The 56037-nt window shown below is 62.9% G+C and carries 52 protein-coding genes, 1 tRNA gene and 1 pseudogene (2 of these 54 running past the window's edge); 27 read left to right on the top strand and 27 right to left on the bottom strand.

Annotated features, from left to right (window positions below):
- The 4 genes in view from O7B34_RS22220 to O7B34_RS22205 are tightly spaced (at most 28 nt apart) and all read left to right on the top strand, a layout consistent with a single transcriptional unit that may run on beyond the window.
- Positions 1–87: the 3' portion of a DUF2169 family type VI secretion system accessory protein gene (locus tag O7B34_RS22220; RefSeq protein ID WP_337148194.1), read on the top strand. 1011 nt of this gene lie to the left of the window's left edge; the window shows 87 of its 1098 coding nt (coding positions 1012–1098); its start codon lies off the left edge, out of view; the stop codon is at positions 85–87.
- Positions 84–1109: a 3-oxoacyl-ACP synthase gene (locus tag O7B34_RS22215; protein ID WP_337148112.1), complete on the top strand. Its 1026-nt coding sequence runs from the start codon at positions 84–86 to the stop codon at positions 1107–1109. The genes O7B34_RS22220 and O7B34_RS22215 overlap by 4 nt, the downstream gene beginning before the upstream one ends.
- A complete protein-coding gene (locus O7B34_RS22210) occupies positions 1106–2173 on the top strand; it encodes a PAAR-like domain-containing protein (RefSeq protein ID WP_337148111.1) in 1068 nt (355 codons plus the stop codon). The genes O7B34_RS22215 and O7B34_RS22210 overlap by 4 nt, the downstream gene beginning before the upstream one ends.
- 28 nt (positions 2174–2201) lie before the next feature.
- Positions 2202–3107 (top strand): hypothetical protein, encoded by a 906-nt coding sequence (locus O7B34_RS22205; protein ID WP_337148110.1) that lies wholly within the window; start codon positions 2202–2204, stop codon positions 3105–3107.
- 48 nt (positions 3108–3155) lie between these two features.
- Here O7B34_RS22205 and O7B34_RS22200 read toward each other — a convergent pair whose 3' ends face one another.
- Genes O7B34_RS22200 through tssI form a run of 3 tightly spaced genes read right to left on the bottom strand, consistent with a single transcriptional unit; the run spans position 3156 to position 6256 of the window.
- On the bottom strand, positions 3156–3494 hold the full coding sequence (locus O7B34_RS22200) for a hypothetical protein (protein WP_337148109.1): 339 nt from the start codon (positions 3492–3494) through the stop codon (positions 3156–3158).
- Positions 3494–3919 carry a DUF6484 domain-containing protein gene (locus tag O7B34_RS22195; RefSeq protein WP_337148107.1) on the bottom strand — a complete coding sequence of 142 codons (426 nt, stop codon included), beginning with the start codon at positions 3917–3919 and terminating at the stop codon, positions 3494–3496. The genes O7B34_RS22200 and O7B34_RS22195 overlap by 1 nt, the downstream gene beginning before the upstream one ends.
- 9 nt (positions 3920–3928) lie before the next feature.
- The gene (tssI, locus tag O7B34_RS22190; RefSeq protein ID WP_337148106.1) at positions 3929–6256 is read right to left on the bottom strand and encodes a type VI secretion system Vgr family protein; all 2328 of its coding nucleotides are present in this window, start codon (positions 6254–6256) and stop codon (positions 3929–3931) included.
- A gap of 245 nt (positions 6257–6501) precedes the next feature.
- Between tssI and tagH the strand changes: the two genes are divergently transcribed.
- The 8 genes from tagH to O7B34_RS22150 all read left to right on the top strand — a co-directional run bounded on the left by tagH (position 6502) and on the right by O7B34_RS22150 (position 21113).
- Entirely contained in the window at positions 6502–7581 is a 1080-nt protein-coding gene (gene tagH, locus O7B34_RS22185; protein WP_337148105.1) for a type VI secretion system-associated FHA domain protein TagH, read from the top strand.
- A gap of 291 nt (positions 7582–7872) precedes the next feature.
- Entirely contained in the window at positions 7873–9372 is a 1500-nt protein-coding gene (gene tssL / locus O7B34_RS22180; protein ID WP_442920992.1) for a type VI secretion system protein TssL, long form, read from the top strand.
- Positions 9369–12926 carry a type VI secretion system membrane subunit TssM gene (gene tssM, locus O7B34_RS22175; protein ID WP_442920991.1) on the top strand — a complete coding sequence of 1186 codons (3558 nt, stop codon included), beginning with the start codon at positions 9369–9371 and terminating at the stop codon, positions 12924–12926. Before tssL ends, tssM begins: the two co-directional genes overlap by 4 nt.
- 134 nt (positions 12927–13060) lie before the next feature.
- Positions 13061–13840, top strand: a complete 780-nt coding sequence (locus O7B34_RS22170; RefSeq protein ID WP_337148103.1) for a PP2C family protein-serine/threonine phosphatase — start codon at positions 13061–13063, stop codon at positions 13838–13840.
- Positions 13837–16479 carry a serine/threonine-protein kinase gene (locus tag O7B34_RS22165; protein ID WP_337148102.1) on the top strand — a complete coding sequence of 881 codons (2643 nt, stop codon included), beginning with the start codon at positions 13837–13839 and terminating at the stop codon, positions 16477–16479. The genes O7B34_RS22170 and O7B34_RS22165 overlap by 4 nt, the downstream gene beginning before the upstream one ends.
- Positions 16480–16492: 13 nt before the next feature.
- Entirely contained in the window at positions 16493–16987 is a 495-nt protein-coding gene (locus tag O7B34_RS22160) for a DUF1036 domain-containing protein (RefSeq protein ID WP_442920990.1), read from the top strand.
- The gene (locus O7B34_RS22155) at positions 16984–19431 is read left to right on the top strand and encodes a M23 family metallopeptidase (RefSeq protein ID WP_337148099.1); all 2448 of its coding nucleotides are present in this window, start codon (positions 16984–16986) and stop codon (positions 19429–19431) included. Before O7B34_RS22160 ends, O7B34_RS22155 begins: the two co-directional genes overlap by 4 nt.
- Before the next feature lie 431 nt (positions 19432–19862).
- On the top strand, positions 19863–21113 hold the full coding sequence (locus tag O7B34_RS22150) for a caspase family protein (RefSeq protein ID WP_337148098.1): 1251 nt from the start codon (positions 19863–19865) through the stop codon (positions 21111–21113).
- Between the two features lie 83 nt (positions 21114–21196).
- On the opposite strand, the gene O7B34_RS22145 is transcribed toward O7B34_RS22150, so the two are convergent.
- Entirely contained in the window at positions 21197–21736 is a 540-nt protein-coding gene (locus tag O7B34_RS22145; RefSeq protein WP_337148096.1) for an OmpA family protein, read from the bottom strand.
- Between the two features lie 175 nt (positions 21737–21911).
- Here O7B34_RS22145 and O7B34_RS22140 point away from each other — a divergent pair, with 175 nt between their 5' ends.
- Positions 21912–22448, top strand: coding sequence for a DUF6931 family protein (locus O7B34_RS22140; RefSeq protein WP_337148095.1), 537 nt, complete (start codon positions 21912–21914; stop codon positions 22446–22448).
- 52 nt (positions 22449–22500) lie between these two features.
- On the opposite strand, the gene O7B34_RS22135 is transcribed toward O7B34_RS22140, so the two are convergent.
- From O7B34_RS22135 to O7B34_RS22125, 3 genes are all read right to left on the bottom strand, one after another.
- Positions 22501–23685 (bottom strand): caspase family protein, encoded by a 1185-nt coding sequence (locus O7B34_RS22135; RefSeq protein ID WP_337148094.1) that lies wholly within the window; start codon positions 23683–23685, stop codon positions 22501–22503.
- Between the two features lie 61 nt (positions 23686–23746).
- Complete coding sequence (locus tag O7B34_RS22130; RefSeq protein WP_337148093.1) at positions 23747–24844, bottom strand: OmpA family protein; 1098 nt, start codon at positions 24842–24844, stop codon at positions 23747–23749.
- A 422-nt stretch (positions 24845–25266) separates the two neighbouring features.
- On the bottom strand, positions 25267–27738 hold the full coding sequence (locus tag O7B34_RS22125) for a caspase family protein (protein WP_337148092.1): 2472 nt from the start codon (positions 27736–27738) through the stop codon (positions 25267–25269).
- A gap of 978 nt (positions 27739–28716) precedes the next feature.
- Here O7B34_RS22125 and tnpA (O7B34_RS22120) point away from each other — a divergent pair.
- The 3 genes from tnpA (O7B34_RS22120) to tnpB are packed head-to-tail and all read left to right on the top strand — an operon-like array spanning position 28717 to position 30065.
- Positions 28717–28905 (top strand): IS66 family insertion sequence element accessory protein TnpA, encoded by a 189-nt coding sequence (tnpA, locus tag O7B34_RS22120; protein WP_337148091.1) that lies wholly within the window; start codon positions 28717–28719, stop codon positions 28903–28905.
- Between the two features lie 6 nt (positions 28906–28911).
- A complete protein-coding gene (tnpA, locus tag O7B34_RS22115; RefSeq protein ID WP_337148089.1) occupies positions 28912–29613 on the top strand; it encodes an IS66-like element accessory protein TnpA in 702 nt (233 codons plus the stop codon).
- Positions 29610–30065 (top strand): IS66 family insertion sequence element accessory protein TnpB, encoded by a 456-nt coding sequence (tnpB, locus tag O7B34_RS22110; protein WP_442920989.1) that lies wholly within the window; start codon positions 29610–29612, stop codon positions 30063–30065. Before tnpA (O7B34_RS22115) ends, tnpB begins: the two co-directional genes overlap by 4 nt.
- Here tnpB and O7B34_RS22105 read toward each other — a convergent pair.
- The gene (locus O7B34_RS22105) at positions 29980–30204 is read right to left on the bottom strand and encodes a VOC family protein (RefSeq protein WP_337148088.1); all 225 of its coding nucleotides are present in this window, start codon (positions 30202–30204) and stop codon (positions 29980–29982) included. The two genes, tnpB and O7B34_RS22105, sit on opposite strands and share 86 nt — an antisense overlap.
- A gap of 103 nt (positions 30205–30307) precedes the next feature.
- Positions 30308–30769: a cupin domain-containing protein gene (locus O7B34_RS22100; protein ID WP_337148087.1), complete on the bottom strand. Its 462-nt coding sequence runs from the start codon at positions 30767–30769 to the stop codon at positions 30308–30310.
- Between the two features lie 160 nt (positions 30770–30929).
- Between O7B34_RS22100 and O7B34_RS22095 the strand changes: the two genes are divergently transcribed.
- Both O7B34_RS22095 and O7B34_RS22090 read left to right on the top strand, forming a co-directional pair.
- Complete coding sequence (locus tag O7B34_RS22095; RefSeq protein ID WP_337148086.1) at positions 30930–31580, top strand: TetR/AcrR family transcriptional regulator; 651 nt, start codon at positions 30930–30932, stop codon at positions 31578–31580.
- 315 nt (positions 31581–31895) lie between these two features.
- Entirely contained in the window at positions 31896–32144 is a 249-nt protein-coding gene (locus O7B34_RS22090) for a hypothetical protein (protein WP_337148085.1), read from the top strand.
- Between the two features lie 312 nt (positions 32145–32456).
- Here O7B34_RS22090 and O7B34_RS22085 read toward each other — a convergent pair whose 3' ends face one another.
- Positions 32457–32861 carry a hypothetical protein gene (locus O7B34_RS22085; RefSeq protein ID WP_337148083.1) on the bottom strand — a complete coding sequence of 135 codons (405 nt, stop codon included), beginning with the start codon at positions 32859–32861 and terminating at the stop codon, positions 32457–32459.
- Between O7B34_RS22085 and O7B34_RS22080 the strand changes: the two are divergent.
- Positions 32766–33149: pseudogene (locus tag O7B34_RS22080) on the top strand (tyrosine-type recombinase/integrase); the annotation flags it as partial. The gene O7B34_RS22085 and the pseudogene O7B34_RS22080 overlap by 96 nt on opposite strands.
- 191 nt (positions 33150–33340) lie before the next feature.
- On the opposite strand, the gene O7B34_RS22075 reads toward O7B34_RS22080, so the two are convergent.
- Positions 33341–33416, bottom strand: a tRNA-Ile gene (locus O7B34_RS22075).
- Between the two features lie 134 nt (positions 33417–33550).
- Here O7B34_RS22075 and O7B34_RS22070 point away from each other — a divergent pair.
- The gene (locus tag O7B34_RS22070; RefSeq protein WP_337148081.1) at positions 33551–34261 is read left to right on the top strand and encodes an SIMPL domain-containing protein; all 711 of its coding nucleotides are present in this window, start codon (positions 33551–33553) and stop codon (positions 34259–34261) included.
- A gap of 149 nt (positions 34262–34410) precedes the next feature.
- Here O7B34_RS22070 and O7B34_RS22065 read toward each other — a convergent pair whose 3' ends face one another.
- The 3 genes from O7B34_RS22065 to O7B34_RS22055 form a co-directional block, all read right to left on the bottom strand.
- Entirely contained in the window at positions 34411–34539 is a 129-nt protein-coding gene (locus O7B34_RS22065; RefSeq protein WP_337148080.1) for a hypothetical protein, read from the bottom strand.
- 82 nt (positions 34540–34621) lie between these two features.
- Positions 34622–35011 carry a hypothetical protein gene (locus O7B34_RS22060; protein ID WP_337139894.1) on the bottom strand — a complete coding sequence of 130 codons (390 nt, stop codon included), beginning with the start codon at positions 35009–35011 and terminating at the stop codon, positions 34622–34624.
- A 149-nt stretch (positions 35012–35160) separates the two neighbouring features.
- Positions 35161–35607 (bottom strand): YcgN family cysteine cluster protein, encoded by a 447-nt coding sequence (locus tag O7B34_RS22055; protein WP_337148191.1) that lies wholly within the window; start codon positions 35605–35607, stop codon positions 35161–35163.
- Positions 35608–35804: 197 nt separating this feature from the next.
- Here O7B34_RS22055 and O7B34_RS22050 point away from each other — a divergent pair, with 197 nt between their 5' ends.
- Entirely contained in the window at positions 35805–38105 is a 2301-nt protein-coding gene (locus tag O7B34_RS22050) for an OmpA family protein (RefSeq protein ID WP_337148079.1), read from the top strand.
- Between the two features lie 383 nt (positions 38106–38488).
- Here the strand turns inward: O7B34_RS22050 and O7B34_RS22045 are convergent, their stop codons facing one another.
- Complete coding sequence (locus O7B34_RS22045; RefSeq protein WP_337148078.1) at positions 38489–39355, bottom strand: SDR family oxidoreductase; 867 nt, start codon at positions 39353–39355, stop codon at positions 38489–38491.
- Positions 39356–39534: 179 nt separating this feature from the next.
- Between O7B34_RS22045 and O7B34_RS22040 the strand changes: the two genes are divergently transcribed.
- The gene (locus O7B34_RS22040) at positions 39535–39801 is read left to right on the top strand and encodes a type II toxin-antitoxin system VapB family antitoxin (RefSeq protein WP_140505177.1); all 267 of its coding nucleotides are present in this window, start codon (positions 39535–39537) and stop codon (positions 39799–39801) included.
- The gene (locus O7B34_RS22035; RefSeq protein ID WP_337148077.1) at positions 39798–40187 is read left to right on the top strand and encodes a type II toxin-antitoxin system VapC family toxin; all 390 of its coding nucleotides are present in this window, start codon (positions 39798–39800) and stop codon (positions 40185–40187) included. The genes O7B34_RS22040 and O7B34_RS22035 overlap by 4 nt, the downstream gene beginning before the upstream one ends.
- 6 nt (positions 40188–40193) lie before the next feature.
- On the opposite strand, the gene O7B34_RS22030 is transcribed toward O7B34_RS22035, so the two are convergent.
- On the bottom strand, positions 40194–40832 hold the full coding sequence (locus O7B34_RS22030) for a helix-turn-helix transcriptional regulator (protein ID WP_337148190.1): 639 nt from the start codon (positions 40830–40832) through the stop codon (positions 40194–40196).
- Between the two features lie 8 nt (positions 40833–40840).
- Complete coding sequence (locus tag O7B34_RS22025; protein ID WP_337148076.1) at positions 40841–41713, bottom strand: S1C family serine protease; 873 nt, start codon at positions 41711–41713, stop codon at positions 40841–40843.
- Between the two features lie 226 nt (positions 41714–41939).
- Here O7B34_RS22025 and O7B34_RS22020 point away from each other — a divergent pair, with 226 nt between their 5' ends.
- A complete protein-coding gene (locus O7B34_RS22020) occupies positions 41940–42890 on the top strand; it encodes a S1C family serine protease (protein WP_337148075.1) in 951 nt (316 codons plus the stop codon).
- A 9-nt stretch (positions 42891–42899) separates the two neighbouring features.
- Here the strand turns inward: O7B34_RS22020 and O7B34_RS22015 are convergent, their stop codons facing one another.
- Positions 42900–43325: a VOC family protein gene (locus O7B34_RS22015; protein ID WP_337148074.1), complete on the bottom strand. Its 426-nt coding sequence runs from the start codon at positions 43323–43325 to the stop codon at positions 42900–42902.
- 66 nt (positions 43326–43391) lie between these two features.
- Here O7B34_RS22015 and O7B34_RS22010 point away from each other — a divergent pair, with 66 nt between their 5' ends.
- Entirely contained in the window at positions 43392–43985 is a 594-nt protein-coding gene (locus tag O7B34_RS22010) for a TetR/AcrR family transcriptional regulator (protein ID WP_337148073.1), read from the top strand.
- Between the two features lie 11 nt (positions 43986–43996).
- Here the strand turns inward: O7B34_RS22010 and O7B34_RS22005 are convergent, their stop codons facing one another.
- The 9 genes from O7B34_RS22005 to O7B34_RS21965 all read right to left on the bottom strand — a co-directional run bounded on the left by O7B34_RS22005 (position 43997) and on the right by O7B34_RS21965 (position 52744).
- Positions 43997–44284, bottom strand: a complete 288-nt coding sequence (locus O7B34_RS22005) for a hypothetical protein (RefSeq protein WP_442920988.1) — start codon at positions 44282–44284, stop codon at positions 43997–43999.
- 83 nt (positions 44285–44367) lie between these two features.
- A complete protein-coding gene (locus O7B34_RS22000; protein ID WP_337148072.1) occupies positions 44368–45225 on the bottom strand; it encodes an FAD binding domain-containing protein in 858 nt (285 codons plus the stop codon).
- Between the two features lie 10 nt (positions 45226–45235).
- A complete protein-coding gene (locus O7B34_RS21995) occupies positions 45236–45715 on the bottom strand; it encodes a (2Fe-2S)-binding protein (protein WP_337148071.1) in 480 nt (159 codons plus the stop codon).
- Positions 45708–48308 (bottom strand): xanthine dehydrogenase family protein molybdopterin-binding subunit, encoded by a 2601-nt coding sequence (locus tag O7B34_RS21990; RefSeq protein ID WP_337148069.1) that lies wholly within the window; start codon positions 48306–48308, stop codon positions 45708–45710. Before O7B34_RS21990 ends, O7B34_RS21995 begins: the two co-directional genes overlap by 8 nt.
- Positions 48308–48811: a DUF302 domain-containing protein gene (locus O7B34_RS21985; protein WP_337148067.1), complete on the bottom strand. Its 504-nt coding sequence runs from the start codon at positions 48809–48811 to the stop codon at positions 48308–48310. The genes O7B34_RS21990 and O7B34_RS21985 overlap by 1 nt, the downstream gene beginning before the upstream one ends.
- Before the next feature lie 149 nt (positions 48812–48960).
- Positions 48961–49584 carry a TetR/AcrR family transcriptional regulator gene (locus O7B34_RS21980; protein WP_337139882.1) on the bottom strand — a complete coding sequence of 208 codons (624 nt, stop codon included), beginning with the start codon at positions 49582–49584 and terminating at the stop codon, positions 48961–48963.
- A gap of 248 nt (positions 49585–49832) precedes the next feature.
- Positions 49833–50693 (bottom strand): oxidoreductase, encoded by an 861-nt coding sequence (locus O7B34_RS21975; protein ID WP_337148066.1) that lies wholly within the window; start codon positions 50691–50693, stop codon positions 49833–49835.
- Positions 50694–50793: 100 nt separating this feature from the next.
- Positions 50794–52098 (bottom strand): beta-ketoacyl-ACP synthase II, encoded by a 1305-nt coding sequence (fabF, locus tag O7B34_RS21970; protein ID WP_337148189.1) that lies wholly within the window; start codon positions 52096–52098, stop codon positions 50794–50796.
- A 70-nt stretch (positions 52099–52168) separates the two neighbouring features.
- Positions 52169–52744 carry a TetR/AcrR family transcriptional regulator gene (locus O7B34_RS21965; RefSeq protein ID WP_337148065.1) on the bottom strand — a complete coding sequence of 192 codons (576 nt, stop codon included), beginning with the start codon at positions 52742–52744 and terminating at the stop codon, positions 52169–52171.
- An 85-nt stretch (positions 52745–52829) separates the two neighbouring features.
- Here O7B34_RS21965 and O7B34_RS21960 point away from each other — a divergent pair, with 85 nt between their 5' ends.
- Positions 52830–53942, top strand: coding sequence for an efflux RND transporter periplasmic adaptor subunit (locus O7B34_RS21960; RefSeq protein ID WP_337139879.1), 1113 nt, complete (start codon positions 52830–52832; stop codon positions 53940–53942).
- A 2-nt stretch (positions 53943–53944) separates the two neighbouring features.
- Positions 53945–56037, top strand: partial view of an efflux RND transporter permease subunit gene (locus O7B34_RS21955; RefSeq protein WP_337148064.1) — the 5' portion only. Its footprint extends 1018 nt past the window's final position; only the first 2093 of its 3111 coding nucleotides appear in the window; the start codon lies at positions 53945–53947; its stop codon lies beyond the right edge, outside the window.

Genomic DNA, 56037 nt, shown 5'->3' with positions numbered 1-56037 from the left:
CCGACGCCGGCAATGCTGAGGGCACGAGCGACAGGCCGCACCTACATCCGCGCCAACGGCACAGCGCCGGAGGAGGAGGAAGCATGATCTCGCCGGTCGAGATTGTTGCGGTTGGTATGGTGACGGCCGTTGGCCTCGACGCGCCCTCAGCATGCGCAGCAATGCGCGCTAGGCTCGATGGCTTCCAGGAAACCCGTTTCGTTGGCTCACCTGCGGGTTGGCTTACGGGTGCGCCGGTGCCGCTGCCACGAAACTGGATCGGCGAGAAACGAATGGCTCATCTGGCAGCCGCAGCGATATCCGAAGCCTTCGAAAACCATCCGCAAGTGCGAGGGCAGGCGGCGCTCATCCTCTGCCTGCCAGAGGAGGATAGGCCCGGCCGCCCGGTTAGGGACAATCTCGCGCTGCTCCGCCTGATCAGCAAGATCGTTGAAATCGAACCTCATCTGCGCTCTCGCATCGCGGCTTATGGTCGTCCTTCCGGACATGTGGCGTTCGATCAGGCGCGCAGACTGATTGCATCTGGCGAAGCTCCCTATGTCATGATTGTAGGTGTCGACAGCTATCTGACCGGACCAACGATTTCTCACTACCTCGGCAAGGGACGGTTGCTGACGGCGGATAATTCCAACGGCTTCATTCCAGGCGAAGCTGCTGCGGCCATTCTCTGCACCCGACCGAAGGGTAACGGTTTCAGATTGTTCGGTCTCGGTCTTTCGCGCGAGAACGCTTCTATTTACAACGACCAAGATTTGCCGTTGCGCGCCGATGGCATGGTGGCTGCTTACGATGCAGCGTTCCGGGAAACCGGGATTGACATGAACCGGCTCGGCTATCGCATCGCCGACCTGATCGGCGAGCAATACTGGTTTAAACAGACGGCGCTCGCTTCGATCCGCCTGCTGCGAGGGCGCCATGACTTCCAGGACCTATGGTCGCCCGCGGAATCTCTGGGCAACATTGGCGCCGCAGCCGTTCCAATTATGGTCGGGATGGCGTGGACCGCAGCCGGCAAAGGATATGCCGCTGGCAATCCGGTTCTCATCGAGGCGTCCTCCGACGCAGGTGCGTGCGGCGCCGCCGTGTTTGCTTACGGGACGAGGGCATGACCGTCTACGCCAATGGCCTTGAGGTTGCCTGCAAGGCGCAGGCCAACCAAGTTATCGCGGCCTTTCCTTACGTCTGCTTCACGCCGCCACAAACTCCGGCAACACCGCCCGGAGTTCCGGTTCCCTATCCAACGTTTGGAATGGACAGTGACACAGACAACGGAACCGGCACAGTCAAGATCGGGGGCAAGACTGTCACGCAGAAAAACAAATCCTACTACACCAGATGTAGCGGCAACGAGGCTGGCTGCGCGCCCAAGAAGAACATCATCACCTCGGTAAATACAGGCAAGGAATACGCCCATGCCTGGTCCGGAGATGTCAAGATGGATGGCGAGCCAATCAGCCGTTTCACTGACATTTCGTCCAACGATCACGCCTCCCCTACCGCAGGCGGACCTCCAATGCCCAAAGTGGCTACGGCCACGCCGGCAACCTTCAAATGCTCTGATCTCGAGATAAAACCATACAAGGAACTGGAATGCCCGGAAGGCTACGAAAAGGAGCATACCGTTGAGGTCCAGTTCTTCACCGCCGAAGGCGTGCGCGACCTCACCTTGGACTGCTGCAAGGACTACGACGACAACGAAGCGCCATGTATTTGCATGAAGGCGAAATGGCTCGCAGGCGAAGCCGCCAAGGCAAAGGCCGCAGGCGCGCCCGGGAAAAAGGTAGTCGGTAAGAAACGCAAAACTCCGCACAACTTAAAGTCGGCGGATGCCCGTAACTGGCTGAGCAACAATTCCTCCGGCAAGCTCGGCGATTTTGCAGACACATGCGTGAACAGCACGGTCAAGAATTTAGATGATCCGAAAATTCCGCCTGCCGTGCAGGCCTCTGCCACAGAGTGCCTCAAGACAGCCAATATGGAATACATGAAGAAAGCCATGAACAAATCCGAGAAGGAGGTGAAGGACAAGAAGGCCTGCCACGCGACATGTCCCAAAGCGAAGGATCAGGCTCGACTCGTGCAAGTCGCAAAAAAACGCTTGAGAAAAACAGCGGGAGGAGAGCCCGTCGTCGTGACAGCCGCAGATGTCGCTCCCTCAAAGGTTTCTTGTTAGCCGACAAAAACGCAAGAGGATGAAGCGGATGAAGATGGACAAGGAAGACCTCGAGGGATTCGCAACCGATCCGGATACTGACATCGAGTGCCTGCAGATTGCGCCATTGAGCGGCGGCAAAGTGGCGATCCTGTTTCTGCTCAGCGACGCCGACTACGTCACCACTGTCTCAGTGATCTTTGTCGTCGAAAATTTCGACCCCAAGAAAGCTCGTGGGGCCCTTGTGACTTCTGAATGGCTCATGGCGCTCTCGGCCGCGCCTTCTGGCGAGTTGTTCGCACTTGAAGCCACCACCTGGATCTGGAGATATGGCGGTACGACTTGGACGCGTGATAAGGCCAGCGACAAAAGCCTCAGGCAGGTCTGGGCAGAGGATACCGGGGGGCCGATCACGGTTGGAACGGACGGGGTGGCTTATCGCTTGATTGGCTCGCAGTGGCAGTCGATCACGCCCCTTCAAACTAATGAATACCTGGATATTCATGGGCATCCTAAGCATGGCATCTATGCCTGCGGTGAGATGGGCACTCTTCACCGTCTGGTGGGAACAGGCTGGCAGCCCCTGGAAACTCATCGGCACGATCGACTGCGTGGCATCGACGTCGCGCCGGACGGCAAGATCAGGGTTGCCGGCGATGACAGCGTCTGCCTTCGAATTGCCAATGATGAAGTAACCGAGATGACCGCCGCCGCCGATATGACATATCTCTCCGTGCGAAGCTTCAACGGCAAAGCCTACTGGGGCGACGAGGCCGGGCTCAACATCGAAACGGCCGACTCGCTTCAGCCGTTCGAAGACACCGGCATTGCTTCAGATCTCCGCACTGATGGCGAGTTCCTGTACGTCGCCGGCATCGACACCGCGTGGCGGTTTGATGGCCGAAGATGGAAGACGCTTACACTCGTCTACGATGACGGCCTTCGACTTATCTGACAGCACTCAGTTGGTCGCTCGCCCCGACAAGTTCGGACGGTGGTGTGGTCATGAACGGCCGTTCTGCGACAGATATGCCCGGACCTTGACAAGGTCGAGTTCGGCAATGCGTTTCGGCGCGCCGTCCATCAACATGCGCAAGACGAACATTTCTCCGGGTTCGGGATACTCGGCGTAGAGGGCCTCCGCAATTTCCCGTCCCGCGTCGCCTGCGATCCGAAGGCCATCGAGATGAGCATCCAACCTATCAACGAGGCGCTCGAACCGCTCCTCGTCCATGTCGGGATTCTCGCCGGGATTCAGCAAATGGTGGTCATAGACGGTCCAAAGAAACGCCGCCATTTCCGCGTGCTGCCGCACAATCTCGCGCAGGATAACCTTGGGCATCAGTTCAGGTTCACCGATGCCCCACGAACGCGGTTCGTAGCACTGGCATGGCTCGTCACGTAAGTGCCGCGGATCGTGATGCGTCCGTCTTTTTCCATGATGATCGTGGCCTTGCCGCAGCGAAGTTCAATTCGCTCGTTCGCGTTAATCCGCACACATTCTCCGTCTCGAACGACGTGCGGTGCGTTGGACTTGCGCGCCGGGTCAACAATGCGCCCGACAATCAGCGGCCGACCTGGATCGCCGTCCTGAAAGAGAAGTGCCACTTCGGCGCCGACCATGTCTGAAGTCAATTCCGTGAGGCTTCGCGCTGAAACGGCAGTTTCCATTGGATTGGCGGGAAAAACCACAAGTGGTAGTTCCTCGCCGAAACCCAAGAAAATGCCGATCACAACGCCATCGATCCGTTCTTTTGTCACCGCCATGGCGCGCCCTCAGTTCTGCTTTATCTCCGAACCCTTCATTGTGATGTCGCTCGAGGCTTTCACGTTGATCTTGCCGGACCCCTTGATGGAGATGTCCTTGCCTTCGATGGTGATAGTCCCGTCTTTCTTCATCGAGATCGTCGCGGACCCGCATTTAAGCGCTATCGAATCGCCTGCCTCAATCAGAAACGTTTTGCCCACATTTACGGTCGTATCCTCGCCGACGCGGGTCATGCTGCCTTTAGCGATCTTGAGCTCGTGAGCCGCGCCAATCTCGGTTACGTCATTGTTGGCAATCTTGGTGTTGCGGTCCTTGCCTATTTGAGAAACCTGGCTGCTGGCTATCGCGAAGCTCTGGTCCGCTCCCACCTGAACGCTCTGGCTGGCACCAATATTCCAACTATCGGAAGCCCCTATGTCATGGCTCTGCGTGGTGCCAACCGTGACCGATCGCGACGCACCGATCGTGTTCGTCTGCGAGGCGCCGACCGTTCGGGCTTCAGCGGCTCCCACCCTATCCACACGCGCCGCTCCCACCGTAACGGTCTGTACCAGACCAACCGTCTGCGAATGACTGGCGTCGATGTTTTCCGTCGAATTGGCGACGACGTGGATCGTCTCGTTCGCCTGGACGGTTAGCGAGCGGTTGGCGCCCACCGTCTCGGTGTCGTTGCTGCCGATGTTGGTGGTCTGATTGACTCCGACCTTGACCGTTTTGTTGTTGCCGACGTCTTCATCAAGGTTGTGGCCGACGGAGTGCTTGGCGTCGTGATCGATGCGGTCGGACTGGTCGTGCTGCACGGTCTTGTTGCGATCATGCTTGATCAACAAGTGGTGGTCTTTCTGCGCCTGGAAGTTGACCAGTTCGGAACCAGCCTTGTCCTCGAACATCAGCTCATTGTAACCGCCGCCTCCTTTCGAGGAATTCGACTTCCAGCCCGATTGCGTCGCGTTGCCCGGCAGCGCGTAAGGCGGCATCTCGCCGGCATTGTAGACACGGCCGGTGATGATCGGCAGATCCGGGTCGCCTTCGATGAAGTCGACGATGACTTCCTGGCCGATCCGTGGGATCTGGATGAAGCCCCAGCCGCTGCCGGCCCAACTCTGCGACACGCGCACGAAGCAGGACGAGTTCTGGTCCTTTTTGCCGAGCCGATCCCAATGGAACTGCACCTTCACCCGCGCATATTTGTCGGTAAATATCTCCTCGCCCGAAGGGCCGACGACGGTCGCGGTCTGCGGCCCGCGCATGACCGGCCGCGGCGTGATCCGCGGCGGCCGGTAGGGCAGTTTGGTGGGCGCAACGCCAAGGATGGCCTTGAAATTCTCGCTGTGTGCTTCGTTCTGGGTCCGGTAGCCCGGGTCGAACAGGCGGTATTCGGCGCTTATAACCAGATATTCCGTATTCTGGTCGTCGCGCGGAAAGCTTTCGAGCGTGAATTTGCAGCCTGAAAAAAGGCCGCGCACCGTGCCCACTGCCGTGCTGTGCTGGTGCAGCGCCTGGAGTTCCTCGCGGCGGATACCCGCAATCTTATCGCCCCGCCCGACATCGAGATGCGCGCCGGGCTGGCGATAGTTTTCGCCCGACGCTTCCTTGTGGCCGAAGGGCTGTGCGGATTTCGCCATCAGATCGGCGCCTGGCTTCTCGAAATCATAGTCGGTATGGGCATAGGCGCCCGGCCGCACCGCGCTGCCCGGAATCCATTCGGTGATGTATTCGACATCGCGCCGCGAGCCCTGGCCTTCGAAATTATAGAGCACCTTTTCGTAACCGGGCGCGGGCTTCAGCTTGCTCATCGCGTCGCAGAGGATGAGCGTGTGCTTGCCCTCGTCATGCTCGAAGAAATAGAAGATGCCTTCGTGCTCGAGCAGCCGCTGCACGAAATCGAGATCGCTCTCATCATACTGCACGCAATATTCGCGCGAGGGATAGGACCCCTGCAGCCGCTTCTCGAATTTGGCGATGCCATACTTCGAGAATATCTTTTCGACGATCTCGACCGCGGTCATGTTCTGGAAAATGCGGCAGTCGGTGGTATGGCCGAGAAACCAGAGCCACGGCCTGACGGTTGCCTCGTAGAACGCCAGCCGGTCCTCGATGCGGGTTAGCTTGAAATCCGAGACCAGGCCGCTGAACCAGCGCTTTGGATCGGATTCGCCTTCGACCGAAACGACGCCGCCAAGCATCTTCAGCGGATCGATGTCATGGCTCTTGCTGACGAACCCGACGGTATAGGCGAAAGATCGGCTGATCTCATCACGACCGACGAGATGGGTAAAGGTCAGCACATCGGCGCCAACCGGCGCCTGTACAACCGTGGCACGTTCGTTCGGCATTGGTCGTGCCCCTCCTGGACGCGGCCGCCAGTGTGATGGATTGAAGCCCCGCTCCGCAAACTGCATCACGTTCGGGAAGTTTTCGAATTCACCGCATCGGACCACTGTAAGCCTAGCATATGTTTTTTGGCGGCCAAACAAAAGCAATGGCTAACCGTGGCGTGCATTCATGTTAAACGCACCTCTCCCACTGCGCTGGCAAGCTGCTAGAATGCCTTGGATTTCAGCGTTGACAGTGGTTTCGAATGTTCATTTCGCTCCAGATCAGCAATGTTGACGGGCTTCCGCCGGGGGTCGCGACGAGCTATGCCGCACGCGACCGCAGCTTTGAAATCGGGCGCGAAAATTGCGACTGGACACTGTCTGACCCCGACAAAATCATCTCGGGCCGGCATTGCGAAGTCCGCTATCAAACTGGCTCATTCTGGCTATATGACCTCTCGCGCAACGGCACTTTCGTCAACGGCTCCAGCCAGCGCATCAATGCGCCGCATCGGCTAACCCGAGGCGACAGGCTGCTGATCGGCCGCTATGTCATCACCGTTTCGATCGACGAAGAGCGCGGCGCCACCGGTCATCCGCAGGCCAGGACCGGTTCGACTCAACGCGAGTTGCCGCCCTCGACGGGAAGGCCGCTTGAACTCGGCAGTACACCATTCCTCAATCCGGCGGAGCAGCGACCGGACGAGGCAGCGCCGATGTCGACCTCTTCGGCGCCCGCGCCCAGCTCGTCTGTCCCAGCCAAGCAGCCGGCGGATGCGGACGGGATACTTCGCGACATCGCCAGGGCGGCCGGTCTATCGCCGGAGCTGTTGGCGTCGCGCGACCCCCATGACGTCGCTGCCGAGATCGGCGCCGTGTTGCGAACCACAGTCGAGCAACTGTCCCTGCTGCTCAAGGCGCGCGCGGCCGCCAAGGTGCTTTCCAAAAGCGCGCACCGCACGATGATCGGCGCCGAGGACAATAACCCGCTGAAATTCGTGCCGGGCACCGACGACATGCTGGAGATCATGTTTGCCAAGCGCCGGGCAGGCTATCTCGATGCCAAGCGTAGTGTCGAGGATGCGTTCGGCGATCTGAAGACCCACGAAATCGCAACCTACGCCGCCATGCAGGCCGCGCTCTCAAGGCTGCTCGACGACCTGTCGCCGGAGGCGATTGCCAAAAGGATCCCGCCTGCCTCCTTCTCATCAAGGAAAAGCCAGGCCTGGGATGCGCTCGTCGCAACGTGGCGGACGATGGAGGACAAGCATGAAAACGGCATGCTGGATGTCTTCCTCGCCTATTTCGCTGAAGCCTACGCCAAGGCGGGTAAACAGAAATAGCCGTGCTCGCCAAATCTCGTTACAGCTCTTACGGGCTCTATAACGGGTATCATAGAAGAAGCCACTTGCTTGATCATCCCGCTTTCCGATTTCAATCGGCTCCCTGTGCGACTAGAATAGCACACGGGCGCTTGCCAACGCTGGCAAAGCGGCGCGGCTTGGGGCGTGTGCAGGAATGTCATGTTTCGGCAAGATCAGTCTTTCTACCCGGCTCGCTGCTGATCCTGAGCCTGGCGCGCCGCTTTCCCCTCCCCTGAAAGATGTTCGTGGCACCTCTACGGTGGTGCGCAGATGAGCTCGAAGGACGATTCCTCCGAGCCTCCGGACAAAACCGTCATCCGCGCGCCACGGCCAAGGCAAAAGCCGCTATTGGCCCCCGGTCGTTCCGGTGCGCCAAGCGTGCCCCCTCTTCTATCACCCACCAGTGAATCGACGGTATTCGACCCCGGCGTCGGCCGGCAGATGCCTCCCGGCTGGTCGTCCCGAACCGTGGTCATTCAGGACCACGAGGCGGGGCCTGCAACGGCAGCGGCGTTGCAGCAGGATGCCTTGCTCAACGCCACCGCTGGCGTGAAGTATGCCGCGGCCAATCCTATCCTTGCCGCCGCAGCCCCCTTGCTCATGCTGTTAGGGCAGTTGCGACTGATACCGGTCGAACGACAAGCGGCCGCTTTGGCGGAGCATACCGCAGACGCTATCGAGAGCTTCGAGCGTACCACCGCCAAAGCCGGAATAGGGGAAGAAGACGCGCGGATCGCAAAGTTTGCACTTTGCGAAACCGCCGACGATCTCATCGGCAACCTTCCCTGGCCGAACAAGCAAACCTGGGCTCAGCACAGTATGGTGGTGAGGTTCTTCCAGACGCAGCCGACAGGTTCGGGCTTTTACGAAGCGCTGAACAATATCCTCGCCAAGCCTGAAGCGCATTGCGACCTGCTCGAATTGATGCATGCCTGCCTGTCGCTGGGGTTCCAGGGCCAGTATCGGGGGTTGCCGCGTGAACGCAACGCGCTCGAGCGCGTCCGGCACGACATCTACGACACACTGCGCTATTTCAGGCCGCGTGCTGCCGAAGACATTTCGCCGCGGTGGCAAGGCATGGCGGCGGCGCTGGCCAGGCCAGGAGTGCGGCTGCCGCTGTGGGCTATCGCAGCCGCCGCGGCGACGCTGGTGACGGCGGCCTTTTTCTGGCTAAGGATATTGATCACCGATGAAGGCGATGTAACGGCCGGCGAGTTGCTGGCGCTCAATCCTTCCACCCCGGTTACCATTGAACGCGCCAGCGTGGCGGCACTAACCGAACCGGTGCAAGCCAACCCGCCACCACCCGCTCCTGCGAACACCACGCAGATCGACCGCATCCGCACGGCACTCGCCACGGAGGTCGCCGGCGGCGGACTGAGCGTCGGCACGAAGGGCGACTTCATCGTTGTCGAGATCAGCAACCGGCTTTTGTTCGTATCCGGCCAAGCCGAGTTGACGGCACAATTCCAGCCCATCGCGGCGGACATTGCCACGGCGCTCGATCCCGAACCCGGCCCGATCAAGATCGTCGGCCATACCGACAATGTGAAGCCCAGGAAGTCGAGCACGTTCAAGTCGAATTTCGATCTTTCCGTCGCGCGTGCAAAAGCGCTGCAGGCCATGATGGCCAAGCAGTTGAAGGACCCATCGCGCCTGAGCGTCGACGGCAAGGGCGAAGACGAACCCATCGCCGACAATGCGACGGCTGACGGGCGCGCCAAGAACCGCCGCGTCGACGTGATAATCCCAAAGGAGGACGCGTTGTGAGCGGGCGCGGCCAGGAGCGGCTGGTCGGCTGGGTGCTCCCGATCTTCAGCGTGCTTGCGCTGGCCGGCTTCTCGGCCGCCGTCTGGTATGCCGGACCCCTGATCCGCTTCGCCGATACCCGCCCGCTTGGGTCCGTGTGGCTCAGGGCCGTGATCATCGGTGCGACCGTGGCGGGGCTTTCGCTGTTCTACGGCATTCGCTTCTGGCAAAGGCGAAAGGCGCAAAAGGCACTCGAAACGGCGATCCTGCGCAGCGACGAGCGGAGCGACGATTCACAGGTGCTCGAAGCACGCATGAGCGAAGCCATCGCGACGCTAAGGCGGACGAGCCCCACGCGCAACTTCCTCTATGATATTCCCTGGTACATCATCATCGGGCCGCCAGGCGCCGGCAAGACTACGGCGCTGGTCAATTCCGGACTGAAGTTTCCGCTCGCGGGCTCCGGCAATGCCCAGCCGGTGGCCGGCATCGGCGGCACACGGTCATGCGACTGGTGGTTTACCGACGAAGCGGTGCTGATCGACACGGCCGGCCGCTACACGACGCAGGAATCGGACCGGGAGCGCGACAAGGCAAGCTGGCTTGCATTCCTGCGACTACTCAAGAAAAGCCGCGTGAAGCAACCGATCAACGGCGTGATCCTCGCCATCAGCCTCGCCGATCTTATCAGCCTCGACGACCAGCAGATCGAGGTGCATGTCACTGAGATAAGAAGCCGCCTGCGCGAATTGCACGAGACGCTGAAGATCCAGTTTCCCGTCTATCTGCTTTTCACTAAGGCCGATCTCGTATCCGGCTTCATGGACTATTTCGGTGAATTCGACGAAGCGCGCAGGCGCAAGGTATGGGGCGCAACGTTCCAGACCGTCGATCGCACAAGGAACATGGCCGGTGAGGCGCCGGCCGAATTGGACGGTCTGGCGAAGCGCCTGGCAGAAGAAGTCGTCGATCGCTTGCAGGAAGAGGCCGATCCGGTGGCGCGCATCGCCATCTTCGATTTCCCGGCGCAGTTCGGCGCCCTGAGGAACCGGACAGCGCATTTCATCACCAGTTTGTTCGATGCCTCTCGATCGCGGGTGAATGTGAGCTTGCGGGGCCTCTATTTCTCCTCGGGTACTCAGGAAGGAACACCGTTCGACCAGGTGCTGGGCACCATCGGGCGCAGATTCGGCAGTGCCTCGCAGGCGCATTTTTCCGGCACCGGCAAGAGCTTCTTCCTGCACGACCTCCTGACCAAGGTGATCTTTCCGGAATCAGGCTGGGTATCCTTCGACCGGGCCGCCGAACGGCGCGTCAGGCTCGCGAGATTCGGCCGCCTCGCGGCGATTGCACTGGCGGCGTTGGCGGCGCTCGGCGTGCTTGGGCTGAGCTTCTTTGCCAACCAGTCGCTGATCGCCTCCACCAGGCAGGCTATGGCGCACTATCGCGACAGCGCGGATTCGCTGCTCAAGAGCACGATGGTGACCGACGTCGACCTCGAAAACGTCATCGGCCCGCTCGACCAGTTGCGTAACCTGCCAGCCGGGTTCGAGAACGGCGACCAGGGAAAGCCGATCGAGGAGACGTTCGGGCTTGGCCAGCGCGAGAGGCTGCTGTCGGCCTCCAGGGATGCCTACCGGCAAGCGCTCGAGCGGACATTCCGCTCCCGGCTCTTGGTGCAGGCCGAGCGGACCATCCAGGCCAAGATAGCCGATCCAATCGCGCTCTACGAGCCGCTGAAAATCTACCTGATGCTGGGCGGCAAGGCTCCGAAGGTCGATAACGAGTTGATCGTTTCCTGGATGAAGCAGGATTGGGAAGTGAACCGGTATCCGGGCGAGAACAACCGCGAGGGCCGCGCGCAACTCGAAAAGCATCTGCGCGCGATGCTCGCGCTCGACGATGCCTACGATCCCGTATTCGAGCTCAACCAGCCGTTGATCGAAGCCGCGCAACGCTCGCTTGGCCGCATGAGCATTGCCGACCGCGCTTCGGCGCTCATCAAGTCAGCGGTTTACGCCGCAAGGCTGGACAACTTCTCAATCGCAGCGAAAGCCGGCCCTGAGGCACAGCTCGTGTTTGAACGCACGGATGGTAGCGATCTCGCGGCTCTCGACGTTCCCGGACTTTACACGCGCGCCGGTTTCAACCGCTTTTTCCTGCCGCAGCTCTCGCGCATCGCCCAAATGCTAATCAACGACCGGTGGGTGCTTGGTGGCGGCGGAGAACAGGGCGGCATCGACCAGGACCTGCCCAAGCTCGGTCCCGAACTGATCGACCGCTACGGCAGGGAGTTCAACTCCGCATGGAACGGCGTCCTCGACCAGCTGAAGTTCAAGACGTTGCTCGAGGACAAGCCGCGATATCTCGCACTTTCCACCCTGGCCGCGCCGGACTCGCCACTCGATATCCTCTTCACGGCGATCGCCGACGAGACCGCATTGACGAAAGAGAACACTATGGCCGAGGGCGGAAGCGGCGCGGCGCAAGAGGACCCCGCCACCATGGCCAAAGGCCTGGCTCGCATCGGCCTGCAGATCGCGGGCGGCAAGTCACAGAGCCGTGCCGGTTCGGGCTTGGCTGGCGCGCAGAGTGCCGGTGCAAGCATCGAGGCACAGTTTCGATCGTTCCAGTCTCTGGTCAGCGGCGCCAATGGACGGCGGCCGCTCGATGCGTTGACGCGGAATTTCCGCGACATCTTTCAAGGCCTGAAGCTTTCGGACAATGTCCCTTCACAGAGCGAACGCGTCAACGCCAACCTGCAGCTGCAGATCTCCACGCTGCGCGCCAATGTCTCGCGCCTTCCAAAGCCGCTCGCGCGCATGGTCAACGCGGCAACGGACGAGTTTGCAAGCAACATCGCCGAAGCTTCGGTGGCCAACCTCAACCAGAATCTCGACCAGACGGTCACACGAGCCTGCGAAGAGGCGGTCAACGGTCGCTATCCCTTCGCCAGCGACGGCACGGAAGAGATCTCGATAGCGGATTTCGCCAGGCTTTTCGCGCCGGGCGGGCTGATGGACCGCTTCTTCGCGCAGAACCTTGCGTCGCTGATCGACATGACCGGCCAGGAATGGACCTGGAGACAGGACACCCGCTCCGGCCACGAGCTCGCGAAGTCGACCTTGAAATCCTTTCAGTCGGCCGCCGAGATCCGCAGCGCCTTCTTCCCATCCGGCGGCTCGGTGCCGTCGGTTTCGATCACCATCACGCCTTTTTCGCTCAATGGCGACGCGGACAACGCGGTTCTCAACATTGACGGCCAGACCGTCCAGAGCGGCCAGACGGGGAACGTCCCAAGCACGGTGACGTGGCCAAACAGCATTGCCTCGGCTTCCGCCAGCCTCTCCCTGATGCCAGAAATGCCAGGCCGCGACTCCGCTCTTAAATTCGAAGGAGCTTGGGCGCTGAAGCGTCTGCTGGACAAGGCGACCATCACCGCCAACGGCGCCAACGCCGAAGCCCGCTTCGTGATCGGCGGACGAGACGTCGCTTACATGATCCAGTCCGGATCGGGGGCCAATCCCTTCCTCTTGCCAGCCCTGGCCGGCTTTAGCTGTCCGAAGGCTTTCTGACATGGGCGTGTTCAAGCACGCTGCCGCTGTCACCCTTATTTCGGTACTCTAATGTATGCGCTTGTGGCAAAGTGGCCTGGGCATGCTGCCCGTGGTTGGTCACAAGGGGCGCTCGCGAAGCGCTTGGTGGCAAATTGAGCACTGTCTCCCTTCCTATCGAAAGCTTCGGCGTGAGCCATAGAGGCTGCGTGCGCGACCACAACGAGGACAACTACCTGATAGAGCCGCAGACCGGCCTCTGGGTGGTTGCCGATGGCATGGGCGGCCACGAGGCAGGCGAGGTCGCGTCGGCCAGCATCGTCGATCATCTGGCAACGATTGGCATCGCGAGCTCGGCACCGGACCTTCGCGCGCGCTTCGAAGACCGGCTGAGCCGCGCCAATTCCGAGATCCGCAACATCTCGCGATCCCGCGGCATCACCATCGGCTCCACCTTCGCCGCCTTGCTTGCCATGGACGGACGGTTCGCCGGCCTGTGGGCCGGCGACAGCCGCATCTATCTGGTCCGCAACGGCGCGATCTTTCAGGTCTCGAAGGATCACACCGAGGTCCAGGAACTGCTGGATCGCGGCATGCTCAGCGCGGAGGAGGCGCTTACCTGGCCGCGCCGTCATGTCATCACCCATGCTGTCGGCGTCAGCGACGAGCTCGAGATCGATTTCCAGCAGGGCGAGCTGATGCCGGGGGATATTTTCGTTCTGAGCACCGACGGACTGACGGCACATGTCAGCGACGCCGAGATCGAAGCCACGGTGAGATCGGCAACGCCGCAGGCGGCGTGCCGAAGCCTGCTGGAGACGGTGCTGGCGCGCGGCGGGACCGACAATGTGACCATCGTACTGGTGAAGATCGGCGGCGGGCGCAACGGTGCGCTCCATCCGGATCGGTCCGGCGCGGAGAGCCTGGCGAGATGAGCGACGACGACAAGACGCGGTTATCGGCGAACGTCACCTATGCTGGCGCCGGCACACAACTCAGCGGCATTTACGAACTCGACGAGAGGATCGCATCCGGCGGCATGGGGGAAGTCTACCGCGGCCACAACATCCAAACCGGCGACCATGTAGCGATCAAGATCGTACTGCCCGAATTCGCCCGCGACCAGACGATCTTGTCGCTGTTCCGCAAGGAAGCGTCGATCCTCAACCATCTGTCGCATGACGCGGTGGTGCGCTATCACGTCTTCACCATCGATCCGAAGATCGGCCGCCCCTATCTGGCGATGGAGTTCGTGGACGGCCAATCACTGTTCGACGTGATGCGTCGCGGGCCGATGCCAGGAGAAGAAGTGCGGCGTCTTTGCCATCGCTTGGCGTCGGGGCTCGCTGCCGTGCACCAGGCGGGCGCGGTTCATCGCGACCTGTCGCCGGACAACATCATTCTGCCCGGCGGGCGGGTGGAGCGCGCCAAGATCATTGATTTCGGCATCGCTCGGTCGGCGACCGCAGGCGGTGAAACGCTGATCGGCGGCAAGTTCGCTGGCAAATACAACTACGTCTCGCCCGAACAGCTCGGCCTCTATGGCGGCGAGGTTAGCGAGCAATCCGACATCTATAGCCTCGGCCTGGTGCTGGCCGCCGCTTTGCGCGGAAAGCCGCTCGATATGAGCGGCACGCAGTACGACGTCATCGAGAAACGCCGAACCGTGCCGGACCTGTCTGACATCGATCCCGATTTCCACGAACTCGTCGGCGCGATGCTGCAGCCGGACCCGCGCGATCGGCCGGCCAGCATGGCCGAGATCGCCAGGGCAACGCGTGACGAGGATGTCGAGGTGACATTGCAGCCCTCATCGTACGGTTCGCGTGAACGCTCGGGCTTGCCGCGCGCCGGCTGGACGGTACTGCCCAAGTCCAGGGTACAGCCTTCGGCGCCTCCTGGCGAACAGCGCTTCGTTGAGCATGTGCGGCCGGCGCATCTGTCGCAACCAAGGTCTGCGCCAACGCCCGCGCCGGCCAGCACGACCATGCCGCCGCGAAAGTCGTCTCGGATGCCAGCCATCGCTGGCAGCCTAGCGGCGTTGGTGCTCCTGTTGGGCGGCGGGCTGTACTTCAGTGGCATCCTGGCGCCACCGCCGGTCGAAGAGAAACTCAAGCCGCTGATCCCGAAGCCGGTGGCCCAAGCGCCGCAACCGGAAGCATCGAAACCTCAGCCACAATCACCGGTGCAACCTCGCCCAGAGCCGTCAAAAACCGACAACGCTGGCACCGTCGAAACGGTGAAGCCTGCCCTGCCGGATGTAAAGGCGAAGGCCGCAATACCGGCTGAGAACCAGGCGGACGCTGCAGGCGAGCAGCCGGCAACGAAATCACAGCAGCCCGCCGAACAGGAGCCGGCGGCCCAGCCGGTGACCACTGGCGAGCAAGAGCCATTAGTGCCGCCCATGGGCACGCCGACGCTGCCTGCGGCTGAGCCCGAACTCACGGCTAACAACAATCCCCCGCAAGTGCCACGGGTCGGGATCAAGCCAGCCCAGACCCCGACCGCCAACCCGCCAACGGCAGCGTGGGTGCCAAAGGCCGAGGAGAGTGCGAAACTGCCGAAACCAGTCAGCCAGCCGCCGGAGACGTCGGCGCCAAGCCAGGCGGAGGCAGAGGGCAAGCCTGCGCAGGAGGCAGACCCGCCGGCTACAAAACCAAGCGCAACCGACCTCGTCGACAGGCTCTCCAAATTGGCCAAGCCGAAGGCTTCCTCGCCGCCGATTGCGCAGGGCCCTGTGCCGGCGCAGCCGACCAGGCCGCCGGCTGAACCGGCCGCGCCTACCCCAACCGACACCCAGCCGCCAGCAACCGCGCCATCAGAGCCGACACAGACCGCGCAGTCGTCCCAGCAATCGCCACCGGTGATCACGCAGCGCGAAAACACCGAAGTCGCGATGAATGTGCCCAAGCCAGCGGTCCCGCCGGCGACGACCGGCGACGAGACGGCGCAACGCGCTTCATGGGTGCGCGACTTCAGCGGCGGCGACTGTTTCTACGCGTCGCTGACATCCGAAGGCGACACCGCCCCCGCCATCGAAGGCTTCGCGACGGCCGTGCAGCCCTTCGAGCAGATGCTCAATGAGTTTCGGTCGAGATTCCATCTCGAGCCGGACATCAGCGTCCGTCTGATCGAGCAGCCCCAGTGTGAAGTGACCAAGTTCCTGCGCTTCCTCGACCGCAACCGGGTGGATAGCCCGCGGCTCGTTCTCGACCGGACATCGGTGCCGGATGGCGCGCCGATCAGCGGCACGCTGGCAACCCACGGCGGGCTCGTTTCCAACGTCATGCTGATCGACCACCGCGGCATCGCCTTCAACCTCGATGACCGCATGGTGGCCCAAACCGACAAGGCGACATTCAGCATCCCGATCGGTCTGGGCGCCGCCGACAAGGCGGCCGGCAAGGCCCTGCCGCAGATCATGCTGGTGATCACCGGACCGCACGATATCCAGGCCGCGATGTTCTCGAGACCGACACCAGCCTCCGACCTTCTGCCAAAGATCCTGGAGGAGATCGAGGCCGACGGTTCGCAATTCTCCGCCGCCGCCAAGTATTTTCGGCTCGGCGGGTAGAGATGAAACGTCGATGGATCGTCGCGCGCTGCTTTCTACTTGCCAGCCTTCCTCACGCGTAAAGCGTAGCCGGTTTCGATTCTTGCTAGCCAACCGCCTGGCGTGTTCGGCGCTGTTCGGTGCGGCGCTGCTCATTATCCTTTCGACCGATACGGCGCATGCCGAATTCACCGTCTGCAACCAGACGCTCGACGTCGTCAACCTCGCCGTCGGGCAGAAGGTCGACAATGCCGACCAGACCGACGGCTGGTGGACCATCGGCGCCAACCAGTGCGTGAACGTGATCCGCGAGGAACTGACCAACCGGTACATCTACCTCTACGCCACCGACGTGTTCGGCCATGCGATCCTCAACGGATCGACCGAAATGTGCGTCGATCGGCGCCGCTTCTCCATCCGTGGCATCGAGGAGTGCTGGCCGCGCGGTCATATCGCGGCGCGTTTCGTCGAGGTCGATACGCTCGAGCAAGTGCGCTGGACCTATTTCCTGACCGGAAGCAGCCCATGACGCACAGCATCGACACGAGCTTCAAACAAAAGAAGCTGGCGCGCCAGCGCGAACGCCGACGTAAACTTTGGCGCCGCGTCCTTGCCGGCGTTGCTATGCTCACCGTCATTGCGATCGCCACCAGCTTCTATCTTACGAAGGATGAGTGGTCGTTCGGCGACGAGAATGAGGACCTGCATCCCGTCGAAGGTATGGAAGACGTGCCCGCCGACGCGGCGGTCTATGTGCCGGCCATAATCGACCTTGCCGGTGACCCGATGTGGATCACACTGGCACCCGATGACGAGACCGCCACGAAGGGCCACACCATTGCGCGGCCGGCCGAACTCGACAGTTCCGGGGCTTCGCCGCAGATCGAAATCCTATACGACGTGATGCTGAGCGCCAGCGAGAAGTTCATGACGACGATCCCGTCGACGCAGGAGGATTTTGCCTTCTTCCAGGCGCAGCGGCAGGCTCCTCCGAAGCCCTCCGCTGCAGCACCCGACAATCAGCAGCCGACCTCGCCCGCACCTGCCTTGGCACCCAATGATCAAGAAGATGATCTGGCGAACGACCTGCAGGCGACGCCGGATGAAGGCGGGATGCCCCCAGCTTCGCCGCTTAAAGCCGATGCAGACGACCCCGAGGCCGGCTGGGGCGAGACCATCGACCAGGGCGAGGCAGCGCTCCCTGCCTTCGCTAAGACCGCGATCGAGAACAACACCACCGTCGCGACCGTCATCAGCGAATATCAGCGTTTCGAGGCGACAGAGGACACCTTCGTGAAAGTCCTCAACGACCGCAGCCTGGAGAGCGTGGCGCTCGACGCGCATTTCTCCGCGGACGACGCCAGGCTTGCGGGCGAGGCGCTGAAAGCGCTGTTCGACCGCGACGGGTTGGAGCCCGGCTTTGTGGTCGCCTTGCGCGGTTTCCGGCCCAACCGTGAGACCACGGCCATGTCGCTGATGCAGGTCTCCGTCTACGCAAGAAACGTTTACGTCGGTACGCTGACGCGCAGCGCCGGGGGTACCTTTGTTTCAGGCGCCGATCCCTGGGTTCGCGAGGACCTCTTCAACTATTCCGGTGGCTCGGATCAGGGGGGGCCGAAGCGGCAATACCGCCTGCTCGACGCAATCTATTCGACCGCGGCGCGCAACAAGGTGCCGACCAGCGTGATCGGCGAAGCGATCATGTATCTGTCGCGAGGACAGGATCTGGACGCCTTCGCCGCCGAGGACCAGCGCCTAGTGCTGATCTACTCGCAGACCCCGCGCGGCCAAGGTGAGATATCCGGACGGGTGCTTTACGTCGGCGTCCTCGATAAGGGCAAGAACCTCGACTGCTTCGTCTATCAGCAAAGCGAGGGCCAGTATGCCTGCGTGACGGGCGATGATCAGGTCCGTTCGCTGTCCATCGCCAACGGCATGGTCACGCCGGTGAGCGGGGTCATGACCTCGACCTTCGGCCCGCGTAAGCATCCAATCCTGGGCACGGTTCGAATCCACAAAGGCGTCGACTGGGCGGCTCCGATCGGCACGCCGATCATGGCCGCCTTCGATGGCGAGATCAGCTTCCAAGGCGATGGCGGCAGCTATGGCAATCTGGTCAAGATCGCCCATGCCAACGGACGCGAGACACGCTACGCGCATATGCAGAAATTCGCCATCGCCAGCGGCGTCGGCACCAAGGTGAAGGCCGGCGACGTCATCGGCTATATTGGCACGACCGGGCTCTCGACCGGACCGCATCTGCATTTCGAACTCTATCAAAACGGCGAGGCAATCGATCCGCTCGGGACGGTCACCACGGTTGCTGCCGGCGCTGATGCCGCCCGCTCCAGCGGATCCGGCAGCTCTGGCGATTCCGCCGTCGAGACGCTAACCGACCGTATCGTGCATGTCGAAAGCGGCGGCAGCGCCCGCGCCAAGAACCCCAACTCATCAGCAACCGGCGCTGGCCAGTTCATCACCAAGACCTGGATCCGGATGATGAACACCTATCGTCCCGCTCTTGCCCGTTCGCTCTCGACCGCTGATCTGCTTGCGCTTCGCTATGACGTGACGCTGTCGCGTGAGATGGTGCGCAATCTCGCGCGCGAAGGCGAGGCCTATCTGCGCGCGCGCGGCCACCAGATAACCGCGGGGCGCCTCTACCTCTGCCACTTCCTTGGCATGGAAGGCGCGCACCAGGTGCTGGCTGCGTCCGGCTCGTCGCAACTGCGCGCCGTTCTGGGGTCAGCGGTGATCGAGGCCAATCCTTTCCTCATCGGCAAGACCGCTGGCTATGTCATTGACTGGGCCGAGCGGAAAATGGGACAAAGAGTGCTGCGCGTGGTGACCGATGCGAGCCAGCCGGCGACGACCACGACCCAACTCCGACAGACATCACCGGGATTCGAAAAATACAAGCAGGCCATAACCGCGCTGCTCAGTTCAATCCAAGGTACCCTTCAGCCAGGCTGATGCATGTCGTGCAAGGAACCTCGGTTCTGCTTCAGCGACATGCGTCAACCGGGAGCCTGAAGCAAGGCGCATGGTTTCGCTTCGAGGCGACACGCCTTCGAGACGGATGATTTCTGGTGCAATCGACCTGGAAACTGAACCCCTCGTCAGTACAGACAGATAAAGCATGACCTCGCCCGAAAACCGCTTCACACTTTTCGGCATCATCCTCGCGGATCGTCCCGGCTCACAACGATCGCCCGGCCAGTCCGTCCCGACACCGGCGGCCGCCATGCTGCCAAATTGCACAGGCTCAGGGCGCGCCTGTGAACCTAAACGGTGGCTGGGATCACATAGGTCTGAGAGCCATTTTTGCAGAAGCGACTTTGTCGCTGACGAATTGAGCATGCACAGACACCAATAGCGTGCCCCATGGGGCGGAGGGCTGATCCATGAAACTTTTTGCCATCCTGTTGAGCGGACTTGTCCTATCCGTCCTTGCCGCCTTCGGTGCCCAGGCCGCAACCGCCGAGGGCAAGCGTGTCGCGCTGGTCATTGGCAACAGCAAATATGTCAACGCCGTTGCGCTGCCAAACCCGGCCAACGATGCCCATCTGATTGCATCGACGCTGCGCAGCGCCGGCTTCGAGGTGATCGAAGGCGTCGACCAGGACAATGCCGGCATGCATGGCCTGATCAGCAAATTCACCGAAGAAGCCTACAACGCGGACCTCGCCGTAGTCTTCTACGCCGGTCACGGCATGCAGGTCGACGGCAAGAACTATCTCATACCCGTTGATGCCGATCTGACTTCACCCGCCTATCTCAAGACCCGCACAGTTCAGATCGATGAGTTCATGGCCGCACTGCCTGCCGATCCCGCCGTCGGCATCATCATTCTCGATGCCTGCCGCGACAATCCGCTGGCTCGCACGCTGGCCGCGACGTTGCCCAAGAGCCGCTCGCTCGCCGCCGGCCTCGCGCCGGTGGATGCAAAGGCAGACGGTGTCGGCACCGGTGGTGTCTTGATTGCCTATGCAACGGATCCCGGCGCTATCGCTTTCGACGGCAACGGCGTCGACAGCCCCTATTCGCTTGCGTTGGCCAAGCACCTCACCGAGCCAGGGCTCGAGATTCAGAGCGCTCTGACGCGCGTGCGCGGCGACGTTACGGAAGCCACGCAAGGCCGGCAGCGTCCATGGCATAACGCATCGCTGGGGCGTGAGGTCTTTCTTGGCAAGACAACAGCACAAGCCGCGGCGGCGCCGCTCGGCGATGCGGCCAAGACGACGGCATCCCCCGCTCCTGCGTCGGTGGCAAGCGATCCGTCGTCCTGGGAGGTCGAGCAGCGCCTTTGGGATGAGGCTTCGAAAACGAACGCGATTCCTTACTACGAGGCGTATCTCGACCAGTTCCCGAGCGGCCGCTTCGCCACGGTGGCAAGGCTCGACATCGACCAGTTGCAGGTCCCAAAGACGGGCAAGCAGATTGCGGCGCCGCCGAAAAAGCAGGTCGTGCAGGAGACCCGCAGCCTGAGGCCGGCGGCGCGGCAGAAATCACGCAAGCAACAGCAGCTTGTCCAGCGCAGGCGCAACAGCGACACCATCTTGCGTGACGAGCCGCCGAGAGCCAATAATGACTTCCTGACCAGGGCGCTGATCTTTGGCAGCGGCGTAGTGATCGGCAGCGCCCTCAAATATTGATCATAGGCATCAAGCGGGGACCAGCACTTGGGCGAGCTCCCTCACCAGTATCGCTGTTGAAGGATCCGCCTGTCGGCAAACGCCTACTCAGTCTTGACGCGCATCTCTACGCGGCGGTTGACCGGATCGTAAGGATTGGCGACGCGCGGATGCGATTTGCCAAGGCCGATTGCTTCCAGTCTGGCAGATTCTACGCCGTTGGCCGTCAGGAAGGCCGCCACCGACTGCGCCCTTCGCTGCGAAAGTTCCTGGTTATAGCGATCGGAGCCGGTTGCATCGGTATGACCTTCGACGACAAAGCTGAACGTGCTCAGCCGATTGTCCTTCAGCGCCTTGGCGAACTCATCGAGTTCGGTGCGCGCAACTTGGTCAAGTTGCGCGGAATCAAGGGCGAAATTGATCATCATGTCGAGGCCGGCCTTTTTTGGGGCTGAGCCAGTCTTCTCGGCCTTGCTCTTGCACTCTTCCTCCGTGCCGACGCAGATGCCGCGCGAAGCACCCAGATTGCCGGGGTGGCCGGCGAAGAACTTCACGATGTCTTCCGACTTGTGAAGCGGATCGGCCGATACGTGCGTCGTAAGAAGCATGGCCGCCAATGCCAAGGCTGAACTGCCCCATCGCATGACCCTCACTCCTGTCTGAGTGGATTTCGCTGGCGGCTACCATATCAAATCGGGAAGCGATTGTCTGTGAACAAACGCAATCTACTCGTGTGCGCCACCCGTTAAAGGGTGACGCTTGACCGGCGCTCGGCCACAGGCTTGAGTGTTTGTCTGCTGGCTTTCAGGGTGGGCAGCCATGGCCAATGAACTCGGATACAGAACGGCACGGGATCTGTTTCTCGCTTGTCCCGCCATCGCCAGGGACATGAAATCGCTGGCCACCGGTCAGCCGCCGCTTGATTTTTGCCGTGCCCTGCTTGCCGGGCGCGTGCCGGAAGAAGCAGTCACGTTCTGTGCCTACCTCCTCCCCGAGCGAGCCGCCGTCTGGTGGGGACATGAATGCCTGAGCAATGTCGCCGAGCTCCTCGCGGACCGGGATCTCGACTTGCTGGCGCTTGTTCATGCCCGGGTCGGCGACCCTGACAATCCCCACCATCAAGCAGTCTTGAGCAAGTCCTTGGACCTGCCGCCGGCGACGCCGGCCGCCTGGATCGCTCTGGCAGCGGTATGGCGTGACCCGACCTTCAAAATGGACTCGAGCGGATTTCCTGCCGCCCATGCCGTCAATGCCGCAATCCTGGCTGGACTGGCCCGCGCCGCGCTGGCGGACAGGTTTACCTTGCTTTCCGTCTTTGTCGAGATGGGCATCCAGATGGTAGAGATGGATGCGTAAGGGCATTCGCCTGCCCTGCTTGCCATTTGCCGGCGCTGGCTTCAGCCCGGCATCACTTGCAGCCGCCTTGCGCCCATCTGGCCAGCGCGACCTTGAATCGGGTACCGAGCGGATGCTGCAGGCGCAGGACCGAGACGTCGTTGGCGGCGAAATTCTTCGCCTGCTCGCAGAGCCGGGCCTCGTTCCACTCATGGCAGCTATCGCAGTGCTTACCTTCCCAGACCGACTTGTCGAGACCTTCCACCGGACTGAAAAGCGGTTCGCTCTTGATCAGTTGGGCGATGCTCTTGCCGTCGATCGCCGGCTCGCCGAACTTGACTGGGCGATCGAAAAAGATGGGTCCGTCGATGGCCAGTTTCGGGATCTTCGCACGGAGAATATCGAGCCCAAGCTGATCGTCATTCTGGGCCGACGACGCGCCGGTGTTGCGCGTCCCGGAGCTGGCTTCAGCCGGCGGCGTGCTCGACTGGCCGACGATCAGCGGCGCGTTGAGATCGACCTTGTGCAGGACAAGTTCGGTGGTCAAGGAGACATTGGCCCAGGGGCGTTGCTTGCCGGCCGTCGCCTTGAAGACGTCGCTGGTCACCCTGTTCATCGCTTCGGTGATGGAGACATTGGATTCCCCAATGTGCTGAAGCAATGCCGTCGTGAAGGGCGAGTGGTCGCCCGACCCATCATAGGCGAGCTGGTTGGGACTGGCAGCTAACGCAACGAGCGTTCCCGCGCCGCTATTTTCGATCGCAATTTCCGCAAGGCCGCTGCTCGCACCTTTGATGCCCGCGGTCTTAGCCAGCATATCGGCCAATGGATTCTCTCGGCATGCGTCCAGAAACACCAGCCTTATGCTGGTCTCGCGCGCCATCTGGCGCAAAATGAAATCGACGGAGACGGCCTCAAAGTCGAGCGACGTTTCATCCTCGAGCGCGGCATCCACCGGAAGCAGGTAGTTCTTGCCTGAAACCTGCAAGCCATGTCCGGCATAGAAGAAAAGCGCGACATCGGCGCCGCGCACCTGCTTTGCGAACTGGGCGACCGTGGCCTGCGTCTGCTGCTTGGTGAGATCGAAGCCAGAGACCACATCGAAACCAAGGTTCTGCAGGCGCTCGGCCATGGCCTGGGCATCGCGCACGGGATTGGCGAGCGGCGCGGCATGCTGATACTGCGAGTTGCCGAGCACCAGCGCGACACGGCGCTCGGCAGTCGCGGCGGTCAAAGTCAAAAGCAACACAATCGTCACAAGACCAGCGCCGCGAAACAAGCCAGCGCAAAACGCGAATGGACGGGAGCCCACCCCGACCTCAGTTCGCGAGCTTCGTGGCGGAGAATTCGATGCGCCGATTGAGCGCCTTGTTCTTTGGCGTATCGTTGGCGGCAACCGGCCGCTCCTCGCCATAGCCGGTGGCACTGATCTGGCGGCGCTGCACGCCATCGGCGACTAAAGCATCGGCAACCGCCTGGGCGCGCCGTTCGGACAGCGCTTTGTTTGCCTCTGGCGAACCGTCCGAGTCAGTGTAACCGGATACCTCCACATCCAGGGTCGGGCATTTGCCGACGACACCCTCAACCTCGGCGAGCAACGGACGGCTCTTGGCATCGAGTCTGGCGCTGGCTGGACGGAAGTAGATCGCTCCGGTGCGCGATAGGACGGCAAACCGGTTGAAGCACTCCTCGTCGCTGAAATTGGCTTTCGCGGCGTCGGTGGCCACGGGACCGACCTCGGTGCCGCTGGCCGCGACTGTCTGCACAGCCGCCGTCTTGCTGCCCTCAGCAACAAAGACGAAGTCGAAGGACACCGAGGCAGTGGGCACTATGTTGGTCACATTGGCCGCTTGCTGCAGCTTGTCGACGTTCGGCAGCAGGCCGAAGTCCTCCACATGCACCGCAACGGGGGCCTCGGAAGCAACCGAGACCTGAGTGTCACTGATCATGGTGACCACGACGCTCGCCTCCAGGTCCTTATCGACCCCGTGTAGACCGAGCCGGAACGGCAACCTTGCCTTGATCCGGCGTTTGGCCGGCAAGTCGGCAAATGCAGCCGGGTCCACTTTTGCCGTCAGCTCGGCAGTCGGGTACTTGAAGGTTTCGAAGAACAGGAACCGCATGCGCACATTGCGGAGGTCGACGCCCGTGTCGACGGAATTGAGATCGAAGCTGATCTTGGCATCACCGGCGGAATTCAGCGTGCCGGTGATATTCCTGATCTTGTTGGTTTCGACGATCGTGTTCTTCTTGACCGACTGATAGGTAAGCACCGAAGCGTCCGGATCGAGAGTCCAGTTCGACGCGGCACTGGCTGTTTGCGATCCGAAGACCAGCAAGCCCAATATGGCTACGATGATAAGGCCAGGACGCTGCGCTTTTGCTCGCGCTCGCCAGAATGCAACGACTTCGAACATGGAAGGCCCCCGCCAGGCAACCCGATCTCGCTAACGGCACGGCGCGACCATAGAGCACTTGTTCCTGCTTGGCGAGCAGTTCCAGCGCGTTGCGAAAGTGACCTACTCTAGCCCTGCACTGCGTCGTGCGCTGTAGAGGCGCTATCCCCCCCAGCCACCGCCACCGCCACCACCGCCACTACCACCCAAAGGGGCAATGACAGGCGTCGTTTCGTTCTTGACCGGTGTAAGCAGTTTCTTGGCGGTCACATTTTTCTGCTTGACCACCTTTGGCGCGGTCGTCGTGGGGACCGACTTCGGATGTTTCGTCGTGGTCGGCTCGACCGGGGGTGCAATGGTCGTGCATCCTGCCACCGTAAGGGATAGGACCGTTGCGACGACTACCTGTTTTAATGCCCAGCCCACCTGTTGCCTCCATGTCGTCAGAACAAGTCCCGGCGCGGGTTGGCTTGCTCCCAGACCGCCCTGGCCGTCTTGATCAGTTGATCGTCCAACGAACCGTTCGCCGAAATTTTCGACTTCAGGTCCCCACGCATCTGCTTCAGGGCCGCCGTCTTCGCCCTGGAGCCAAACTTCGACAGCGTATTCCTGGCATCGGGAATTTCGTTGCGAAGATCGAGCGCGGCCGCGAAAGCAAGGTAGCGCACCGCCACGGCCTGGTCGGCCTTTTCACCCCTTTGCATCTCCAGAGCTGCGCGATCATACGCAGCCGACTGGTCGCCGCGCACGGTGGCCACCTCGAACAACCTTTGCGCTTCTGCAAGATTCTGCTGCACGCCGACACCGTCTCTGTACATGCGCGCTAGGCTGCCGGGAGCGTAGGGTTGGCCGAGATCCATCGATTTCTGAAAAAGCGAGAGTGCTGTCTTGGGGTCCTTCTCGACCCCAGTGCCGGCGAGGTAATTGCGGCCGAGCAGGTTCATCGAATACATGTCCTGCCGATCGACGCCGGCCTTGAGGAAAGCCACGGCGCGAGCTGCATCTGCAGGCACGCCATTACGGCCCTCGGTGAAGATCGCGGCGAGATCGTTCATTGCATAAGTGTGCCCCATCGCCGCCGCCTTGAGCAGCAGGTCCAGCCCCTTGGTGGTGTCACGTTCCACGCCATAGCCGTTGAACAAGGCGCGGCCCCATGAGGTCATGCCATAGGGATCGCCCTTGTCGGACGCCGCAGCGTAGAAGGTGTTGGCCTGCTTGCGATTGACGGGCATTCCCGTTCCCGTCGCATTGAGGTAGCCAAGCTCGAACACTGCGCGCACATGCCCCTTGTCGGCAGCCTCCTGGATCGCCGTCAAGGCCTCATTGGCCTTGCCGACCGCAAGCAGTGCGCGACCGAGTTGGTAGTGGAAGCGAGCGACGTCCGGATAGGCTTTCACCGCCGCCCGGCAGACCTCCACGGCGTTGCTGCTGATCTCATTCGGCAACAAGCCGGGGACGACGCCCTGCAGGTCAAGTGGCTCACCGGCCTCCCTGTCGCAGGGGTCGACGCTTGGCGACAGCTTCATCGTCGCCGGCTTTGAGGACGTGTTGTCGGCCCTGATTTCGAAGCCGACTATCAGTGGCTGGACGGCGCCAATCTGAGGTTCGTAGCGCAAGTGGTCGACTTCATCGGCCTTCAGGCTCGAGTCCGGAGACAAGGTCCGATCTGGCAGCGACAGTGTTCCCGTTGCCGGATAGCCCGCAAATTTCAGGCTGACCGCCGGATCCGCGGTTGGGAAATCCAGCTGCAACGGAACCGGGCCGACGCCGACCGGAATCTGGACCTCATGGTTTTCGATTGCTTCGGCTGCGCCGGCAATGTGAATACCGCGTTCCACTGCTTGCTGCTCCTGCTCGGACTCCAGCGAGGCTATGAGTTGCTTGCCCTCGGCACCCTCACCATTCTTGACCCGGAACACCAGGATGCCCTGGGATTCACCACCCCAATTGTCGCGCGTTGAATAGGCCAGCATGTCGACTTCTTCCTGGGCACCGGCACCTTTGGGGACGTCCATTCGCAATCGCGGGAGATCCTTGCCGGCAATCGGCTCCCCCGCCGCAACCGGCTTGCCGTCCAAAATCAGACGCCCTAGCGCCGGCTGTCTGTCGATGCTGACGGTGACCGCACCGCCATCGACATCGACCGGCTCTGGCAGGTCGAGCGCGACAGGGCCGACGCCGGACGGGACGATCTTTTCCAAAACGGGCGGCAGTGCAGGCCGGTTGGCGCGACGCATGAGGACCACGTCGTCGATCAGCGATGAGTTCTCCCAAGGCACCTGCTTTCCGGCCGTAGCCTCGACCACATCCCGGCGAACGGCCGCCATGACCGAGCGTATCTCCTGGTTCGGCGCCAGCGCGCGACGGGAGAAGGCGGAGGAAAACGGACTGAGATCGCCACTTCCGTCATAAGCTATAGCACCGGGCTCGGTGGCGAAGGCTATAAGTGTGTTCAGCGAACTTCTGACCTGCGCAAGGCCGGTGTTGCCAGCGACGATCAGCTGGTCTCGCAACCAATAGTCTTTGCGCGGAAACGGATTGTTGCGGCAGGCGTCGAGGATGATCACCTGGATCCTCGATTTCGTCCTCAACTGCTGCAGCACATCATCGAGCTTGACGGCCTGGACCTCAATGTCGGCCGCGTTCTTGAGCGATGCATCGACCGGGATGAGGAAATTTTCACCGCCGATCTGAAAGCCATGGCCGGAATAGTACACGATCGCCAGATCGGCACCGTCCGCCGCCGCGAGGTAGTTGCGGAACTGTTTTTCGAATTCGATCTTGGTGAGGTCCTTCGCGACGAATACGTCGAATCCGGCCCGCCGGAACGTGCTCGACACGTCCTCGGCATCCTTGTCCGGATTCTTGAGGGCCGGAATCTCGCGGTATTCGGAATTGCCGATGACAAGGGCCACCCTTCGATCGGCACAAGCTTGGAATGCCGTGAAGCTCGCGAGCATCAGGGCCGCAATGAACGCAAAACACCGCAGCATGGCGCATCCTTAACTGCTAATGACCTGGAGGGCACAAGACACAGCTTGCGACAACCTGATCTGTTAAAGACTTCCAATCTGCCGAAACGGCAAGGTCGCACCCGCGATGGATGGCAGATGCTGTTCCCACAACTGCTAAAATAACCCAGTGGCCTCGGTACGGCAATAAGCTGGGCGAATGCGACCAATCAACGGCGGTATCGGGCCCTGCAGGGCTGGTTGCTGCACGGCCGGTACCTTCTATCATACCCGCTTTGGGAGCCACTGAGTCCCAAGCTTGTCCCGAGTCGTGTTCCGGTATCCGATCTCCTGCAGAGCCTCGCAACGCAGTGGTGATGCGCTCCGGCCTTAGCTCCACCTGGCAGCTCCGTGCTGAACTCCCGCGGCTGCCAGATCGATCAGCTGGGTCCGACGCGTAACGCGCCGCATGATCAGGGCCTTGGCGAGGCGATCCCCCTCCCCAACCGCAGCATAGCTGCAGATGGCGAGCAACACCTTCTCCTCCTCCCGGCTGGCTCTGGCAGAGTCGGTGCTGCCACCGCCCTTATAATGCAGGGATTTGCCGAACGCCTCGGAAGCTTTCTTGGGCGTCTCAACGGTCGTCTCTGATCACGCCCCCTTCCCGGTCCCGTCCCCCTCAAGGGCCGCCAGAGCCATCGCACATTGCACTAAGCCTCGGAAATCAATTAGAAATCGCAATCTTCGCAATGTGCAGTGAAAATGCGCACATTGCGAAGTAACCTGATAACCCATTGAAAAACCACCGCCCGACCGACATACAATGTGCGGGCTTTTATCTTGCCATCTTAATCGGTTGCGTAAGCGTCCGGTCTCTGCACCCAGATTGAGTAGTGCTTTTGCGCGACATGTCGGGCTCCTTCGTAACATGGAGGATCTCCGGTGAATTTGAGACATTTCGAGAACAAGGCGCGGCAATCCTGGTGGGTGGTTCACGTTGAGGCGTGGCAGCGCAGCGGTATGACGCGGACCGAATATTGCCGCGTGCATCGCCTGACGAAGGACACGCTCGATCGCTGGCTGAAGTACTTCGCGGGCAACGAGGCGGCTCGTAAGCATGCGGAATATTAGGCGGAATTGCGCCGCCAGAAGCGCCTGGAAGAGCGAGCGAAGCGGCAGAAAAAGCGGGCTCGGCTGCGCTTTTCGGTGACCACGGATGTGCGCAATCGTGCTGTCCAGGCGTACTGGGCGATGCATGTCGAGGCGATGAACTGGAGCGGCATGGGTGTTCGCGAATATGCCGCGGCGCTGCATCTTTCGCCGACGAGCTTGCGCATATGGCGTGACCGACTGGACGAAGGTGAGGTCGAAATCGACTGGCGGGCGCATCTTCATCCCTCCGCCCGCCCGGTCGTTAGCACTAGTGCTAACGGAACGCCGCCGGAATCGAGCTTGACGGCCGCGTCGAACGATGATCCAGGCACGCCCCGGCAACCTGCCCGACGCTTCTTCAGCGACGCCGAAAAGCACGCCATTGCGCTGGAGAGCGACCGGCCAGGTGTCAGCGTCTCGCAGGTCGCGCGAAAGCACGGGATTGTCACGGGGCTGTTGTTCCGTTGGCGCGCGCAGTTCGGCGTAGCGCAGAAGAAGCGCGCGAAGCTTGCGGCTGTGGCGATGGGCGATGACACTGCGGCGGTGCGCCTTCTGCAGAGCCTGGTACAGCCGCCTGATGGAATGACGGCGATCGATCTGCCTGATGGCCGGCGTGTCTTCGCACCGGCCGGCAGCGATCCGGATGCCGTTCGACAACGCGTCGCGAGTGAAGGAACGACACCATGATGATCGTGCCGGCGGGTGTGAAAGTGCATCTGGCGCTGGGCTACACCGACATGAGGAAGGATCTCGACGGGCTCGCCATGCTGGTGCAGCAAACACTGAAGCTGGACCCGTTCTCGGGCCATCTGTTTGCCTTCCGGGGCAAGAGGGCGTCGATGCTGAAGATCCTGTTCTGGGACGGAAACGGACTGTGGCTGTTCACCAAACGGCTCGACCAGGGCAGCTTCGCATGGCCGGTGATGGCGGGCTATGATGGTTCGATCACGCTGACGCCGGCGCAGCTTGCGATGCTGATCGAAGGCATCGACTGGCGCGTTCCCGAGCGTGTCATCGACAAGGATGCTGCTGGGCAACTCGTGACTCGGAAACTCATCCCGGTTCGATCCGGACGGGACCATGCCGCAAGTCGCACTTCCAAGATTGCTTTTCGGCGCGCCAATTTTCGTCGACGATGACGAAATCGAGTTTATTGTAGAACTGCTTCGACAGCTCGTAGTCACTGCAGATGATTGCAATATGATGGATTGCTAGAAGCAACGAATTAACCCCACATGAGCATGGTGATCGCCTTACCCTGGCACGTCTGTGCCGCATTCAAACCAGCCTTGTCGCGGCCGGGATCGATCCCGCGTTCCGATGAAGCCCGCGCTTCCTTCCGAGACAACTCCGGCATGCATCCAATTCGAATCCGGCATTCTTAGTGACGCCGAGCGTCGTCTGAGTTTCGGCCATCGGTAGGCTGGCCTGCAGGCGCTATCGGCGGTCCGATGATTTCGGCGTCATAGCGGGCACTCACACGCTTCAGGGCCTCGATGTCCGGCGGCGTCGAGGGCGGCAATCCTTCCGCCGCTGCAGGCCGGCCGCCGTCTATGAAAACCCCCTCCCCGCCGCCGGGCGTAAGCAACGTCAGCATCCGTGCTGGCTTGTCGCCCTCGACGACGAAGGTGTGGGGAACGTTTCTCGGCAGGAACACGAATGAGCCGGCGGTAGCCCGGAAGGTGCGATCGCCGCATTTCATCGTCAGTTCGCCTTCCAGCACGTAGAAGGATTCGTCCTCACGACGATGGACATGCAGCGGCGGCGAGAAGCCAGGCGCGATCAGGGATTCCAGCAGACCGAAGCCACCGCCGGTGTTCGCCTCGGTGGCTTTCACCGTCATTCGGTTTCTCAAGAACCAGATCGCGTCCCCCTCTCCTGGCCCAAGGAAACGGGCCTCATCGGCTGTATGGCTCAACATTGTCATGCAAGAACTCCTTCAACATGCCTGATGCTGTATTGCACGCTTGTGCAATTAGTGCATCTCAGTATAAGTAGCGTACATGAATGTCAATCCACGCCTCCGCACCGCGCAGAAGCGGCGCACCCGCAAAGCGATCGTCGACGCGGCGATTGCCTTGCTTGCCCGCGGTGAGACGCCGACCGTCAATGATGTGGCGACCGCCGCCGACGTCTCGCGGCGAACCGTTTATCTCTACTTTCCAAGTTTCGATCAGCTCCTGCTGGACGCGACCATCGGCGCGCTCAGCCAAGCTTCCGTCGATCAAGCCATCGATCAGGTAAGCCATGATGGCGAGGCTCGCGTCGAGCATCTGGTCCGCGCGCTTCATCACGTCAGCCCGGAAGTGGAACGGCTCGGGCGTTCGCTGATCCGTCTGACGGTCGATGCGAATGCAGCTCCGATCGGGGAAGGCGTGCCGCGCCGGGGCTATCGCAGGATCGAATGGATCGAATCCGCACTGTCGCCGTGGCGCGATCGACTGGAGCCCGAACGCTGGAATAAAATTGTCCGCGCGCTGGCCATGGTAATCGGCTGGGAAGCGCTGATCGTCCAGCGCGACGTCTGCGGCCTCAGCGCGGCGGCGGGCGAGGAACTCTCGGTCTGGGCAGCCAAGGCGTTGTTGAACGCGGCACTTCAGGAGGCCAGCCTTGCGACGACACCGACGCGGAAAAAGCATCGCGATCAGGCATAGCCATGACGCCTTCGCGCGGTGCGCGGTGGCGGGCGACTCGATCTTCGCCGCCGGCCGATTGGCCGGGGCAACGTTCTTCGCGCTTACGCTGAACGCCGCCGAAAGAGGAAGAGCACTTCTTTGATAGTGGGTTCCTCGCTGTAGCCGTCTCTCGACTCGAACCCCCGAACTCACACAACCATCCTATTTATACGTCCTGACCGCAATTTGCCGCACAGCCTGATCGGCGCCCTTTCGACGGTGACTAATACAATTTAGATCCTGATCTCGGAACGGAAATCCGCGCACAGGCGGACACATACCGGGGCAGAGGTCATGAAAAGCGACACCCTCTCCTATCCTCCTCGCGGTCTCTCACGCGAAGAAGCCGCCCGATATGTTGGCGTGGGCATAACCAAATTCGACCAAATGGTTGCTGATCGCCGCATGCCGAAGCCAAAGAAAGTTGACGGCCGCGTGATTTGGGATCGGCTCAAACTCGAAGCGGCCTTTGGCGATCTGCCGGGAGACGATGAGGAGAATCTCGTCGACTTCCTGTTGCAAGGGAATCATCGCAGGGAATAGATTCATTCTACCATGACCGACAAACATCCCGGCCTCTCCTCCTACATCGACCGCCATGGCAAAGTTCGCTGGCGCTATCGGACGAAGGAGCGTGTGGTTAGTCTGCCAGCTCCCAATCAGCTGGGATTCAAGGAGGCCTACCAAGCAGCGGTCGAAGGCCGGAAAGTTCCCAAGGCTCCCGTCGTCCGTCTGCCTGGAGCGGCCCTGCCCGGCACATTCGGAGCGGCCTTTCAACGGTTGAAGATCTCAGTCAAGTGGTTGGCGCTTGACGAAGCCAGCAAGCGCAAGAACACGCGGCTGATCGAAGAATTTCTAAACCTGCGAGTGGTCCCTGATCACCCGCTCATATGGCGGGATGTAGCGGTTAAGAATCTTAGGCGTATCCATATTGAAGAGCTTCTTGGCCGCTTCATCGCCACGCCCCATAAGGCCAAGCACCTGCTGGTGGGCATACGCAAGCTGGTCTATGTCGCGCTGCGGCAAGATTGGATCGAAATCGATCCGACTGCAGCGGTCGAATGGCGGCCCGCCTATGCCGGTTGGAAAGCCTGGTCGCGCGAAGCGATGGCGCAATTCGAAAACCGTTGGCAGCTCGGCACCGCAGCACGCACTTGCTACGGTTTGGCGCTTTGGCTCGGCAACCGCCGCGGCGACGTCGCGGGCCTTCGCTGGGATCAGCGGGTCATCCGCAGTGTCTTCATCGATGGTGTCGAGCATCACTTCGACGGGTTTGATATCGTTCAGGCCAAGAACAAGGGACGAACAGGTGGCAAACGGCTTTTCGTGCCGATCACACCGATGCTGTCTGAGATCCTTGATGCAGCCGACAGGCGCGGCGAGACCGTTCTGGTCAACGGCTATGGCGAGCCCTTCTCCGCCAAGTCACTGACTGGGATGATGGCGCATTGGTGCAAACTTGCCGGTCTTCCGAAGGGTCTGACCCTACACGGTCTGAGGAAGTCGCTCGGTGTTTATCTGGCGGAGGCCGAGGCCTCAACCAGACAGCTCATGGACGTACTAGGGCACGACGATATCGATCATGCGGAGCTCTATTCGCGCGAGGCATCACAGGTTCGGCTGGCGGTCCAGGGGATGGATCGAGTCGTGCGTCTCGTGACGCGGAAGACGATGCTTGGCGAACCTGTTGGCGAACCTCGTGGCGAACCACCACGTAAGCCATTGACAAGTAACGATAATGGTGGGCCCGGAGGGACTCGAACCCCCAACCAAGCGGTTATGAGCCGCCGGCTCTAACCATTGAGCTACAGGCCCCACGCGGGCTGGATTAATGTTTTTCGCATCGCGGCACAAGGCTTTACCGGCGGGCTTTCGCAGATCGCCCAAATCAACCCATAATCGCGCTCTACGCGACCCCCGCGACCTGATCGCAGACCAAGGAGATTTTCATGACCAGACATCTTTTGCCCCTCGCGCTCGCCGCTGCAACCGCTTTTCCGGCGATGGCTGGAGCCACCGATCTGCCGACGCCGCCCCGCATCATCGTGTCCGGCGAAGGCGAAGCAACCGTGGCGCCCGATCTGGCGATCCTGACGCTCAGCGTCATGCGCGAAGCCAAGACGGCGCGCGCCGCACTCGACGCCAACAATGACGCCATGGCCGCCGTGATCGCCGCGATGAAGGCCGCCGGCATCAAGGATCGCGACCTGCAGACAGCGGGCATCCAGATCAACCCCCGCTACAACTACACCAACAAGCCGGACGGCGGCCAGGACGCCGAACTCGTCGCCTACCAGGTGACCAACACGCTCTCGGTGCGAGTGCGAGACGTCGACAAGACAGGCGAGATCCTCGACAAGGCGGTGTCGCTCGGCGTCAACCAGGGCGGCGGCATTGCCTTCTCCAATGACAATCCGGCGGCCACCGTCACCGAGGCGCGCAAGAAGGCGGTCGCCGACGCCGAGGCCAAGGCCAAGACGCTGGCCCAGGCGGCGGGTGTCAGTCTCGGCCGGGTGCTTGAGATCACGGACCAGAACATCAGGCCGGCGCCGATGCCGATCAACGCCAAGGCGTTCGACGCGGCGGCCGGCGCGGCGCCGGTGCAGGCCGGCGAGAATTCCTACAACGTCCAGGTCACCGTTAGCTTCGAACTGAAGTAACCGGCTGATCCGATGGCCGGTCCTGCCGGCCATCGGTCACCCCTTGGCACGCATGAAAAACCCCGCGGGATCGCTCCCGCGGGGTTTTTTGAGCCGCACCTGTCCGATAGACAGGGGCCCTGCTACCCCAGGCTGATCTTCGCAGAAGATCATGCCCCCAGACCGACCATCGCAGATGGCGTGTCCAGACCGACCATCGCAGATGGCGTGTCCAGACCGACCATCGCAGATGGCGTGTTCAGACCGACCATGGCAGATGGCGTGTCCAGACCGACCATCTAGAGGGTCTCCCGGCTAATTATGCCGCTGCTAATCCTCGCAAAGGATTATGCCGCTACCAATCTGCGGAAGATCATGTCTTCAGCGATAGATGACCGGGCAGCCACGTTCGTTGGCGAACACAACGACGATGCGGTCGCCGTACTGGCGGCCCATCACCTTGACCACGCGGCGGTTGACATCGACGATGCGGGCACGGTGCAGCCCCATGCGCTCGGCCTTGTCGAGGGCGCGGTCCGGCGAGCAGCCGCGGCGCCAATCGTCGCGGCGCCAATCGTCACGGCGCTCGTCGTCGCGGCGCTCGTCCCGGCGGTGGCGATAGCCGTCATCATCGCCGGTATAGACGCCGAAGCGCGGGTCGTTGTTGTTGCCGAAACCGAGATAGAGGCTGTCGGCGTGGGCGGGGATGGCCGCCAGCGTGCCGAGGCCGACCAGAGCCGAAAGCGCTGCCGTCTTGATGGTGGTATACATGGTTCTCTCTCCTTGTCGCGGGCTCGCGCCCGTCCTCGTGAAACCGATGGCGGGAGAATGCACTGGCCTGTCTGAACTATTTACGAACTCGCTGTTCATCCGCGGTTCATGTGATGCCGGCGGGCAAAGCGCCGGCCCCTCCGCGCGTGTCAGGGTTCGTCGTCGAGCATGTAGTCAAAATAGTCTTCCGGTTCGGCAAGGTCCGTCTCGCTCGCCTTGACCCGGCCGCGCATCGAGATGCCGGCCTCATGCACGGTTTCGGCACTGCCCGAGACCAACCGGTGCCACCAGTAAAGGTCGTGGCCCTCGGCCACCAACCGGTAGGCGCAGGTGCTGGGCAGCCAGCTGATGGTCCGCACATTCTGCGGCGTCAGGCCGACGCAATCGGGAACACGCGCCAGCCGGTTGGCATAGTCGGCACAGCGGCAGCTTTCGGCGTCGAACAGCCGGCAGCCGACAGTGGTCCAGTAGATTTCGCCGGTGTCCTCGTCCTCGAGCTTCGACAGGCAGCACTTGCCGCAGCCGTCGCAGAGCGATTCCCACTCCGTGGGGCTCATCGCTTCCAGCGTCTTGGTTTTCCAGAACGGCGTTTCCATTTCCGGCATGTGGCCCCAGCAGACGCCAAGGTCAAGCGCGACAACAGCCGGAATCGGGGCGGAACCCGGCCGAATGACACGAAGTTGCCTTCAAAAGGCCGGCCAATAGCCCTGTACGGCCCCTAACGATGGGCAACTGGAACCAATTTCGTCAAAAGCGGTTTCGGCAAGGATGGGACCCCACAAGGAGAATTTCGATGAAACGCCAACCACGGATTCTGGCAGGCACAGCCCTTGGCCTGTTGATGGCATCCGCGCCGTTAGGCGCGTCCCCGCTTCAGGGGACAGCCGCGTTCGGCCCCATGCAAGGCGGGGGGACACCGCTGATCATCCTGGCGCAGGACACGCCCACTGACCAGGGGCAGAGCGACGAGGAACAGCTCCGCAAGAAGAAGCGCGAGCAGAAACAGCAGACGGAATCCGCCCCGGCCGCCCAGCAGCCCGCCCCCGCGGCCGAGGAACAGCAGCCACGCAGGAAGAAGCGCGACCAGCAGCAGCAGGCCGAGCAGGCTCCTGCTGGCGAGGCAGCGCCCGCCACAGACGAGCAGCAGCCGCGCAGGAAGAAGCGCGACCAGCAGCAGCAGCAGACCGAGCAGGCTCCCGCCGCCGAGGCAGCGCCCGCCACAGACGAGCAGCAGCCGCGCAGGAAGAAGCGCGACCAGCAGCAGCAGACCGAGCAGGCTCCCGCCGGCCAGGCTGCACCCGCCACCGACGAGCAGCAGCCGCGCAGGAAGAAGCGCGACCAGCAGCAGCAGGCCGAGCAGGCTCCTGCTGGCGAGGCAGCGCCCGCCACCGACGAGCAGCAGCCGCGCAGGAAGAAGCGCGAGCAGCAGCAGCAGCAGCAGCAGACCGAGCAGGCTCCGGCCGGCCAGGCAGCGCCCGCCACCGACGAGCAGCAGCCGCGCAGGAAGAAGCGCGACCAGCAGCAGCAGACCGAGCAGGCTCCCGCCGGCGAGGCGGCCCCTGCCAACGACAACCAGCCGACCAAGCCCGGCAGGAAACCCAAGCAGGATCAGCAGAAAGAGGCGCCGGCCGCCGTGCCGGAGACCACCCCTACGCCGAAGGTTGAACCGGCACCCGCCGGCGAGCAGCCTCCCGCCCAAGGCGAACAGTCCCAGGACAAGACGAAGAAGCGCGGCAGGAAACCGGCTGGCGAACAGCCTACGACCGGCGAGCAGCCCGCGACCGGTGAACAGCCGGCGACCGGAGAGCAGCCCGCTACCGGTAGGCCCGCTACCCCTGGACAAGCCGCGCCTGTCCAGGGCGAAAACCCGGTTCAGGGCGAAGCACCCGCCGACAAGAACGCCGCACCCATCCTCGACAGCCAGAAGGATGCCAGGCGCAAGGGTCGCGGCGAGAATAGCCAGGGTGGCCGGATGCCCGCCAACCAGCCCGCCAACCAGAATGGCGAAGAACAGAATGGTGGGCAGCAGAATGGTGGCCAAAATGCCCAGCAGGGCGGTGACCAGGGCCGCAAGCCGGTAGTAGCGCCGGTGGATCAGGGTCCGCCTCCAACCGACGATAGGGCCGCCCAGGAGGCGATCAAGCCCGAAAAGATCGTGCCGGTGACGCAGGAGCAGGGCAAGCGCCTCGAGCGCGCGCCTGACGAGGACATTCGTGAGCGCCGCCGGCCCAAGGGCGTCGACGTGCTCAAGGAGATCGGTGACCGGGTCATCGTCCAGTTCAACAACCAGACGTTCGTCCAGAGCAATGACCGCCCGCGCCTGACCCGCGGCGCCAAGGATGTCTACTACGAGGACCTGCCGCAGGGCCGCACACGCGAGACGGTCGAGCGCGACAATGGCTTCCGGATCGTCACCATCCGCAACCGCTACGGCGACATCCTGCAGCGGTCGCGCATCGCGCCCGACGGTCGCGAATATGTGCTGAGCTATGTCGACGAACGCAGCTACCAGGACGAAGAGGACTGGCGCGATCCCGGCGATGACCTGCCGCCCATGCGGCTGACCATTCCGCGCCGGGATTACATTCTCGATTCCGAGGATGTCGAAAGCGACGACGACTACTATACCTTCCTCGAACAGCCGCCGGTGGAGAAGGTGCAGCGCCTCTATTCGATCAACGAGGTCAAACGTTCGGCCCGCGTGCGTGACATTGCCCGGCGCATCGACCTCGACACGCTGAACTTCGAATTCGGCTCCTCTTCGATCTCCGACACCGAGGTGCAGAAGCTCCAGGGTGTCGCCGACGCCATGGAGAAGCTGTTGAAGAAGAATCCGGCGGAGACCTTCTTGATCGAGGGCCATACCGACGCCGTCGGTACGCCGGAGGCGAACCTTGCCTTGTCGGATCGCCGTGCCGAAGCGGTTGCGGAAGCGCTGACCAATGCCTTCGGCATCCCACCCGAGAACCTGACGACACAGGGTTATGGCGAGGAGTATCTGAAGGTCGACACCTCGGCGCCCAACCGCGAGAACCGGCGTGTCGCCATCCGCCGCATCACCTCTCTGGTGGCGCCGGTGGCGAGCAACAATTGACCCGCCTTTCCAGCGGCTTGCAGTAATTTCTGGAATCAGGTCGGCAACAACGCCCCATCCCGGTCAACCGGGATGGGCTGGAACCAGGGGCAGCAGGACCGGGTCAACAAGAATTGTACAGCCATTAGAGCCAACTCATTGAATCACAGGACTTCGCACCCCAGATTCTTGTTTGGGCGTTCCCTGCCCCGTCCCGACTCCAGCGGGACGCAATGAGCCCCGCCGGCCCTCTCCGGCGGGGTTTTTTTGCTTCAGATCCATCTTGCAAACGGTGGCCTGGTGGCCGGAATACGCTCTCAATGCCGACCAGAGAACAACCGGAACTGTCCATGAAGCGGAGCCGGCAGGCGGATGAGGGCAGCGCCAGCGGCGGGTAACGCCCGCTAATAGATGCTTTTGACGTTCGTATCCGAATTCGCAAACACCTCATCCGGCACAAAGAAGTCTCCCGCCAACGGCCCGGTCGCGCCTGGCGCATAGACCGAGAAATCGCTGACACCGTCGGCGCGCAGCACCTCCTCGTCGATGTAGAAATTGCCCGTCGCCTCGCGCGACGGCCGCATGAAGATCGCATGCGCGGCATCGGCCATGATGTCTGGCGACCGGCTCATCGCCGCCACCGTCGCCCCACCCAGCAGATTGCGCACCGCCGCCGTGTCGATGGTCGAGATCGGCCACAGCGAATTGACGGCGATGCCGTCCTTGGCGAATTCCGCGCTCATGCCCAGCGTGCACATCGACATGCCGAACTTGGCCATGGTGTAGGCGACGTGGTTCTTGAACCATTTGGCCTTCATGTCGAGCGGCGGCGCCAGATTCAGGATGTGAGGGTTTTTAGCCAACTTCAGGTGCGGGATGCACATTTTGGAGACGAGGAAGGTGCCGCGCGTGTTGATCTGATGCATCAGGTCGTAGCGCTTCATGTCGGTTTCCAGCGTGCCGGTAAGCTGGATGGCGCTGGCATTGTTGACGCAGATATCGATGCCGCCGAATTTCTCGACGGTCCTGGCGACCGCCTCGGCGACCTGCCCTTCCTCGCGGATGTCGCACAGCATCGGCAGCGCCTTGCCGCCCGCCTGCTCGATCTCTTGCGCCGCGCTGTAGATCGTGCCCGGCAGCTTGGGATGCGGCTCTGCGGTCTTGGCCGCGATCGTCACATTGGCGCCGTCACGCGCGGCGCGCAGCGCGATCGCCAGCCCGATGCCGCGCGACCCGCCGGAGATGAACAGCGTCTTTCCCTTGAGCGACATTTTTCCTCCGCGTCCTCATACTTCTTTGTACGATCCTTGCCCGCGCAGCAGGGGGATACAAGAGCTTGTGATGGCAAGCCATGGTGACGCTGCGGAGGCTGGCTGGCCGAGTGCCTGAAACATGTTGGATTGACCCGGAGTTTGGTGTATATTCTATATATAGATAGGTAGAATATAGAATGGCACTCTCGATCAAGAACATGGAAGTCGAGCAATTGGCGCGTGAACTCGCCCGCCGCCGCCGCGTGTCCGTGACCGAGGCGATCCGTCAGAGCCTTGAGCGCGAGGTTGCGCGCGAACGGTTGGTGCCTCGCGATGAAGCAAGCGACCTATTTCAACGGTTGATGGCAATTTCCGATAGCGCCGGAAAAATCCCCAAGCGCGAAAATGCGATGACTGACGACGAAATCCTCGGTTACGACGAATTCGGAATCCCGACGAAATGATCATCGATTCCTCGGTCTTGGTCGCCATTTTGCGTGTCGAGCCGGGCTTCGAACGTTTCGTGCTCGCGATCACGCAAGCCAAGAGACGGTTGCTGGCAGCGCCAACCTTTCTTGAAACCACCATGGTGCTCGCGGGCGGCCGGCAGGATGAAATCCTGGATCGCCTCGACCGCTTCCTGCGCACCGCCTCGATCGAGACAATCGACTTCACCACCGACCATGCAGCTGTCGCCCGGCAAGCCTTTCTGCGTTATGGCAAGGGCCGGCACCCGGCGGCGCTGACCTTCGGCGACTGCATCGCCTACGCCACGGCCCGGCTCGAAGCCATGCCGCTGCTCTTCAAAGGTGATGATTTCCGCCTGACCGATATCGAAGCGGCGGTCTGATCGATATCAGACCAGCACCAGCCCCTGTCGCATGGCAATGGCGATGGCGTCCGTACGATTGGCGGCGCCGAGCTTGATCAGGATCGCGGCGACGTGGAACTTCGCCGTATGCACGGAAATGTTGAGCCGCCTCGCGATTACCTTGTTGGGCGCGCCTTCGGCGAGCAGCGCCAGCACTTCCGCCTCGCGTGGCGACAGCGCTGGCCGGGCGGCGTGCTCGTCCAAAGCTTCATCCTCGAACGGCTCGCCATCGCCGGCGTGGAAATCCTCACGGCGTCCGGGCGCGCGGCCATTGCCCGATATGCTGTAGCCAGCAGCGGCCAACCGCGCCGCCGCTCCGATCAACAGGTCGTCCGCGCCGGCGGGCATGACGGCAAACACTTCGCCGGCAGGCCGCTCGCCGCTGGCGCGCGCCGAGAGCAGCACCCGTGGCACTGAGGCCGGCACGGCATCACCGCTCCTGTCGTCGACGATCGCGACATCGGCCCTGCCGCCGCCAACCACCACCGGCAACAGGTCGTCGCTGGCGGCAAGCGAGGCGGCCAGGCGCTCGGCGCGCCCGGCATCGCCAAGCGCGATCAGCACCACCAGCCGCCGCGAAGCCGCACTGTCGGTCCCGATCCGGTCGCTGGCGAGTGTTTCCATCATTCCTCTCAGCTCAGCGGCTTTTCGCCGATGGTCAGCACGACGTCGCGCTGTTCGCCGCCCCGCACGACACCCAACGTCACCGAAGCACCGGCACTGTCAGGCCCGAGCCGGCGGATCAGGTCGCGCGGACCATGCACGGCCTCGCCGTTCCACGCCACGATGATGTCGCCGAGCGAGAGGCCGGCGGCCTTGGCCGGGCCATTGTCGTCGAGGCTCATCACCATTGCGCCATGCGCGTCGCGATCACGCACCGGATGCAGTCCGGCGCCGAGATAGCCGCGTGCGACATGGCCCTTTTCGCGCAGCGTCGCCACCGCGCGTTCGATCGTCTCGTGGGGCATGACCAGCGCACGGCCGCGCGGCCCGAACAACAGCATGCCGATCAGCGCGCCCTTGGCGTCGAGCACCGGGCCGCCCTCGAAGCGGCCGCCGGCGCCGACGGCCAGGTTGATGCGCCGGTCGATGGTGCCGCCGCGCATCGAGCGCCAGGCCGGCCCGACTTCGCCGACCGAGCCGGACACGGCCAGTGCTGAACCCTGGCTGCTGCCGATGGCAATGGCGATGTTGCCCGGCCGAACGGCATCGGCCCTGGCAAGGACAGGCGCGGTGGCCGCATCGGCAGGCTTCAGCAGAGCGACGCCCGTCGAAGGATCGCGGCCGATGAGTTCGGCCTTCACAGTGTCGCCGGAGGCCAGCGTCAGTTCGATTTCCTCGCCGGCCTCGACGGCTTCCTCGGCGGTGACGAAATAGCCGTCGCGCCAATGGAAGGCGCTGGCCGTGCGGTGGTGATGGGTGGCGAAGCTCGCCGTCGCCGGCGCGGCTTCCGCTGCCAGATCGGCGATGGCGTCTGAAAACGCGCTCAAATTGAAGTCGCTCATAAGGGTCTCCTGGGTTTCTTGCATGTCCCAGATATCGCTCGACGGCGCGCTTGCGGGTACTCGCCTGACGGCTAGTTGCGGGTTTGACTGGCCATCTGGTCAGGTCGCGGCGGTTCGGGCCGCTCCGCACATATAGTGTGTGTCGCGCAAAAGTGCTCACCGGTTTTGGGACAACGACACGCATGCAAGAAACGCATCGTTGTGCCTGAAAACACGGAGCCCGCTCATGGCCCTCGCCGCCCCCAAAATCCAATCCGATGACACCTTGCTCGACGCCTATTCCGAAACAGTAGCGGACGCTGTCGATCGCATCGGCCCGGCCGTCTGCCGCATCGAGCGCATCGGCGGCCCGGGCGGCCATGGGTCGGGCTTCGTCATCGCGCCGGATGGGCTGGTCGTAACCAATTTCCATGTCGTGGGTGACGCCAGAACAGTGCGCGTCTCGATGCCGGACGGCGCCTCCAGCGAGGGCCGCGTGCTCGGCCGCGACCCCGACGCCGACATCGCCTTGGTGCGCGCCGATGGCAGCTTCGCCGATGTGGCGCCGCTCGGCGATTCCAAGCGGCTGCGGCGCGGCCAGATCGCGATTGCCATCGGCAATCCGCTGGGCTTCGAATGGACGGTCACCTCGGGCGTCGTCTCGGCGCTCGGCCGCTCGATGCGCGCCTCGACCGGCAGGCTGATCGACGACGTCATCCAGACCGACGCCGCGCTCAACCCCGGCAATTCCGGTGGGCCGCTGGTGTCGTCGGCGGGCGAAGTGATCGGCGTCAACACCGCCATGATCCACGGCGCGCAAGGCATTGCCTTCGCCGTCGCCTCCAACACCGCCAGGTTCGTCATCTCCGAGATCATCCGCTTCGGCCGCGTGCGCCGCGCCTTCATCGGTGTCTCCGCCGATACCGTAAACCTGCCGCGCCGCGCGGCGCTGTTGTCGCAGGTGTCGACCAGCACGGCGGTACGCCTGCGCAGCGTCGAGAAGGACGGCCCGGCGGCCAAGGCAGGTCTCAAGGAAGGCGACATCATCGCCGCCATCGACGGGCGCCCGGTGACGGGCGTCGACGATCTCGTGCGCATGCTCGACGCCGAGCGCATCGGCCGCGAGACGCTGTGCACCGTGGTACGCCGCACCGGCGTCAGCCAGGTGGCGGTGACGCCGGTGGCAAGGGCGAGCTGAGCCCGCCCCTCACACCCCCGCCGCGCCTTCGGCATACTGCGCCAGGAACTCCTCGCTGGGCGGGATCGGCTTGATGACGTCGATCAGCACGCCGTTGGGATCTTTGGTGATGAAGTGGCGCTGGCCGAAGGGCTCGTCGCGCAGCGTGCGCAGGATCGGCAGGCCGGCGGCGGTGATCCGTTCGTAGACTGCGTCAGGATCGCGGACCTCGAAATTGATCAGCAGGCCCGAGGTCCGCCCCCGTCCCTCCTCAGGGATCGTCTCGTGGTCGCCCTGGACAATGCCGAGATTGACCCTGCGGTTGTCCACCGATTGCAGGTGCACGTACCAGTCGCTCGTAAACAGCGGCTGGAACCCGAAATGCTCGACATAGAAGGCAGCCGTGCCGGCGACATCGCCGGTCATCAGCACCGGGTAGTAGCTCGTCGTCTTCATCTTTCCTTCTCCCGTCAATCAACATACAGTCTGCATGTAAATCGAATTAACATACAGGCTGCATGTATGCAACAGGAATCCGGGCGCCGCTCGAACCGCGACCGCACCGAGGCGACGCGCGCCGACCTGATCGCGGCGGCGCGCAAACTGTTTACGGAAAAATCCTATGCCGAGACCGGCACGCCGGAGATCGTTGCCGCCGCAGGCGTGACGCGTGGCGCGCTCTATCACCACTTTGCCGACAAGCAGGCGCTTTTCGCCGCCGTGGCTGAACAGGAAGCGGCGGCTGTGGCGCGGGAGATCGACCGCGCCTCCCCGCCTTCGCTCAGCGCCCGCGATGCGCTGATTGCCGGTTCCGACGCCTATCTCATGGCCATGCGCGCGCCCGGCCGCACGCGGCTCTTGCTGCTCGACGGCCCGGCCGTGCTCGGCCGCACCGCCATGGACGCGATCGATAACCGCCACGGTAACCGCTCGCTGCGTGAAGGCCTTGTCGCGGCCATGCGGGCGCGATCGATGACAAAGCTGCCGGCGGAGGCGCTGACGGCGCTGCTCGGTTCTGCTTTCGACCGCGCTGCGCTCGCCATCGAGGCGGGCGCATCAGCCGAGGACTATCGCGCCGTCTTGACGGCGCTGATAGACGGACTGTCCCGCGCCTGATGCGAATATGATCACACAGTCGCTGCCCGGTTGCCGGCGACGATGTCCGCGTGCGTGAGCTTGTCGCCGGCTGCCATGAACTGCCTGATCAGGGCATCACGATTTCCGGAAGCGCGGGATTTGTCGGCCGACCGCAGCGCCGCCTTCAGCTGATCGCTTGTCAGCTCGGTGCAATAGGCGGGAGTGCCGGGCTGCTGACGCCAGGAATCGACAAGGCTCCCTGAGTCCAGCGCCTCAAAGCCCGTGGCCTCTACCAACTCCATGGTCGTGGCCTTAGCCTCAGAATAGTCACCGCCCACCGGAAGGTGCGCCGACACCGTACTCAGCCGGTTCCGCCGATCCATCCTGCCGTGGGCCGAGATCGGGAGGGCGGCCAGCGTGCTTATCGCTCAACTCCGATCTGCAGGGGCGATCCGTGCGAGAACACCGCGACCCCGGGAGCGGCACTGTTGGCGAGGAACACCGCCCGCCGGGCGAGCACTTCCGCAAGGCGTCCCCGGTAGGTCGCGTCCGCGAACAGGTCTACCGTCAGGCCATCGAGCGGCATGTGCACCTCTCGAAGCGCGTCGCCGACGAACGTCGCGGCAAGCGCCGCCTCCGCCTCGAGCCAGCGGAATGCGCCGTCGGCGCGGACGGCCGCGACTGCCAGGTGGGGGCGGCCGTCCGCCGCGAGCGCCACGAACACCCCGGCCATGGGGTAGCGCGCGGCCGGATTCAGAAACTTGACGTAGGCCGCCTTCGCGGGCACGGGGAACGTCACAGCGGTGACGATCTCCCCCGGTTCCAGCGCCGTCCGGCCGGGGCCGGCGAAGAACTCGGCGGCGGCGAGGTCCCGCCCCGTCGTGTGAACCGTCGCGCCGAGCGCGAGACAGGCGGCGGGATAGTCGCCAGCGACCTCGTGCGCGACGACGGCACCGCCCAGTGTGGCCCGGTGGCGCACCGCTGGGTCACCGATATGTCCTGCCAGGCCCGCCAGCGCCGGCAGCCGGTCCCGAACGACCTCCGAGACGGCGACCTCGGCGTGCGTCGCGCCGGCTCCGATCGTGATCCCGCCGTCGCGTAGGTCGATCTCCCGCGGAAGCACCCCGGAGATCTTCACGAGGCTCGCGGGGGCGCGCCGGCGATGTTTTAGATCCCGCAGGAGCGTCTGGCCTCCGGCGAGCAAGGCCGCTCCCCCCGCGGCGCCGAGCCGACGAGCCTCGTCGAGTGAGCTGGCCCGATGGTAATCGAATTCATTCATGGCAAGGTCCTCACTCGCGCCCGGCGGCCATCGCCTTGGTGCCTGCCGCGATCGCTTTGACGATGTTGTGGTAGCCCGTGCAGCGGCAAATATTGCCCTTGAGCTCCTCGCGGATCGTCGCCTCGTCCACCGCGCCCCGGCGCCGGGCAATATCGATCGCCATCATCACCATGCCCGACGTGCAGTAGCCGCACTGAAGAGCATGGTGCTCGCGAAAGGCCGCCTGCATGGGGTGGAGCGGGGCGCCGCGCGGGGCCAACCCCTCGATAGTCGTGACCGCCGAACCCTCGCACTCCAGCGCCAGCATGGTGCACGACTTCACCGCGAGGCCGTCCACGTGGACGACGCAAGCTCCGCACTGCGTCGTGTCGCACCCGACGTGCGTGCCCGTCAGTTGAAGGTGCTCCCGTAGATACTCGACGAGGAGCGTGCGTCCCTTGACCGCAGCGCGGACCGCGCGGCCGTTCACCGTCATCGCGAGTTCAGGCATCGTCCCCTCCCTTGGCTGCCTGGACGAGCAGCATGAACGCGCCGGCCTGCGAACCGCCAGGCGATGACGGTTCCGCTCCGGTCTCGCGGGCCAGACTGCGCCGCCCCTCCTGCGCCCGTTCGATCGCCCGCCACACGTGCATTGGGGTCATTGGCATCGCCACCTCGGTCACGCCGACCGGCGCCAGCGCATCGAGGACAGCGTTAACGACTGCCGGGGTCGCACCGATCGTGGCGCCCTCGCCGACGCCCTTGGCGCCGAGCGGATTCAGCTTGGTCGGGATCTCGGTATGGCCCGTCTCGAAAGAGGGTAGGTCCGCGGCGCGCGGCATCGCGTACTCGGAGAAACTAGCGACCATCGGCTCACCGCCCATCCCGTAGACCATCGACTCCATGAGCGCCTGGCCCACGCCTTGCGCCGCACCGCCGTGCACCTGCCCTTCGACGAGCAGGGGATTGATGATCCGGCCGCAGTCGTCCACCACGACGTGACGCAATAACGCGACCTGCCCGGTCTCGAGATCGACCTCGACGACGGCAATGTGAGTGCCGTAGGCGAAGGGCATGTCTTCTGGATCGAAGAATTCGGTCTCGTCGAGGCCAGGCGCCGTGCCCATCGGCAAGTCGAGGCCGAGATGGGTGTCGCGCGCCACGTCGGCGAGAGTCAGAGTCTCGGCTTCCCGGTCCGAGGGGGGGAGTTCCATGCCCAACCGTCGCCGGAAGACGGCGTGGACTACCCGGTCCTCGACCTTCTTTCCGGTGTGTGCGACCGCCGCGATGACCCCCAATCCATCCGAGGCTCGGAAAACGCCGTGCTCGAAGGTGAGGTCCGCGGGGCGCCTCTGGAGCTTGTGGGCGGCGATCTTCCGGGCCTTCTCCAGGAGCCTGCCAGCCGCCATGTGGACGGCCGTGCCGCCGATCGCCATGGAACGCGAGTTGAAGGTGCCGGTCCCGAACGGCACGGCTTGAGTGTCGCCCTGCACGACCTCGACCTCGTTGGGCGCCAGTCCTAGTACGTCGGCCGCGATCTGGGCGAGACTCGTCGCGTGGCCCTGCCCGGTGCTCATCGCGCCGGAGAAGACGGTCGCGGAACCGTCGGCGTTGACGACCACGCGCGCGCTTTCGTGGCCGGCTCGCCAGAAGCCGACCGCGCCCATCCCGATCGAGGGGCCAACGGCCGAACTCTCGGAGAAGGTGGCGAGCCCGATGCCAAGGAAGCGACCTTCCGCCCGCAAGATCGCCTGACGCTCACGCAACTTTCGGTAGCCCGCCAGGTCGAGCGCCGCGTCCAGGCTGGCGGCGTAATCGCCCGAGTCGAGCGTCCATCCGGTCGGCATCCGGTGCGGCATGGCGGACGGGGGCACGAAATTCACCCTCCGGACTTCGGCCGGATCCATCGCGAGTTCGCGGGCCAGCTCGTCCATCATCCGCTCGAGGAGGAAGGTGGCCTCGGGGTGTCCCGCGCCGCGGTAGGGACCGGTGGGCGTGCGATTGGTGAAGACCCCCACCACCTCAGTCGCGACGTTCGGGATGTCGTAAGGGCCGGAGACGCCGTATCCTGTGTTGATCGCGGGCACGCCAGGCCCCATGCCGATAGCATAGGCACCGAGGTCGGCGACGAGCCGAGAGCGGAAGCCGGTGATCCGGCCGTCGCGCCGGGCCGCGATCTCGGCGTACTGGACCTGATCGCGCCCGTGCGTGGTGGCGAGAAAGCTTTCACCGCGCGCCTCCGCCCACGCGCAGGCGCGGCCCGTGCGCATCGACAGCACGGCGCAGATCACGTCCTCGGCGTAAAAACAGAGCTTGGCTCCGAACCCTCCACCGATGTCTGGGGCGACCAGCCGCAGCTTATGCAGCGGCAGGCCAAGGCATGCGCCGAGGGCACGCGCGTGGACGTGAGGGAGCTGGCTCGACGTGTGGTGGACCAGCCGGCCCGACGCGAGGGCGAACTCGGACAGAACGACGCGGCCCTCGAGCGGCGCGGGGGCGACCCGGTTGTTGGTCAGACGCCGTCGCACGACGACTTCGGCGTCGGCGAGAGCGCGGTCGACATGGCCGCCCTCACGGCGGAACTGGTAGCCGATGTTGTTGGGCAAGGCGTCGTGAAGTTGGGCAGCACCCGGCTCGATGGCCGCCTCTTGTTCGGCGACCGCGGGGAGCACCTCGTAGGAGACCTCGATTGCAGCCAGCGCATCTTCCGCCGCGTTGGCGCTCTCGGCCGCGACTGCCGCGATCGGCTCGCCAACGTACCGAGCACGGTCGCGGGCCAGGACCGGATGCAGCGGGACCCCGATCATGCCGGGGGCTTCCCAATCGCAGGGGAGGTCACCGATGCCCGCCAGGTCGTCGGCCATGAGGACAGCCACGACACCCGGCATCGCGCGGGCGGCGGTGGCGTCGACCGCGAGGATCCGGGCGTGGGGGTGAGGCGAGCGCAGTATCTTGACGCGCAGGGCGTCGGACGTCGCGATCAAGTCCGAGACGTAGCGGCTCCCGCCTCGCAGCAAGCGTTCGTCTTCGAGACGACGGACGGGGCGGCCCACGCTGGGACCCTCGGCCACCGGAGAATGCAAGTCCGGATTCTGGGCCTCCATCACAGGCACCGCGCCAGGAGGTCCTGCAGCTTTCCCTCGAGCTTTGCGCCGATCTCGGCCGCATCGGGAACACCGAAGGAGCCGAAGAGCGACGCGGGGCTGTCGTAGCTCACGATCGTCTTGCGGGTCTCCGGCGACTCGTACGCGGCCAGCCGAAATGGCGTATACAGGCAGACCGCCGGGGCTTTATCGGACACGTCTTTCGCGATGAGTGGATTGCCGATGGCGTACTGGACGCTGGCGTGGGTTCGGCCGAAGTGGGAGAATAGTTGATTGTGTATGGCCTTCATGAACAGAACGAAGCCGCTCGACCCGATGAGCCCCTCGACCCGCGCCCTGAGTTGGTCCTCTGGAAGGTTCAAGTCGGCGAGTTCCCCGAGTACCTCCGGCGAGACCAGAGGCGCGCGCTTCTCGAGTTCACTGATGAACGCCTCGAACGGCTTGTCCGTGGTCAGGGTGTGTCGCGTGACGCTGAACGTCTGTTCGGTTGCCATCGTCTTCATACTCCTCGTCCCTCACTTCAGCCGCCGATCGAGTGGATTGCCGACGGTGGCGCCTGTGCTCGCGGCGGACTTTCTGTCAGCGGCAAGAGATGATCAAGATCATCTTTTGCGCACCTCTGGACCTCTCGCCAGGAGGACGGATGCGCGCTTCACGCAGTACTTACTTTCGCTGAGGATTGGGCCCGGCCGCCTCGCCAACCCGTCGTTTTAAGCGCATGCTTGTGGGCCGTATCGAGAAAGTCCTTGGCCAAATCCTCATCGTCGAGCGCTCTGGCCAGCACCATGCCTCCAACGCAGAGAGCGACCAGCACCATCGCCTGGTCGCGCGCTCCACGCCCCTTCAAATTCGTCTTGAAGACATCGACCATGGCTTGTGCGACCTCGCGATAGGCGGACTTGACGCCGCGGCTGCTGCGCGCAACGTCGGACGATAGCCCGACCAAGGGACAGGAGCCGTCGACATCCTGGAGGTGATCGCGCGACAGGTAGGCATCGACCACGAAGCTGGCGAACCGCTGGTCGGGCAGGGATGCGTCCGCGAGCCCTTTTTGCCAGCGCTCCGGCACTTCCTTCTTCAGGAAATGCCTCACGGCCTCGGCGTAGAGCTCTTCCTTGCTGCTGAAGTGCCGATAGAAGCCGCCATGCGTGACCCCAGCGGCTGTCATGATCTCGCCGATCGTGACCTCGGCAAAGCCTCCCCTGTTGAACAGCCGGGCTGCGGCTTCGACAATCCTCTCCCGGGTCTGCTGCTTGTGCTTTGGCGCGTACGGCATTGGTGCTCCTCTCGACCGTTCAATGGCATGAACTATAAAATGATGTTGGACATCCGTTGTCGATCGACAGAGTCAACGCGGTCAACACGCCCACTGGTGGCGATGTGGGCAACATGCCGGAGCGTCAGTGCTCCTGCCATCACGGGCGAGCCCTGCTCGGGCCTCGACCTTCCGGTCCTCGGCTTCAAGGCGACCGCGCTTGTCGGCCCACTGCAAGCGGCACACGATGCGTTGACAAGGAGGCGCATTCAACGAAACCATTGTAAACGGCGCGTCATGCGTCCGCGGGTCGACGCCCCAGGAAGCCCGAGTTGCTTTCGCAGGCTCTTGTCGAATGCGGATGCGGGGACGAAACGGCGCAGGAGACTGACCTGGCGCGCCATTTTTCCCGCCGCATAGCGCCCATTCGGGGCAGGATCGGTCGCAGCCGTCAAAACGGTCTTGGCCACCACTTCGGGCGCATCGCCTTTTTCCATCGATTTCCGCACGGCCATGGTCATGCCGGCGCGCGCGGAGTCATAGATATCAAGCACTTGATCGGGAGCGGCGAGATTCTCCTCGAATGACGTACGGGTATAGGCGGGCTCGACCAGCGCAACGCGAATGCCGAACGGACGCAGTTCATGGTCGAGCGATTCGGAATAGCCCTCGATGGCATGTTTGGTCGACGCATAGAGCGCGAAATAGGGAGCCGGGATGAACCCCTGCACCGAACTCAAATTGACGATCCTGCCCTTCCCCTGGCGGCGCATTGCCGGCAACACCGCGTTGGTCACGCGCAGAACGCCGAAGACGTTCACGTCGAACAGCGCCTTAGCCTGGGCGATCGAGGACTCCTCCGCGCCGCCAAACAGACCCATGCCGGCATTGTTGACAAGCAGGTCGATCCGCCCGGCCTTGGCCAGAACGTCATCGACCAGTTTCGCCACGGACGCGTCATCGGTCACGTCGCAGGTCAGCATGGTGACGCCGTCGGTCCTCTCGCCCGCCGCGCGGCGGCTGGTTCCGAATACGCGAAAGCCCGCCTCGAGCAGGGCTTTGGCCGTTGCGTGCCCGATGCCGGAGGATGCCCCGGTCACCAGGGCGACGCCAGGATTGGTCTTGTTCATGGAAATCATTTCTTTCTTTGATCTGGATTTGCGTTTCGAGATGTGGCGTTCGCTCGTCGGCCATTGGCGGTTGGAGAAACGGAAGCGGTTAGGGTCAAGCTCAGTCACCGGCCCCTCCGGCGTTCGCGCTGCTCACCTTGTCCGTCCAGCGTCGGAACAGCGCGCTGGCGTTGACACCGCCAAAGCCGAAGCCGTTGGAGATCGCGTAGTCCATCTCCATCGGCCGGGCGTGATTCGCGACGAAGTCGATCCCGTCGCCGGCCGGATCGGGGGCGCTCAAATTGAGGGTCGGCGGTGCGACCTGGTCCCTGAGCGCCAGGATCGTGAAGATCGCTGCAAGCCCACCGGCGGCTCCGAGCAGGTGCCCGGTCGCCGACTTCGTTCCGCTGACGGCGATGCTGAAATCCGCGCCAAAGACCCTTTTGATCGCCTCTATTTCCCCCGCATCGCCGACCGGCGTGGAGGTCGCATGCGCATTGAGGTGGCGGACCTCACGCGGCGAAATACCGGCTTGGGTGATCGCGATCTCCATGGCCCGCCGCGCACCATCGCCGTCCTCGGGACCGGAGGTGATGTGATAAGCGTCCGCCGTCGTGCCGTAGCCGACGAGCTCGGCGAGCGGCTTGGCGCCGCGCGCAAGCGCGTGGCTCAATGCCTCGATGACCAGGATTCCGGCTCCTTCGCCCATGACGAAGCCGTCACGCAGCATGTCGAAGGGACGGGAGGCCTGATCGGGACGGTGATTGAAGGAGGTCGAAAGGGAGCGTGCGGCGGCAAAGCCGCCGAGGCTGACCGCATTCATGCAGGCTTCCGTTCCACCGCACACCGCGATGTCGGCTTCATTGGCGCGGATGAGACGCGCCGCATCGCCGATCGCCTGGATGCCGGCCGCGCACGCCGTCACCGGAGCGCCGAGCGGGCCTTTGAACCCATATCGGATCGAAGTCTGTCCCGCCGCCATGTTCACCAGGAACGATGGCACCGTAAACGGCGAGAGACGCCGAACACCGCGCTGATCGACGGTTCGCACGGCCTCGGTTATCGCGGGAAATCCTCCGATACCCGAAGCGATGATCGTCGCGGTGCGGGCTCTGTCATCGTCCGAGACCGGCTTCCACCTTGCCTGGGCCAGCGCCTCGTCCGCCGCCGCCAGCGCGAAGAGAATGAAGCGGTCCGCCTTGCGCTGTTCCTTCGGAGCAAGGATGGTATCCGGATCGAAGCCGGCTTCGGGGTCTTCCCGTAGGGAGGGAACCATTCCGCCGACCTTCGCCGGTAGGTCTGCCACCATTTCATCCGGCAGGCTCCGGATACCCGAACGGCCTGCCAGGAGCCGCGACCAGGAAGTCGCCGCGCTGGCCCCAAGGGGGCTGACTGCTCCCATGCCTGTGATGACGATACGACGCATGTCTACTCCAGCTTCTGTTTGATCCGTTCGCGCGGCGGCCCGTGCGGACGCTCGGTCGCGATCACGGGGCCTACGAGGTCGCGATGCGCCTGGCTTCGCCGGCGGCGGCATCGAGAAAGTCCCGCGACATCTCTTCATCTCCAAGGATACGGGAGATCGTCACGGCACCCACCATGAGCGACAGCATCGCCATCGCCTTGCGCTGGGTTCCCGGGCTTTCCGCCCTAGGCATCAACTCGTCGAGAACCTCAAGGTGAGCTGCAATGCCATCTTGGAACGGGAGCCTCACTTCTTCGCTTTGACGCGCCGCATCAGAACCAAGCGCAACCAATGGACAACCGTCGCTCTTCTCTTCGCGATGCCCTGTTGAAAGGTAGAGGCCGATAACGGCTTCAAGGGGATCAGGGCTTCCGGCAGCAACAGCCGACCATCTGCGGGTCGCGTGTTCCATCGCTCGCCGCGATGCCTGCGCTGCCAATTCCTCCTTGGATTCGAACTGCTTGTAAAAGGCGCCTTGGGTCAGCCCGGCACCCTTCATCAGATCCTTCAGCCCAATGCCATCAAAGCCGTGCTCTCGAAAAAGCCGGCTTGCCACATCGATCACGGTTTGCCGGTTCTGCTCAGCCTGACTGCGACTTACGCGCATCGTCATCTCCTTTTTTTAGATTGCATTCGTAATCAATAGCAGATATAGAGTGTGAATGCAATCTATTTAACAGGAGGCGACGGGCATGAAAAAGAAACACGTTATTGGGCTGGGGAGCGTTTTGGTCGCGGGATTGGGTGTGGCGGCCTTCGTCACACTTTCCATTCGCACGCAAGCAGCTTCCGCAGCGGCCGACCCGAGGCAGGAATCACCGATCGTCAGACTGGTGACGGCGGTGCCGGTGCCCGGATCCGAGCGCGGCTTTACAGGCACCATTGCCGCGCGGGTGCAGAGCAATCTAGGCTTTCGCGTTCCCGGCAAGATCATCGAGCGCCTTGTGAATGTCGGAGAGCAGGTCAAGGCGGGCCAACCGCTGCTGCGGATCGATGATACCGATCTGGCCCTTGCGCTCACCGCCAAGCGCAACGCTGTCGCCGCGGCACGCGCTGTCCTGGTTCAGACCAGTGCGGACGAAAAGCGCTATGCCGTTCTGGTCAAGAAGGAATTGGCGGCAACCCCGCAGCGTTACGAGCAGGCGAAGGCAGCACTGGATACCGCGACGGCGCAGCTTGCAGCGGCGGAAGCGGAAGCGAAGGTCGCGGAGAACGAGGCGGCCTATTCCATCTTGGACGCGAACGCCGACGGAACGGTCGTCGAAACGCTTGGCGAGCCGGGACAGGTTGTCACCGCGGGACAAACCGTGGTTCGGATCGCGAACGCCGGCCCCCGCGAGGCTGTGGTCGCGCTTCCCGAAACGATCCGGCCGGCGATCGGATCGGTAGCCGAGGCGGGCATGTATGGGGCCGATGGGCGGCATTTTAGGGCGCATCTGCGGCAGTTGTCGGACGCTGCCGATCCCCAGACCCGTACCTATGAGGCCCGTTATGTGCTCGATGGTGAGGCCGCGGCAGCACCGCTTGGCGCGACGGTAACCATCCGGCTTGCAAGCCAGGCAAGTCAAACGGAAGTCCAGGTGCCGCTCGGAGCCGTGCTGGATGATGGTCAGAAGACCGGCGTCTGGAGCTTGGACGGCGCAACCTCGACCGTACACTTTCGGCCCGTCAAGCTTGTTCGTGTGACCAGCGAAACCGCCGTGATCTCCGGACTGAGTTCCAGCGATCAGATTGTTTCGCTCGGCGCTCATCTCCTGCAGGAGGGCGCTCGCGTCAGGACTGCCTCTGAAAACGGGAGCAATTGACGATGAACCTCAATTTTTCCGCGATCGCCGTTCGCGAGCGCGCCGTCACCCTTTTCTTCATTATTCTGCTCGTCGCCGCCGGCGCCTACGCTTTCCTCATGCTTGGACGGGCGGAGGATCCCAACTTCACGATCAAGACCCTGACGGTCACGACGGTATGGCCGGGCGCGACCGCGCGCGAGATGCAGGACCTCGTCGCCGAACCGTTGGAGAAGCGACTTCAGGAGCTGACCTGGTACGACCGGGTGGAGACGACAACGCGGCCAGGTTATGCGTATCTGACGGTCACGCTGAAGGACAGCACACCGCCATCCAGCGTTCAGGAGGAGTTCTATCAGGCCCGTAAGAAACTCGGGGATGAAACCCGCAACCTGCCGCCCGGCGTACTCGGCCCCTTCGTCAACGACGAATATTCCGATGTGAGTTTCGCTCTTTACGCCCTCAAGGCGAAAGGCTTGCCCATGCGGGAACTCGCCAGGCAAGCCGAGACCATTCGCCAGGACCTTCTGCATGTGCCTGGCGTCAAGAAGATCAACATCCTCGGCGAGCGTCCCGAACAGATATTCGTCGAGTTTTCCTATGCCAAGCTGGCAACACTCGGCGTGTCGGCGCAGGATATCGTCGCCGCTTTGCAGCGCCAGAACACCGTCACACCGGCGGGCTCGATCGACACAAAGGGGCCGCAGGTCTTCATCAGGGTCAACGGCGCTTATGACAGTGTCCAGACGATCGCCGACACGCCGATCGTCGCTGCCGGACGGACGTTGAAGCTCTCCGACATCGCCGAGGTCCGGCGCGGCTACGAGGATCCTGCCACTTACGTCATCCGTCACCAGGGCGAGCCGACCATCATGCTCGCGGCGGTGATGCAGGAGGGCTGGAATGGTCTTGAACTCGGCAAGGCACTGGAGGAGAGATCGGCGGCGATCGCACAAACGCTGCCTCTCGGGATGTCGCTGGCCAAGGTCAGCGACCAGGCCGTGAACATCGGCTCGTCGGTGAACGAGTTCATGCTCAAATTCGCGATGGCGCTCGGCGTGGTGCTGCTGATCGCCCTGATCAGCATGGGTTGGCGCGTCGGCATCGTCGTGGCGGCCGCCGTTCCCCTGACGCTTGCCGTCGTCTTCCTCATCATGCTGGAAACCGGCCGGTTCTTCGACCGCATCACGCTCGGCGCCCTTATCCTGGCGCTTGGCCTTCTCGTCGACGACGCCATCATCGCCATCGAGGTGATGGTGGTGAAAATGGAAGAGGGCATGGACCGCATCAAGGCGGCGGCCTATGCCTGGAGCCATACCGCGGCGCCGATGCTGTCGGGCACGCTCGTGACGATCGCCGGGTTCCTTCCGGTGGGCTTCGCGCGCTCGACGGCCGGCGAATACGCCGGAAACATCTTCTGGGTCGTGGGCTTCGCCCTCATCGTCTCCTGGGTCGTCGCAGTGGTCTTCACCCCGTATATGGGCGTCAAGATGCTACCCGCGATCAAACCGATCGAAGGGGGCGTCCATGCCATATATGACACACCGAACTATCGACGCCTTCGCCGGCTCATCACTGGCGCGGTGCGCCACAAGTTCGTGACCTGCGCTGCCGTCGGCATCGTCTTCGCGCTTTCGGTTGTCGGCATGAGCGGCCTCAAGCAGCAGTTCTTCCCGACATCCGATCGCCCTGAAGTGCTGGTCGAGGTTCGCCTGCCGGAAGGCACCAGCATCGAGACGACGACCGCCACGGTCGAAAAGCTGGAACACTGGCTTGGCGGCCAAACCGAGGCCAAGATCGTGACGAGCTATGTCGGCCAGGGCGCCCCGCGCTTCTTCTTTGCCATGGCGCCGGAACTGCCTGATCCCGCCTTCGCAAAGATCGTCGTGCTGACACCGGACGCGGAAGCCCGCGAGGCCTTGAAGCACCGGCTGCGTGAAGCGGTTGCGACAGGGCTTGCCCCCGAAGCGAACGTCCGCGTTACGCAACTCGTGTTCGGACCCTACACGCCGTTCCCGGTCGAGTTCCGGGTCATGGGGCCTGATCCCGCGCAATTGTATGCCATCTCTGAGAAAGCCCTCGATGTGATGCGCGGCGTGCCGGACGTGCGGCAAGC

Source organism: Mesorhizobium sp. Cs1299R1N3, assembly GCF_037179625.1.
Lineage (GTDB): Bacteria > Pseudomonadota > Alphaproteobacteria > Rhizobiales > Rhizobiaceae > Mesorhizobium > Mesorhizobium salmacidum.
This window is presented reverse-complemented; position numbering and strand designations above follow the sequence as displayed.

What these genes read in the sequence shown, in the direction of transcription:
- O7B34_RS22150 (WP_337148098.1), top strand. Translation starts at nt 19,863, where the DNA reads ATGAAACTTTTTGCCATCCTGTTGAGCGGACTTGTCCTATCCGTCCTT.
- O7B34_RS22160 (WP_442920990.1), top strand. Translation starts at nt 16,493, where the DNA reads ATGGATCGTCGCGCGCTGCTTTCTACTTGCCAGCCTTCCTCACGCGTA.
- O7B34_RS22145 (WP_337148096.1), bottom strand. Translation starts at nt 21,736, where the DNA reads ATGCGATGGGGCAGTTCAGCCTTGGCATTGGCGGCCATGCTTCTTACG.
- O7B34_RS22030 (WP_337148190.1), bottom strand. Translation starts at nt 40,832, where the DNA reads ATGGAAACACTCGCCAGCGACCGGATCGGGACCGACAGTGCGGCTTCG.
- O7B34_RS22195 (WP_337148107.1), bottom strand. Translation starts at nt 3,919, where the DNA reads ATGGCGGTGACAAAAGAACGGATCGATGGCGTTGTGATCGGCATTTTC.
- O7B34_RS22065 (WP_337148080.1), bottom strand. Translation starts at nt 34,539, where the DNA reads ATGGTCGGTCTGGACACGCCATCTGCCATGGTCGGTCTGAACACGCCA.
- O7B34_RS22010 (WP_337148073.1), top strand. Translation starts at nt 43,392, where the DNA reads ATGCAACAGGAATCCGGGCGCCGCTCGAACCGCGACCGCACCGAGGCG.
- O7B34_RS21980 (WP_337139882.1), bottom strand. Translation starts at nt 49,584, where the DNA reads ATGCCGTACGCGCCAAAGCACAAGCAGCAGACCCGGGAGAGGATTGTC.
- O7B34_RS21975 (WP_337148066.1), bottom strand. Translation starts at nt 50,693, where the DNA reads ATGAACAAGACCAATCCTGGCGTCGCCCTGGTGACCGGGGCATCCTCC.
- tagH (WP_337148105.1), top strand. Translation starts at nt 6,502, where the DNA reads ATGTTCATTTCGCTCCAGATCAGCAATGTTGACGGGCTTCCGCCGGGG.
- tssL (WP_442920992.1), top strand. Translation starts at nt 7,873, where the DNA reads ATGAGCTCGAAGGACGATTCCTCCGAGCCTCCGGACAAAACCGTCATC.
- O7B34_RS22095 (WP_337148086.1), top strand. Translation starts at nt 30,930, where the DNA reads ATGAATGTCAATCCACGCCTCCGCACCGCGCAGAAGCGGCGCACCCGC.
- O7B34_RS22155 (WP_337148099.1), top strand. Translation starts at nt 16,984, where the DNA reads ATGACGCACAGCATCGACACGAGCTTCAAACAAAAGAAGCTGGCGCGC.
- O7B34_RS22140 (WP_337148095.1), top strand. Translation starts at nt 21,912, where the DNA reads ATGGCCAATGAACTCGGATACAGAACGGCACGGGATCTGTTTCTCGCT.
- O7B34_RS22060 (WP_337139894.1), bottom strand. Translation starts at nt 35,011, where the DNA reads ATGTATACCACCATCAAGACGGCAGCGCTTTCGGCTCTGGTCGGCCTC.
- O7B34_RS22100 (WP_337148087.1), bottom strand. Translation starts at nt 30,769, where the DNA reads ATGACGGTGAAAGCCACCGAGGCGAACACCGGCGGTGGCTTCGGTCTG.
- O7B34_RS22130 (WP_337148093.1), bottom strand. Translation starts at nt 24,844, where the DNA reads ATGTTCGAAGTCGTTGCATTCTGGCGAGCGCGAGCAAAAGCGCAGCGT.
- O7B34_RS21965 (WP_337148065.1), bottom strand. Translation starts at nt 52,744, where the DNA reads ATGCGCGTAAGTCGCAGTCAGGCTGAGCAGAACCGGCAAACCGTGATC.
- O7B34_RS22025 (WP_337148076.1), bottom strand. Translation starts at nt 41,713, where the DNA reads ATGAGCGACTTCAATTTGAGCGCGTTTTCAGACGCCATCGCCGATCTG.
- tnpB (WP_442920989.1), top strand. Translation starts at nt 29,610, where the DNA reads ATGATGATCGTGCCGGCGGGTGTGAAAGTGCATCTGGCGCTGGGCTAC.
- O7B34_RS22205 (WP_337148110.1), top strand. Translation starts at nt 2,202, where the DNA reads ATGAAGATGGACAAGGAAGACCTCGAGGGATTCGCAACCGATCCGGAT.
- O7B34_RS22070 (WP_337148081.1), top strand. Translation starts at nt 33,551, where the DNA reads ATGACCAGACATCTTTTGCCCCTCGCGCTCGCCGCTGCAACCGCTTTT.
- O7B34_RS22055 (WP_337148191.1), bottom strand. Translation starts at nt 35,607, where the DNA reads ATGGAAACGCCGTTCTGGAAAACCAAGACGCTGGAAGCGATGAGCCCC.
- O7B34_RS22020 (WP_337148075.1), top strand. Translation starts at nt 41,940, where the DNA reads ATGGCCCTCGCCGCCCCCAAAATCCAATCCGATGACACCTTGCTCGAC.
- O7B34_RS22090 (WP_337148085.1), top strand. Translation starts at nt 31,896, where the DNA reads ATGAAAAGCGACACCCTCTCCTATCCTCCTCGCGGTCTCTCACGCGAA.
- O7B34_RS22215 (WP_337148112.1), top strand. Translation starts at nt 84, where the DNA reads ATGATCTCGCCGGTCGAGATTGTTGCGGTTGGTATGGTGACGGCCGTT.
- fabF (WP_337148189.1), bottom strand. Translation starts at nt 52,098, where the DNA reads ATGCGTCGTATCGTCATCACAGGCATGGGAGCAGTCAGCCCCCTTGGG.
- O7B34_RS22200 (WP_337148109.1), bottom strand. Translation starts at nt 3,494, where the DNA reads ATGCCCAAGGTTATCCTGCGCGAGATTGTGCGGCAGCACGCGGAAATG.
- O7B34_RS22015 (WP_337148074.1), bottom strand. Translation starts at nt 43,325, where the DNA reads ATGAAGACGACGAGCTACTACCCGGTGCTGATGACCGGCGATGTCGCC.
- O7B34_RS22040 (WP_140505177.1), top strand. Translation starts at nt 39,535, where the DNA reads ATGGCACTCTCGATCAAGAACATGGAAGTCGAGCAATTGGCGCGTGAA.
- O7B34_RS22000 (WP_337148072.1), bottom strand. Translation starts at nt 45,225, where the DNA reads ATGAATGAATTCGATTACCATCGGGCCAGCTCACTCGACGAGGCTCGT.
- O7B34_RS21990 (WP_337148069.1), bottom strand. Translation starts at nt 48,308, where the DNA reads ATGGAGGCCCAGAATCCGGACTTGCATTCTCCGGTGGCCGAGGGTCCC.
- O7B34_RS22045 (WP_337148078.1), bottom strand. Translation starts at nt 39,355, where the DNA reads ATGTCGCTCAAGGGAAAGACGCTGTTCATCTCCGGCGGGTCGCGCGGC.
- O7B34_RS21960 (WP_337139879.1), top strand. Translation starts at nt 52,830, where the DNA reads ATGAAAAAGAAACACGTTATTGGGCTGGGGAGCGTTTTGGTCGCGGGA.
- O7B34_RS21995 (WP_337148071.1), bottom strand. Translation starts at nt 45,715, where the DNA reads ATGCCTGAACTCGCGATGACGGTGAACGGCCGCGCGGTCCGCGCTGCG.
- O7B34_RS22105 (WP_337148088.1), bottom strand. Translation starts at nt 30,204, where the DNA reads ATGCGGCACAGACGTGCCAGGGTAAGGCGATCACCATGCTCATGTGGG.
- O7B34_RS22050 (WP_337148079.1), top strand. Translation starts at nt 35,805, where the DNA reads ATGAAACGCCAACCACGGATTCTGGCAGGCACAGCCCTTGGCCTGTTG.
- O7B34_RS22085 (WP_337148083.1), bottom strand. Translation starts at nt 32,861, where the DNA reads ATGCTCGACACCATCGATGAAGACACTGCGGATGACCCGCTGATCCCA.
- O7B34_RS22165 (WP_337148102.1), top strand. Translation starts at nt 13,837, where the DNA reads ATGAGCGACGACGACAAGACGCGGTTATCGGCGAACGTCACCTATGCT.
- O7B34_RS21985 (WP_337148067.1), bottom strand. Translation starts at nt 48,811, where the DNA reads ATGAAGACGATGGCAACCGAACAGACGTTCAGCGTCACGCGACACACC.
- O7B34_RS22210 (WP_337148111.1), top strand. Translation starts at nt 1,106, where the DNA reads ATGACCGTCTACGCCAATGGCCTTGAGGTTGCCTGCAAGGCGCAGGCC.
- tssI (WP_337148106.1), bottom strand. Translation starts at nt 6,256, where the DNA reads ATGCCGAACGAACGTGCCACGGTTGTACAGGCGCCGGTTGGCGCCGAT.
- O7B34_RS22035 (WP_337148077.1), top strand. Translation starts at nt 39,798, where the DNA reads ATGATCATCGATTCCTCGGTCTTGGTCGCCATTTTGCGTGTCGAGCCG.